Raw genomic sequence first — 55915 nt, forward strand, 5'->3', positions numbered from 1 at the left:
CGCCCGTGACGAGGACGCGGGCTCCCTTGAGATCATCGAGTATCATCGTCTCGGCCTTTGCTGCTGACGGGCGCGCGCGGCGCGGCCGGCGGCACGATGACGTCGCGCGCCGGCAGGGCCTCGCCGCCCAGGAATGCGGTGATGTTGCGAAAGGCGTGGGCCGCCATGATAGGCACGTCGTCCATCAGGCTGCCCGCCGAATGCGGGGTCAGCACGACATTGTCGAGGCCGCGCAGCGGCGAATCCGCCCGCAGCGGCTCCTCGGCGAAGACGTCGAGGCCGGCACCGGCGAGCCGGCCGTTCCTCAGTGCCGCGACGAGGTCGGCCTCGACCACCAGGTCGCCGCGCGCCGCGTTGACGAGCGTCGCGCCCGGTTTCATGCGGGCCAGCGCGGCGGCATCGATCATGCCGGCATTGGCGGCTCCGCCCGGGCAGTGGAGCGTGACGATGTCGCTCTGCGCCAGCAGCTCCTCGAACGGGACGAAGCGCGCGCCATGCGCCAGTTCTCCGGCCACCGGGCCGCGGCGGGTGAAATAGAGCACCTCGCCGTCGAAGCCGCGAAGCTGGCGGGCGACCGCGCGGCCGATATTGCCGAAGCCGACGATGCCGACCGCCTTGCCATAGAGCCGCTGGCCGACCGGGCGTATCTCTCCGGAAATCCAGCGGCCCTCGCGCAGCGCCCGGTCGGCGAGCGGGATCCGCCGCAGCGTCGCCAGCATCAGCGCGATCGCGTGCTCGGCGATGGTGTCGGCATTGACGCCGGCGGTGATGGCGACCGCGATGCCGCGCCGCCGGGCGGCCTCGGTGTCGATCTTGTCGTAGCCGGTGCCCCATTTCTGGATGAAGCGCAGGCACGGGGCGCAGGCCATCATCGCGTCTGTGACCGGCGCGGTGACGAGCAGCACCTCGCTCGCCGCCAGCATCGCCTCGCTCATGTCCTGCGGCCGCTCGGCGAAGGCGAGCTCGAAGCCGGCCGGCGCGCCCTGCCGGATCACGGCCTGCGCATGCCGGTCGAAGACGAAGCCGAGGCAGGCGAGGCGCACCGTTGTCGGGGAGGGCGGCATCGCGTCAGTCGTCCCCCGCCGGGGCCGCCGGGCCTGTCCGCATCATCGTCTCCCCCCGGTGCTCGCCGGCCCGCATGTGACGGCATCCTGCGAGCCTAGCGGCGGGCTTCTTCCCGGCCTGTCGCCTGCGCGACATCGCCCGCCGGCCGAGGCGCTAGTCTCGCCGGCGCGGACGCGATTGCGTGGGACCAGCCATGTTCGAGGGATTTGCCGACACCTTTATCGATACCAGCGGCGCGCGGATCCGCGTGCGGCACGGCGGCGAGGGCCCGCCGCTGCTGCTGCTGCACGGCAACCCGCAGACCCATGTGTGCTGGCACAAGATCGCCAACGAGCTCGCCGAGGACTACCACGTGGTGGCGGCCGACCTGCGCGGCTATGGCGACAGCTCGGCCCCGGAGCCGGACGCCGACTGCGCCAATTATTCGTTCCGCGCCATGGCGCAGGACCAGATCGAGGTGATGCGCGCCCTCGGCCATGAGCGCTTCTTCCTCGCCGGCCACGACCGGGGCGGGCGCACCGCGCACCGCATGATGCAGGACTATCCCGAGGTGGTCGCCAAATGCGCCATCCTCGACATCCTGCCGAGCCGCCATGTCTGGCACAACGCCTCGCGCGCCTGGGCGCTGAAGTCCTGGCACTGGGTGTTCATGCCGCAGCCCGGCGGCCTGCCGGAGGCGATGATGGCCGCCGTACCGCCCGAGCAGTTCCTCACCAAGATGATGGTGCTGCCGGGCAATACGCGCAGCGTGTTCGACGAGGAGGCGTGGGCCGAATATGTGCGCTGCTTCACGCCGAAGATGATCATGGCGTCCTGCGCCGACTACCGTGCCTGCGCCACCGTCGACCTCGACATGGACGACGCCGATTTCGGCCGCAAGGTCGAGGTGCCGCTGATGGTCATGTGGGGCGTGCGCAGCCACACCCAGGCGGTGTTCAACGACGCGCTCGCCGTCTGGCGCGACTATGCCACCCATGTGGAGGGCGGGCCGGTGGTCAGCGGACACTTCATTCCCGAGGAGGTGCCGGAGGAGACGCTGGCGCGCTTTCGCGCCTTCTTCGTCTGACCGCTCGGCGAGGGCGGAGCGGCCTCAGCCCTTCAGCGCCTCCACCGCCCGCCAGTCGACCTCGAGCCCGAAGCCCGGCGCCTCGGTGAGGTGCACCCGGCCGTCGCGATACCGCGCGCCGCCGTGGAAGATGCGGTGGTGGATCGGGTGCATGTCCGAGTCGCCTACCGATTCGGCGGCGAAGGCGGCGTCGCCGAGTGCGGAGACGAGATGCGCGTGCAGGTGAGCCGCCGTGTGCGGGGCCACCATCACCCCCTTCATCGCCGCGTAGCGGGCGATGCGCAGCGCCTCGCTGAAGCCGGCATGGCGGGTGCAGTCGAACTGCACATAGCCGAGCGCCCCGCAATCGATGAACTCGCGCACCGTGAAGCGGTGCCACTCGCGCTCGCCATGGGCGAGGGGGATCGGGCAGCGGGCGGCGGCGCGGGCGAAGTCGGAGGGCTGCAGGTACCAGTGCAGCGGCTCCTCCAGCCAGAAGATGTCGTAAGGCTCGACCGCGCGGGCGAAGCGGATGCAGCCCTCGATATCGACGGGGGCGTTCATGTCCAGCATCAGCAGCACGTCGGGCCCGATCGCCGCGCGCACCGCCTGCACCCGCGCCACCTCGTCGGCGAGCGAGAGGGCCCCGGTCTTCAGCTTCACCGCGCGGAAGCCGTCGGCGACGAAGGAGGCGAGCTCGTCGGCGCAGGCGAGCGGGGATTCCCCCTCGACGTAAAAGCCGCCGACCGCATAGGTGAAGACGTCGGTACGGCTGCCGCCGAGCAGCCGGAACACGGGAAGCCCCGCCGCCTTGCCGCGCAGGTCCCACAGCGCGATGTCGATGCCCGCCATCGCCGCCATGAACTGCGGGCGCTGGTTGCGCGGCAGCGGGAGCGGCCGGGCGTCCCACGGGCCGCTGCCGCCCGGGCGCGGCACCGTGACGGCGAACAGCCGGTTCCAGATCTCCTCCGGCGCCAGCGGGTCGAGGCCGGTCAGCACCGGCGCGATCATGTCGAGCAGCGCGCACACGCTCGCCTGCGGGCCGGTCGAGATTTCGCCGATGCCGACGAGCCCTTCGTCGGTGCGGATCTCGACCAATACGAGCTGCGCGGTGTCGAAGGGCTCGTGCGCGGTCCAGCGCACCTTGTCGAAGCGGGCCGTCAGCGGGTGGACGCGCATGTCGGTGATCTTCACGGCGCGGCGCCCTCCCGGTATCCATCCTCGCCGGACGCTAGCGTGCGCGCGAAGCGGCGGCTGTCGCCCACCGGACAAGCGCTATCCCGGCCGGGTGCGTGGGGCCCGAAGCACTTGTCGTTTTGCCGACACCGCTCTCGGATGGCGCCCGCTAACGTGCGATGCTCGCCGAAGGGAGACCCGCCTCATGCTGCTCGACGCCACCGCCTCCGGCCTGTTCCCGATCGCGCCGACCCCGTTCACGCCCTTGGGCGCGGTCGACTTCGCCTCGGTGGACCGGCTGGTCGAGCGCTATCTCGCCGCCGGCGCGACCGGGGTCACCGTGCTCGGCATCATGGGCGAGGCGCCCAAGCTGGAGCCGGACGAGGCGCTCGCCATCACCGCCCGCTTCATCGACGGTTTCGGCGAGCTGCCGGTGATCGTCGGCGTTTCGGCGCCGGGCTTCGCCGCTATGCGCGCGCTCGCCCGGGCGGCGATGGAGCGCGGGGCCGCGGGCGTGATGATCGCCCCGCCGCCGGCGCTGCGCACCGACGACCAGATCACGGGCTATTACCGGCAGGCGGTGGAGGCGATCGGCACCGATATTCCGTTCGTCATCCAGGACTATCCGCTCACCCTGACGGTGCAGATGACCCCGCAGGTCATCCGCCGCATCGTCGAGGAGAACCCTTCCTGCGTGATGCTGAAGCACGAGGACTGGCCGGGGCTGGAGAAGATCTCGGCGCTGCGCGGCTTCCAGAAGGACGGCTCGCTGCGCCCGCTCTCGATCCTCACCGGCAATGGCGGGCTGTTCCTCGATTTCGAGATGGAGCGCGGCGCCGACGGCGCCATGACCGGCTACGCCTTCCCGGAGATGCTCGCCGACGTGGTGCGGCTGCAGAAGGAGGGGCTGCGCGAGGAGGCGCACAATCTGTTCGACGCCCATCTGCCGCTGCTGCGCTACGAGCAGCAGCAGGGCGTGGGCCTCGCGGTGCGCAAATACGTGCTGATGCGCCGCGGCTTCATCGCCAGCGACGCCCAGCGCAAGCCCGGCTCCGTGCTCACTCCCGCCGCGCGGGACGAGGTCGACTACCTGCTGGCCCGCCTCGCCCGCCATGACGGGCGGGCGCGCCTGTAGGCGGCTCGTCCTTCACGAGCGCCCCATCACTCGGCCGGTGCTGGTGTCGATGATGTGCATCTGGTTCAGGTTGGCGGCGAGGCCGAGCGGCTGGCCTTCCCGCGCCCCGCTGTCGGGCGGCAGCCGGGCGCAGAACTCCGTGCCCGCCAGGCGGAAATAGACGAAGCTCTCCAGCCCCACCGGCTCGACGATGTCGATCAGCGCGTCGAACACGGCATGGCCGGGCGGCAGCGGCTGGCGGGCGACGACGATGTGCTCGGGCCGCAGGCCGAGCAGCAGGTCGGAGCGCCCGGCGAGCCGGCCATAGCAGTGCCGGCGGTCGGCCGGCAGGTCGAGGCTGAGTTCCGCCCCGAGGCGCAGCGCCGGCCCGTCCGGCCCGCCGACCAGCTCGGCCGGCACGAAGTTCATCGAGGGCGAGCCGATGAATCCGGCCACGAAGTCGGTGGCCGGGGTGTGGTAGAGCTCGTGCGGGGTGCCGATCTGCTCGATCCGCCCCTTGTTCATCACCACGATGCGGTCGGCGAGTGTGAGCGCCTCCACCTGGTCGTGCGTCACATAGACAGTCGTGGTGCGCACCTTGTGCCGCAGCCGCTTGATCTCGGTACGCATCTGCACGCGCAGCTGGGCGTCGAGATTGGACAGCGGCTCGTCGAACAGGAACACCTTGGGCTGGCGCACGATGGCGCGGCCCATGGCGACCCGCTGGCGCTGCCCGCCCGAGAGCTGCTTCGGCTTGCGCGCCAGCAGGTCCTCGATGTTGAGGATACGCGCCGCCTCGCCGACGCGCTCCTCGATCAGCGCGCGCGGCACGCGCTGCTGGCGCAGGCCGAACGACATGTTCTCCTTCACCGTCATGTGCGGGTAGAGCGCGTAGCTCTGGAACACCATGGCGATGTCGCGGTCCTTCGGCGCGACGTCGGTGACGTCGCGCCCGCCGATGGTGATAAGCCCTTCGGAGACCTCCTCCAGCCCGGCGATCATGCGTAGCGTGGTCGACTTCCCACAGCCGGAAGGCCCGACCAGCGCGACGAACTCCTCGTCCGCGATGTTGAGATCGATGCCCCGCACCACGTCGTGGTCGCCGAACCGTTTGACGACGCCTTGAAGGTTGACTTCAGCCATGTGTCACCGTCGATCCCCGGGGCCCCTCGCAGCCGCGCCTCACGCCTCGCCCCGCAGCAGCTTGGCGCCCTGCTGGTTGAACTGGGCGGCGGTGATGTTGCCGCGCACGGCCTCCTGCCAGTAGGGCGGGATCTTGTCCTGGAAGTTGGTCCAGTACTCGTGCGCGTAGGGCGGGGTCCACCAGGTATCGAGATGGTCGAGCGACATGCGGATGAAGCGGTTGTCCTGGAACACCGGCCGCTTCGACAGTGAGGTGCGTACCGGCGGCACCATGCGGTTGGCGGTGAAGAGCATCGCCGCGTCGCCGCTGGCGATGAACTTCATGAACTCCCACGCCGCCTCCTTCTCCTTGCAGCTCGACACCATCATCGGGCCCTCGGGATTGGCGATCATGTAGTGCTTGTCGCCGACGCGCGGGTTCTGGGTGCCCTGGATCTTGTCGCCGAGCGCGGTCATCAGCGCCGGGCTCGCATGCGGGCCGTAGAACCACATGCCGCAGCGGCCCTTCTCCATCAGTGCGTAGAGTTCGCGATAGCCATCGGTGGCGGCGGTCGGCTGGGCCGAGTGGTCGCGCAGCGCCATGCCGAGCCACTTGTCGGTCACCTCGATCGCGGCGGGTGAATCGAAGTCCACCGTGCCGTCCGGGGTGGCGAACTGCACGCCGGCACTGGCCCAGATCGGGAAGATCACCTGGATCGCCGAGGCGGTCTGCCCGCGCATGGCGAAGCCGTAGCGGTCCGGCGCCTTCGTCAGCGCCTTGGCGTCGGCGATCAGCTCGTCATAGGTCTCCGGCGGCTTGAGATTGGCGTCGTTGAACCAGTCCGCCCGGTAGTAGAGGAAATAGGGGATGCTGGTCTGGGGCAGGTAGAGGAAGGGCTGGTCCGGCTTGGAGCGGGTCTGCTCCATGACGTTGGGAAAGAAGTCCGACTTCTCGTCCCATGCGTTGAAGCGGTCCTCGATCGGCTCGAGGATGCCGTTGTCGAAATAGTCCTGCACCCAGTACTGGATGGTGTTGATGACATCCGGCGGCGCGCCGGCGGCGTAGGAGACCACCAGCTTCTTGCGCGCCTCCATCACTGCCATGTTGGCGTCGAGCGCGACCTCGATGAAGTCCTGCGACTTGTTGAACATGTCGACCGAATCGACCGAGATCTTCTGGTGGTTCGGGTTGTCCGCCCAGTTCCAGTAGGTGAGCTTCACCTTCTTGCGCACGGCGGGCGCGGCCACCTGCGCATCGGCGCGCTTGGCCGTGGCCAGCACCGCCGCGCCCCCTGCCGCGAGGCCGAACACCTCGCGGCGCGAAAGCGAAGGGCCGGTAGCCCGGCTCGGGCGTTGACTATCGTCGCGTGCGTTGGTCGTCATCGTTTCCTCCGGGTCATTGTTCTGGTTCGGCCGCATGTTCCGCCGCGCCGTCGGGCGCGTGCGAAAGGTCGCATCGGGGCAACTCGTGTCGGGGCCGGTCGCCGCGGCTCGCCGGCGGCCCTCTTCGCAGTAAAGGCGCGAGGAAAATAAGCGGATCGCCCGGGCGTTAATGTCGTCTGGCCGACACGGGCGGCGGTATCGGACGGCTATGCGAGGACGTCCGGCGCCGCCTCGCGGGCGGCCGCGCCGCGCCGTCCCGCCGTCCCGTAGGGCCGCGGCGGGAATGACTTACTGGGCATGACTTGCGATTGACTTGCTCATCGGCCGGCGGCGGACAATCGTGCCCGGCATCGGCGGACATCGCCGCAGGTTTCGGGAGGACGGGATGAAGGTTGCGGTACTCGACGACTGGCAGCGCATCGCTGCGCAATGCACCGACTGGTCGGCGCTCGCGGCGCGGGCCGAGATCACGTTCTTCCATGACAGCCTCAAGGACGAGGCGCAGCTCGCCGAGCGCCTCGCCCCGTTCGACATCCTCCTCACCCTGCGCGAGCGCACGCGCTTTCCCTCCAGCCTGACCGCCCGGCTGCCGCGCCTGCGCCTGCTCAACGTCACCGGCATGCGCAACCTCTCGGTCGACGTGGCGGCGCTCGAGGCGCGCGGCGTGGTGGTCTGCCGCACCGAATCCGGGGAGGGCGGGGAATCGACCTCCGAGCTCGCCCTGTGCCTCATGCTCACCGCCGCGCGGCGGGTGGCGGCCGGCGACGCCTCGGTGCGCGCGGGCACCTTCCAGTCCGGCATCGCGCCGGGCATCTCGCTCAAGGGGCGCACGCTCGGCCTGATCGGGCTCGGCCGCCTCGGGCGCATGGTCGCCGGCTATGCCGCCGCGCTCGGCATGCGCGTCATCGCCTGGAGCCCGCACCTCACCGCCGAGCGGGCGGCCGAGGCGGGCGTGGCCTACGCCTCCAAGGAAGAGCTGCTGCGCACCGCCGACGTGGTGAGCCTGCACCTCGTGCTGGCGCCGCAGACGCGCGGCATCATCGGTGCGGCGGAGCTGGCGCTGATGAAGCCCGGCGCCATCCTCGTGAATACCTCGCGCGGCCCGCTGGTCGACACGCCGGCCCTCATCGCGCGGCTCAACGAGGGTACGCTGCTGGCCGGGCTCGACGTCTATGACGAGGAGCCGCTGCCGGCCGGCCATCCGCTGCTCAGCGCGCCCAACGTCGTGCTGTCGCCGCACCTCGGCTACTGCGTCGAGGAGAATTTCGAGGTGTTCTACCGGCAGTCGGTGGAGAACGCGCTGGCCTTTCTCGACGGCGCGCCGGTCCGGCTGATGCCCGCTTCCGCCGGCATGCCCGTTGCGGCCTGACCGGCGGGCCGATACCGGGCCGGCGGTGCCGGCCCGGCGGGGTGCCGCGCTCACATCGCGCCGGCCCATCGGGGAATGGTCAGCGAGATCTGCGGGAACAGGATCAGCGCCAGCAGCACCAGCATGTCGACCAGCACCAGCCACCAGATGCCGCGGAACACCTTGTGCGCGGGCACGCCGGTGACGCTCGAGACCACGAAGCAGTTCAGCCCCATGGGCGGCGTCACCAGCCCGATCTCCACCGTCTTCACCAGGATGACGCCGAACCAGATCGGCTCGAAGCCGAGCCGCAGCAGCAGCGGGAAGATGATCGGCAGCGTCAGCACCATCACCGCGAGCTGGTCGAGGAAGAAGCCGAGGATCAGCAGCAGCACCAGGATCATCGAGAACACGACCCAGCGGTCGACCCCGGCCGATTCCACCGCCTGCACCAGCATCTGCGGCACGCCGCTCAGCGTGACGAAGATGCCGAACACCGACGCGCCGGCGATGATGGCGAGGATCATCGCGCTGTTGCGGGTGCCGTGGGTGACCGCCTTCACGAAGCTGCGCAGCGTCATGCGGCGCATGGCGAGCGCGATCACCAGCGCCGCCGCCGCGCCCACCGCGCCGATTTCGGTCACCGTGGCGGCGCCGCTGTAGATGGCGGCCAGCAGCATGATCATCAGCAGCATGACCGGCCAGACTGTGGACAGCGTCTCCACCCGCTCGCGCAGCGGGAACCGGCCGGGCGCGGTGGGCGCCAGCGCCGGATTGCGCCAGAGCGACAGGCGGATCGCGAGCACGTAGCCGAGCGCGGTCAGCAGGCCGGGCAGGATGCCGGCCAGCAGCAGCGCGCCGACCGAGGTCTCGGTGATGATGCCGAAGATGATGAACGCGATGCTCGGCGGGATCATGATCGACAGCGTGCCCGACATCGCCATCACGCCGGTCGCGAAGGAATCGTCGTAGCCGTAGCGCCGCATCTCCGGGTGTGCCGCGCCCGCGAGCGTGCCGGCCGCCGCGCTGCTCGAGCCGGAGATGGCGGCGAGCATCGCGCCGCCGAAGATGACCGCATAGGCGAGCCCGCCGCGCATATGCCCGGACCATTTGTAGAAGGCGCGGAAGATGTCGGCGGTGAAGCCGCCGGCGGTGAGGAACTCCGCCATCAGGATGAACATGGGCAGCGTCGACAGCGTGTAGCTCGCCACCTGCTCATAGGGCGCCGTGCTCATGACGCCGGCCATCGTGTCCCAGCCCGCGACCAGGTAGACCCCGACGCCGCCTGCCACCAGCATGGTGAAGGCGACGGGCATGCCGTTGAGCAGCAGGATCAGAAGAAGCACGGTAACGATGAGGACGATCGCGGTCACAGTTCGATGTCCTCGACTTGCCGGTGCTCTTCGGGGAAGAAGATCTCGACCGCCAGACGCAATGTCAGGACGAGGCATCCCAGCGGAAAGCAGATGAAGCTGATGTAGACGGGCATCTGCACGATGCCGATCGTGGTCTCGCGCATCTCTATCTTGTGCAGCGCCTCGATGCCGGCGTACCAGGTGACGATGCCGAACGCCGCCGCCGCCAGCAGCGCGTTCAGCCGCTCGCTGAGGCGCAGCGGCACCCGCCGCAGCCACGGCTTCAGCACGTCGAGCTGGATGTGCCCGCCGGTGGTGTAGTTCCGCGGCAGGGCGAGAAAGGCGAGCATCACCATCGAGAAATAGCCGGTGAACTCGAAATTGCCGGGCAGGGGGTGGTGGAAGAGGTAGCGGCCGGCGGCATCGATGGTCAGCGAGCACAGCATGACCACCAGCATGCAGCCCGCCACCGTCATCAGGGCGCGCTCGAGCAGGTCGAGCACGCGATGGATGAGTGCAAGCATCGTTCGTGTTCCGGAATGTTCGGGGATGGGCGTACCCCGGCCTCGCCATCGGCGGGCGCCCGCCGCGCGGCACCCGCCGTCGCGCTAAGGGTTCAGTCTTCCGCCGCGAGGTTGCTCTTGAACTTGGCGATCACCGCCTTGCCGTCGAGCGAGCGCTGGTCCATCTGCGCCAGCCAGTTGTCGACCACCGGCTGCAGCGCCGTGTCGAGCTCCTTGAGCGCGGGCTCGGGCAGCGCGAACACGGTCTTGCCGAGCTTGCGCAGCCGCTCGTGCTCCTCGATTTCGAGCCGCATATAGGTTTCGACGCACTTCTCGCCCGCCTCGTGGCCAGCTTCGGAAATCGCCTGGCGGACATCGTCGGGCAGGGCGTCCCAGCGGTCCTTGCGCATGGGGGCGATGAAGGGCGAGCCGCCCCAGCTCGCATTGGTCGACATCGAGCCCAGCACCTCGTCGAGCTTGTAGGCCGGCAGCGCCTGGGTCGAGATGATCGAGCCGTCGACGGTGCCGCGCTGAAGCGCGAGGTAGAGGTCGGAGGCGGGCACGCGCACGCCCACCGCGTCGATCGCGCTCAGCGCCATCTCGGCGCCGGCACCCGGCACGCGCAGCTTCTTGCCGCGCAGCTGGTCGATGCTGGTGGTCGGCTCCTTGGTCACCATCTGGAACTGGTAGGGCGAGGTGACGAAAACCCAGACCGGCACGACGCCGATCTTGGCGTATTCGGTCTTGGCGAGGTCGTCCTTGGCGAGCTTCTCGAAGGCGCGCTGGGCCTTCATCGTGTCGTCGAAGGAATACATCCCCGGCAGCTCGAGGAAGGTGGTGAGCGGGGTGAGTTGCGGCGTGTAGCCGGCATTGTGGATCGAGATGTCGGCGATCCGGTTGCGCACCGAATCGAGCTGGTTGAAGGCCTTGGCGAGTTGCTCGGCGGGGAAGCGCTGGAACGTCACCTTGCCGGGCACGCGCTTCTCGACCCCCTCGATGAAGGGGTTGATGCAGCCGAGCGTCACGAAGTGATGCTCGGGGAACTGGTAGGAGATCTTGAGCGTGATCGGCTCCTGGGCGAGCGCAGGGGCGGCGACCAGGGCGGCGCCGACGCCGAGCATGAGCGCATGCAGCTTCTTCATCTGGGTTTCCTTTCCTCCCTGCGGCCCGGGCGGGCAGCGCCGTTGCTCGGCGGCAGCGTGCGATGTCCACCGGCGTTCGACATGGCGTGAGCGTCATTCCGGCGAGGGAACGTTGGGGTAGGCCGCTATTTATATTATTATATCATGAAAAGATTCTTGGCCACTGATTTCCGCTGGGTCAGCGTGAGGGCGCGCCGCCGGGAAGGGTGGCCGGCCTGCCCGGTCGGAGGCCGCCCGAGCCAGTACCCTGAATCTCAAGAGCAAGGGCTCGGCGAGGCCCCGTCGCTGGTGAAAATGCAAGCGTAGTGAGGTGGCTAGAGGCTCAGCCCGCCATCGATCACGTGAACATGCCCGGTCGTGTAGGCCGACAGGTCGCTGCCGAGATAGACCGCGAGCTCGGCGATCTCCTCGGGCGTGCCGAGCCGGCCCATGGGCTGGCGGGCGACGAAGGCGGCGCGCGCCTGCTCGTAGTCGCCCTGCGCGCGGATCCGCTCCTCCAGCGAGGGCGACTGCACCGTGCCGGGCGCGATGGCGTTGCAGCGTATCCCCGCCTTCACATAGTCGATGGCGACCGAGCGGGTGAGGCCGATCACCGCCGCCTTGGTGGTCGCGTAGACGAAGCGGTTCGGCACCCCGGCGGGCACGCCCGACACCGACGACATGTTGATGATCGACCCGCCGCCGCGGGCGATCATGCCCGGCAGGAAGGCGCGGATCATGCGGAACTGGGAGCGCACATTGATGTCGACCGCGCGGTCGAAATCGTCGTCGCTGGCGTCGAGCAGGCTGCCGGCATGCACGATGCCGGCGCAGTTGAACAGGATGTCGGCGGGCCCGGCCGCCTGCGCATAGGCGGCGATCGCCGCGGCGTCGGTGACGTCGAGCTGTGCGGTGGCGATCGAGGGCCCGTCGAGGCCGGCGAGCTTTCCGGCGTCGAGATCGCTCGCCAGCACGTGCGCGCCTTCTCGGGCGAAGGCGAGCGCGGTGGCGCGGCCGATGCCCTGGCCTGCCGCTGTTACCACCGCGACCTTTCCTTCCAGGCGCCCGGTCATCGCGTTCCGCTCCCTCGCCCCGATCAACCCACCCGGTCGCCGCGCGCCGGCAGATGCGCGGCCTCCGGCACCGGGGTCAGCGGCACGCCGCGGCCGAACCAGGAGACGAGGTTGTCGACGCACAGATCGGCGACGGCGCGGCGCGTGCGCTGCGAGGCCGAGGCGATGTGCGGCAGCAGCACGGTGTTCGGTGCGTCGAGCAACGCGCTGGGCACATGCGGTTCGTCGGCGAACACGTCGAGCGCGGCGCCGCGGATGACGCCCTTGTGCAGGGCCGCCGCCAGCGCTTCCTCGTCGATGGTGCTGCCGCGCCCGACATTGACCACCACGCCGTCCGGCCCCAGCGCCTCCAGTACGCCGGCATTGATGGCCTTCTCCGTCGCCGGCCCGCCCGGCGCCACGCAGACCAGCGTGTCGACCGCCTTCGCCAGCTCCATCAGGCTCGGATGGTAGGCGTAGGGCACGGCCGGGTTGGGCGAGCGGTTGTGGTAGGCGATCGGCACGTCGAACGCCGCCAGCCGGCGCGCGATGGCGGTGCCGATCCGGCCCATGCCGAAAATGCCGATCGAGCGCCCGCGCAGCGTCGCCGCGCTCAGCGGGTAGTTGCCTTCGCGCTCCCAGCGGCCCGAGCGCAGCCAGGCCTCGGCCGGCCCGAACTCGCGCACGCAGCTCAGCAGCAGGCCGACCGCGACGTCGGCCACCTCCTCGTTCATCACCTCCGGCGTGTTGGTCACGACGATGCCGCGCGTCGCCGCGTGCCGGGCGTCCACCGCCTCGTAGCCCATGCCGAAATAGGAGATGATCTCGAGGTTCGGCAGCGAATCGATGAAGGCCGCGTCGAGCGGCGTCATCGCCGCCGCCACGCCGCGAATGCTGCGCACCACCTCCGGCGCCAGCAGTGCGGTGTCGGGCCGCTCGGTCCGCACCAGCCGGAACTGCTCGCCGATGCGCTCGACGGCATGGGAATGCAGGACGCCGCTCGGCACGAGGACGCAGATGTCGGGGAAGAGGCTCGTCACGGTTTGGTCTCCTGGATCTGCGCATGCGTGCCGCCGGCTTCCGCGCGGGCGATCGCGCGGGCCGGCGGTTCGGGCCGGTCAGGCCGGCCGGGGAAAGGAGCTTTCCCGGCGCCGCTCATAGGGCGTGTAGACGTTGACGCAGTCGAGGTGGCGCCGCGCCTCCTTCAGCGCCGCCACTGCGCCGGGCGGCGGCTCCCACGGCGCGTGGAGCTCGATCAGCGCGATCACGTCGGTGCCGTCGTGCTGGTGCGCCTCGAACACGCGGATCTGCGCCGTCTCCGGCTGGCCCTCATAGATGGCGCGCAGCCCGTCGGTGACGGTCTCGGCCATTCCCTCCGGCACCTGGCAGAACCGCCACAGCGCCAGCCGCGAGAACGAGCCGGCCTGCCCCAGCAGGGCGCCGCCGGGATAGATCTGGCGGGCGCCGGCGCGGTACTGGCCCCAGACCTTTCCCACGATCCGGTGAGTCCAGCGGGTGTAGTTGCGGCCGGCGATCTTCGCGTAGTCCGGCCCGTCCAGCACTTCGAGCGATTCGAGGTCGTAGAGCGCGATGTAGCGCGGCCAGCCGGACAGGCAGACCATGCGTGTCGCGGTGAGGAAGCCGGGCGTGTCGCGCCGCTCGGGAAAGTGTTCGGTGTCGTACCATTGCTGGAACTCCTCCTCGAAGCTGGCGGCGGGTTCCATGGTGGCGAGCATCAGGCCGGTCTGCCGTGCCGTGGCGTTCATCTGTGGCGTTCCCTCGCAGCCTTCACTGCATCGGCGAGAAGTCGGTCGGCGCGAGAAAGCGGTTCTCCGTATGCAGCAGCCATTCGCCGGCGCCCATGCGGCGCAGATAATCCTGCCAGGCCGCGTCGGCGAACATCTCGCGCCGTCGCGCCTCGCGGTCGGCGAAGCTGTCATAGCCCCACAGATGCACGACCTGATTCGGTTGTCCGTCGATTCCCGTGAACCATCCCAGGCAACGGCCCAAATATTTCTGCTGTATGGGCCAGCCGAATTCCCGGTAGAAGGCGACGAAGTCTTCCACCTTACCCGGCTTCACCGTGTAGATACGCATATCGACGATCATACGACCTCCCGCGCGGCGGCTGTCGTCAGCCGTTTTCCTCCCGCGCCACCCGTTGCATCTTGACGTCAGCTTATTCATAGATCACTCAATAAGAAGTCACAAGAGCCTGGGCCAACGGGAGGAACAGTCATGGAGCCGTGCCAAGGACCCCGCGAGACCACGCGCCCGCCCAGCTTCGCGGTGCCGCCTCTCGCCTGCGACTGCCATTCCCACATCCTCGGGCCGGTCGAGCGCTACCCCTATGTGGAGAACCGCAGCTTCACCCCGCCGGACGCCTCGCCGCAGGCCTATCTCGCCATGCTCGGCGCGCTCGGCATCGAGCGCATGGTGGTGGTGCAGCCGAGCGTCTACGGCGCCGATAACCGGCGCACCGCGGACGCGGTGGGCGAGCTCGGCGTCGGGCGGGCGCGCGGCGTCGCCATGGTGGGCCAGAACGTGGATGCCGCCGAGCTCCGGGCGCTGGACGATGCCGGCATCCGGGCCACGCGCTTCATCACCACGGCCGGCGGCGGCCCCTCGCTCGACAACCTGCCCGGTGTCGCGCGCAAGGTCGCCGAGGTCGGCTGGCACATCGAGATGTACGTGCCGCTCGACACCTGGCCGAAGGTGCTGCCGGTGATCGAGACGCTGCCCGTGTCGGTCGTGTTCGACCATATGGGCGGGCTGAAGGCCGACGTCCCCGACGACGACCCGATTCTCGGCCAAATCCTGCGGCTGCTCGACACCGGCCGGCACTGGGTGAAGCTGTGCGGCTACCGCAACTCGCAGGCCGGCTATCCCTATGGCGACGTCACGCCGCTCGCGCGCCGTTTCGTCGAGCGGGTGCCGGAGCGCTGCGTGTGGGGAACCGACTGGCCGCACACCGCCATCAAGGGCCGGATGCCCGACGATGGCGAACTGCTCGACCTGCTCGGAGAATGGGTGCCGGACGTCGACACGCGCAAGCGCATCCTGGTCGACAATCCGGCCCGGCTCTACCGCTTCGCCTGAGGTCGGCGGTAGGCTGCTTCCCTTTCCGATGAGGGGCTGCTAGCGCTTAGCGACCAGCCCTTCCAGCCCCGGGGAGTGAGATTGCGAGCGTGGACCTGAAGTCGAGACAACGTCAGCAGCCCGCGGCCGCCGCGGCCCCGTCCACGACGGCGCCGCGGGAGGTCCGCCAGCGGCGCCGCATGCTCGCCTCCGAGCGCGAGGAGCTGATCCTCGACCAGGCCACGCGTTACTTCGCCGAGTTCGGGCTGAGCGCCGGCACCATCGAACTGGCGCGCCGGATCGGCATCACCCAGCCGCTGCTCTACAAGTACTTCCCGACCAAGGAAGCGCTGCTGGTGCGCATCTACGACCGGCTGTTCCCGCAGAACTGGAGCCCGGCGCTGGAGGCGCTGCTGGAAGACGAGACGCGGCCGGTGCGCGAGCGCCTGACCCAGTTCTACCAGCAGTTCACCCGCACCGTGCTCACCTATGACCACGTGCGACTGTTCCTGTTCAGCGGCCTGACCAACAGCGCGCTGAACGCCCGCTACTACACGATCCTGACCGACCGGATCTTCACGAGGATCATCGCCGCGCTGCGCACGGAATATGTCGAGGCGCCCGAGGGCCCGCCGAGCGAGGACGAGATGGAGCTGGTGCAGTCGCTGCACGCCTGCATCTACCACGTCGCCTTCCGGCGCTGGCTGCACGACCTCACTGTGGAAGGCGATCTCGATGCGCTGATCGCCCGCAAGATCGACTTCTATCTCGACGGCGCCGCCGCCAGCCTGAAGACGCTCGAGGCCGCGAAGCCGCGCGCCGGCAGCGCGGGGAAGGCGACGGCCAAATCCGGGGCCAAATCCGGTGCCAAGTCTCGGGCGGTCACCGGGGCTGCGAAGGGCGCCGCCGCGCCGCGCAAGGGCGCGGCCAAGGTGCCGGCCCACGCGTCGAAGACCTCGAACCGCTCCTGAAGGCGCGGCGAGCCTCAGCGCGAGAACGCGACCTCGAGCCGCCCGAACGGCCCCGCATCGGCCTCCACCCGGTCGCCGCGCTCGGCGAACTGCAGGCCGGTATAGGTGCCGGTGGTGAGGAACGTTCCCGCCGGCAGGCGGCGACCCTGCGCCGGGGCGGCGAGGAAGGCGAGCGCGGTGCGCCGCGGGTCGCCGTCGCCATGTCCGCCTATGCCTTCCGCCACCACGCGCCCGCTCAGGGACAGCCGCACCGGCAGCCGCTCGAGATCGACCGAGCGCCAGTCGGGCAGGGCAGGGCCGGTGACGACCGCGCCGTTCGACATGAAGTCGGCGGCGCGGTGCAGCAGCGGCGTGCTCCTGTAGCTGGCAAAGCGGGTGTCGACGATCTCGATGAGCGGCAGCGCCGTGACCATCGAATCGAAGCGCGCGGCGTCCCAGTCGAGATCGTCGGCGGCGACCTCCCGGTCGAGACGGAAGGCGATTTCCAGTTCGACGCCGAGCAGCGGCACGAGGTCGGCCTCGATCGTCGCCGGGCTGGCGAAGACGCGCGAGGCGAGCACCGCCCCCCACATGACGCTCGCCGGATCGGTGCCGGCCAGCTTGTAGCCGGCGACCTTCTCGCCCGAGAGTGCGAGCACGCGCTCCTGCACCGCCGCAGCGTCGGCGAAGCTCTGCGGGCGCGCCTCCTCGGGGAGGGCGGCGAGCAGCCGGCGGCTGCTTCGCGCGGCGTTCAGAAGCTGCGCGGCCCGTTCGATGCCGGACTCGTCCATGGTTTGGCTCCCGCTCAGTAGGCCTGCCCGGTGGGCGTCTCGATGAACTGGCGCGCGCCGGCGAGGATGACCTGATTGATCCAGGCGAACTTCATGAAGTCCTCGCGCACCGGCTTGCCGGCGGCGCGGATGCGCTCGGCGCAGGCCTTGAACCGGCGCTGCACCTCCGGGTGGTTCGGCTCGCCCGGATGGCCGAGATCCTGCGCGAGGTCGTTCATGCCGAAGCTGAGATAGTCGACGCCCTCCAGCCGGGCGATGTCGGCCGCCGCCTCGAGCCCGCTCGCGGTCTCGATCATGACGCCGACCGAGACCGCCGCGTTGCACATCGCCAGATGCGCCGGCAGGTCTTCGATCGAGAGGAAATGCGGCCGGCCGCCGCCGAAGGAACGGTTGCCGAGCGGGCGATAATAGATGGCGTCCAGCGCGTCCTTCGCGTCGTCCACCGAGCAGACATGCGGCAGCACGATCCCGCGCACGCCGCGGTCGAGGAAGCGGATGATGGTGCCGGAGGTGCGGTCCGGCACGCGGGCGATCGGCACCATGCCGTAGCGCTCGGCGGCGAGGCAGGACACGTCGAGGTCGCGGGTCTCGAACGAGCCGTGCTCGCCATCGAGATAGACGAAATCGAGCTCCAGCGGCGCCAGGACCTCGATCGCCGTCGGTGCGGGGAAGGTGAAGTGCACGCCGCGAATGGTCGCGCCCGAGGCCGCGGCCGACTTCACCGCATTGGAGCTCCAGCTCCTGTCACGTCCGGTCATGGATAGGTCCTGTCTTCAAGGGGAATGGAACGGGGGCGGGCCGCGCACGGGCGGTCCGTGAAAGGGGGATGTCTCGCCGTGTCTGCGGATCGCCTAGGGGCGGCCGCGGGCCAGCCGGGTTCGCCCCGGCGTGTGCTGGTGCAGGAAGCCCGACACGCGCTCGAGGACATCGGTCCCGGCGCTCCGGTCCTGCCAGCGGGGGAAAAGTTCGGCCCGCGTCAGCCGCGCCAGCGCGGCCGAGACGAGGGGCGGGTGCAGCCGGTCGTCGCCCGGCATGAGGAGGGTCGGCGCGGTGATGCGCCCGGCGGCATGGCGGGTGATGCTGAACACGAAGTCGCGCCCGAACATGCGCGGCCCGACCGCCCGGAGCGCGGAGGGCGAGACGTCCGGCCGGCCGGCGAGCGAGGCGGTCCAGTTCGCGATTTTCGCCTCGATCAGCTCCCGGTTGTCGCCCGACAGCCCGACCGGGTTGTGCAGCACGAGAGCGGAGACGCGCTCGGGCGCCGCATGGGCCAGCGCCAGCGCGAACGAGGCGCCGAAGCAGCTTCCCAGCACGTGGCAGCGCTCGGCGCCGACCTCGTCCAGCAGCGCGACATGATCGGCGGTGTAGAGCGGCCAGTCATAGTCCGGGCCGATCTCGGCCCAGGAGCGGCCGGCATTGCGCACGTCGAGCGTGATGACGCGGAACGAGCGGGCCAGCGCCGGTACCGGATTGCGCAAGGGCGCGTTCGCCTGCCCCCCGCCGGCCCGCCAGCCGGCGATGCGCGAGCCGAGGAAGCCGGGCGCGAACAGCAGCAGCGGATGTCCCCTGCCGGTGACCTCGTAATAGATTTCGCCCCGTTCGACCGGAAATATGGGCATGGGCACGCTCCAGAGGCGCGGGTCGCCGTTTCGTCGGTCAGGACGGGCAGGATCGGGAAATGGCCGGCCATCGGCGCGCGCCGCGCGTCGCCCAAGGCGCCCGCCGCGGCTGCCGCTGCCGTTTCCTCCCGCACGTCCGCCGTGTGTTCCGACGGTTGATTGCGGTCACCGTAGCAGCGCTCCATGCGACAGAAAAATCGATTATTGTTGGCCATTATGATAGGTAGAAATTATCATGGCCGTGACGCTGGCGCAGTTGAGAGCATTCGAGCAGATCGTGCGGCTGGGCAGCTTCCACGCCGCCGCGCGGCACCTCGGCGTTACCCAGCCGAGCATCTCCCAGCGCATCCGCGAGCTGGAGGCCGAGCTTGGCGTCGCGCTGTTCACCCGCAACGGGCCGCGGGTGATGATGACGGCCGACGGACAGGCGCTGGTCGAATACGCTACCCGCACGCTCGGCGCTGCCGACGACATGGTGACGCGCTTCCGCAGCCGTGATCCGCTGCTGGGCGTGCTGCGCATCGGCGTCACCGAGACCTTCGCGCTGATCTGCCTGCCGGACCTCGTGAGCCGGCTCGAGGAGCGCCATTCCCAGCTCACGATCTCGGTCACCGTCGGCGATGCCGGCATGATCAGCACGCTGCTCAACAACCACCAGCTCGATCTCGGCGTGGTGACGCAGCCCGATGTGGGCAGCCATATCCATCAGCTCCCGGTCGGGCAGATCGAGCTTGGCTGGGTCGCGGGGCCGGAGGTGCGGCTGCCGCAGGCGCCGCTGACGCCCGTGCAACTCGCGACCCGCCACCTCATCGGCAGCCCGGAGAGCGCCCGGCTCTACGCCACCATGATGAACTGGTTCGCCGCCGGCGGGGCGGTGCCCTCGCGGGTGAGCACCTGCAACAGCCTCTCGGTTACCATCCGCATGGTGTTGGCGAGCCTCGCCATCGGCCTGCTGCCGATCCGGGTCGTGGCGGCCGAGCTGGAGCGCGGCGCGGCGGTACGGGTGCCGGTGACGATCCCCGTCGACGCGCACCGCGTCTCGCTCTGCTACCAGGTGGCCGATTTCGGGCCGAGCCTGCAGTCGGTGGTCGACGTGACGCAGGAACTGATCGTCGAGCACCGGCTGTTCCGCTCGCCGATCCTCTGACGTGGTGGCCGAGCCAGAGGGCGCCGGGCCTCAGAAGCGGTAGAGCCGGGCCGGGTTGTCGACCAGGATCGCCCGCAGCGTCGCCTCGTCCCCGGCCCAGCCGGCGAGGGCCTCGATGAGCTTTTCCTCGTTCACCGGCCGGTAGCCGGCGGGCGGCGCCGCGTCGCCGCGCCCGCTATTGTGGTGCACGAGATGCGGCCAGTCCGAGCCCCAGACCAACTGGTGCGGATTGGCGGCGATCAGCGCCCGGGCGAACGGCGTGGCGCGGGAAAAGTCGGTGGTCTCCCACGTCACGATGTCCGCGCCGGAGAGCTTCACCCAGCACTTGCCCTCCTTGAGCAGGTCGAGCAGCACGCCGAAGCCCGGCACGTCCGGCCCGGCGGCGGCCTTCGACCCGCCCATATGGTCGAACACCACCGGCACCGCCGACTTGCGCGCCGCCGGTGCCAGCAGCGCCACCAGCTCGAGATCGGCATAGATCTGGATATGCCAGCCGAGCCGGGCGATCCGCTGGCCCGCCGCCAGCAGGGTCGCCTCGGCAGCAGCTGCATCGGTGATACGCGGCGTCATGAGGTTGAGCCGGATGCCGCGCACGCCCTGCCGCTCATAGGCGTCGAGCGTCGCATCGTCGAAGCTGTCGTCGATCACCACCACGGCGCGCCCTTTGTCGCCGAGCGTGGCGAGCCCGTCGAGCGTCGCCCGGTTGTCGGTGCCGTAGGCGCTGGGCTGCACGATGACGATCCGGTCGACCCCGAGCCGGGCGGCGACCGGCGCGTATTCGGCGAGACCCATCCGCTCGGGCGTGTAGGTGCGATCCGGCGCGCCGGGATAGCGGTCGATCGGGCCGAAGACATGCATGTGGCAGTCGGTCAGTCCCTCGATGCGGGTCGCAGGCATCTCAATATCCTCGCGAAAGGTCGACACGGTTGCGGAGCGCCTCGCCGCGCCGGAAGCGGGCGAGGTTGTCCAGGAAGATCTGCAGCACCCGTTCGTCATAGTCGTCGCTCATGCCGGCGACGTGCGGGGTGATGATGACGTTCGGCATGGCCCAGAGCGGGCTCGCCGCCGGCAGCGGCTCGGTCGCGAACACGTCGAGCGCCGCGCCGGCGAGCCGGCCGTCCTCGAGCGCGGCGACGAGCGCGGCCTCGTCCACTACCGAGCCGCGGGCGAGATTGACGAGGAAGGCGCCGGGTTTCATCAGGCCGAGCGCGTGGGCGTCGATCATGCGCTCGGTCTCCGGCGTCCCCGGCACCACCAGGGCGAGGAAGTCGCAGCGCGGCAGCATCTCCTCGAGCTCGTCGCGGCGATAGACCTGCGAGACGCCCTCGACCGGCGCGCCGCCGCGGCTGAGGCCGACCACCTCCATGCCGGCTGCCCGCGCGCGCCTCACGATGCCCTGGCCGAGCGCGCCGAGCCCGGCGACGCCGAGCGTGCGGCCGGCCAGCGCGGGCTTGGGCTCGCGGTGCCAGACCCGCTCCGCCTGGTGGCGCAGCAGGCCGGGCATATCCCACAGCAGCATCAGCATCGCCGCCATGGTGTAGTCGCCGATATGGTCGGCGTGGATGCCGCGCGCATTGGTGACGGCGATGTCGCGCAGCGCCTCGCGGCGCGCCAGCAGCGGGTCGATGCCCGCGCTCGCCACCTGGATCCAGCGCAGCGCGCCGCCATGCTCGATCACCGCCGGCGGGCAGGTGAGGGTGAGCAGGATCTGCGCCCCCTCGATCGCACCGGCGAGCGCGGCTTCGTCCTTCGCCACCACGATTTCGGCATCCACCGCGGCGCGGGTCAGCAGGGATTTGTAGGCTTCGGCGCGGGGATGGAAGACGACGATTTTCAAACGCTCGGGGGGCATGCGGCTCGGCACCTGTCGACGGGTCGGCGGCATCGAAGCCGGATTGACCGGGCGTGTCAATCGTTGTTTATAGAACAATAAAGAACGCAAGGCGGTGCGGAGACGCCGCCTGCAGTTCCGGCAAGAAAGAGGAAATCCCGATGGCCAAGCCTTCCGCGGAAGATCGTTTCGCGATCGCCGACCTTTTCGCGCGCTACATGTGGGCAATCGACGGCGGCGACGTGGACACGCTGGTGTCCTGCTTCACGCCCGACGGGGCGCTGGAGAGCCCGGCGGTCGGCAAATATACCGGCGCCGACCAGATCCGCGCCTTCGCCACCCGCTTCGCCCAGTTCCGCAGCCGCGGCACCGAGCTGCGCCACGTGCTCTCGAACATGCTGATCGACGTCGAGGGCAACCATGCCTTCGCCAAGTGCTACCTGCTGGTGTTCCAGGTCCGCAACGGCGCCAGCAAGCTGCTCGGCCCGGGGCGCTACGAGGTGAAGCTGCGCAAGGACGATGGCGAGTGGCGCTTCGAGCACCGGCTGGTCGTGATGGATCACGACTACGAGCTGGAAGGCATCTGAGGCCGTGGCCGCCCATCCGGCCGGCTCCACCGGCGGCGCGCCCGCCCGCCCGCTGGTGGTGCTCACCGACCCCAGCATCCATGCCGAGGCGGTGGCGCTGCTGCGTGAGCGTTTCGAGGTGCTGATCCTCGATTCGTACCCCTCCGAGGAGCGCCTCGCCGAGGCCGCGGCCGGAGCCAGCGCCATTCTCGCCCGGCTCGGCACGGTGACGCGGCGGGTCATCGAGGCGGCGCCGCACCTGCGCATCGTGTCGCGCCACGGGGTCGGGGTCGACGCGGTGGACCTCGCGGCGGCGACCGAGCACGGGGTCGTCGTCACCAATACCGGCGCGAGCAACGCGGCGGCGGTCGCCGAATACACCTTCGCCCTGCTGCTCGCGCTGATGCGCAAGGTGCCGCAGGCGGATGCCGGCATGCGGGCCGGGCTCTGGCAGCGCACGCCGCAGGTCGGCGGCGAACTCGAGGGCCGCACGCTCGGCATCTTCGGGCTCGGCGCCATTGGCGGGCGGGTGGCCCGCCAGGGGCTCGGCTTCGGCATGAAGATCCTCGCCTGCGATCCCCATCCGCCGGCCATCATGCCCGAGGGCGTGCGGCTCGCCGGGCGCGAGGAGGTGCTGGCCGGCGCCGACATCGTGACCCTCCACACGCGCCTGACCGACGAGACCCGAGCCTTGATTGACGCCCGCGCGCTGGCGGCGATGAAGCCCGCCGCGGTGCTGGTCAACACGGCGCGCGGCGAGCTGGTGGACGAGCCGGCGCTGATCGCCGCGCTCGAGGCCGGGCGGCTCGGCGGGGCGGCGCTCGACACCTTCGCCGAGGAGCCGCTGGCGGTGGATTCGCCGCTGCGGCGGATGCCGAACGTCGTGCTCTCGCCCCATGTGGCGGGGCAGACCGGAGAGGCGCTGCTACGCGTCGGCCGGGCGGCGGCGCAGGCCATCATCGACGAGCTAGCCGGCCGCCGGCCGGCCAACGTGCACAACCCGGAGGCCTATGGGCGGCGCCCGGCCGCCCGTTCCCAATAGCGGCCGCGCGGCCGCCCGCACGATGGAGAACCGCATGACAGAGAACACCGCGCCGGTCTGGTTCATAACCGGCTGCTCCAAGGGTTTCGGACGCGAGCTCGTCAAGCGCGTGCTCGCGCGCGGCTGGCGGGTGGTCGCCACCGCGCGCAACCCGGCCGCCATCGCCGATCTCGTGGCCGGCCACGAGGACCGCGCGCTCGCGCTCGCGCTCGACGTGACCCGACCGGAGCAGATCGAGGCGTCCGTCGCCGCGACGATGAAGCGCTTCGGGCGGATCGACGTGCTGGTGAACAATGCCGGCTACGGCTACGCCGCCAGCGTCGAGGAGGGCGACGAGGCCGCCATCCGCACCATGTTCGACACCAACCTGTTCGGCCTCGCCGCCGTCACCCGCAAGGTGCTGCCGATCCTGCGCGCGCAGGGCGGCGGGGCGATCGTCAACCTGTCCTCGCTGGCGGGCCTCTCCGGCAATGCCGGCACCGGCTACTACGCCGCCTCGAAATTCGCCGTGGAGGGCCTGTCCGACGCGCTCGCCAAGGAGGTCGAGCAATTCGGCATCAAGGTGCTGCTGGTCGAGCCGGGCCCGTTCGAGACCGAGTTCACCCGCTCGCTCGCATCGACCGCGAGCACCCTGCCGGCCTATGCCGGCTCGGTGGCGACGCGGATCGACCAGCTTCTCACCAGCACCAACCGGCCGGGCGACCCGGTGCGGGCGGCGGAGGCGATCATCACCGCGCTGACGGCGGCGCAGACGCCGCACCGGCTGGTGCTCGGCGCCAAGGCGCTCAACGACGTGCGGGCCAAGCTCGATTCCATGCGCCGCGACTTCGACACCTGGGAGAAGGTGACGCTCGAGGCGGACTATCCAGAAGCCCGCGCCCCCGCGCGCTGACGCGCCCTCCGTCTCCCGACGCAAAAGGGCCGGCTCGCGCCGGCCCTTTCTTTTGTCCGAAGGCTTGCGAGCCGGTCACGCCGGCTGGGCGACGCCGGCGACCTCCTCGCCCATCGGGCGGCGGGTCATCAGCACCACCAGCGCGGCACCGAGGAAGGACAGCACCCCGCACAGCAGCAGCGCCACCTTGAAGTTGCCGGTCATGCCGACGAGGTAGCCGGTGACGATCGGCCCGGCGATGCCGAAGCTGATGCCGCCCAGCGTGAAGAACGCATAGGCGCGCCCGACATCGCCGGACGTGCGCAGCCGGTCATTGGTGAGCGCGAAGTTCATCGACTGGGCGAAGGTGTTGAAGGTCAGCGAGACGGTGAGCACCACCATGGCGAGGCCGATCGAGCCGACATAGGGCGTGAGCAGGATGAACGCCGACATCAGCGCGCCGATCGCCACCGCGTAGCGGCGCTTGCCCTCGCGCAGCGCGCGCTCGCTGAGCATGCGGTCGGCGACGGCGCTGAGGCCGATGCCGAGCACCGCGCTGAGCCCGAACGGCACCGCCGTATAGGCGCCGGTCTCGATCACCGACAGGCCGTAGGAGGCCTGCAGGAAGCCCGGCAGCCAGGCGAGGAAGAAATAGGCGGTGTAGTTGATGCAGCCCTGCGTCAGCGCCAGCCCCCACATGGTGGGCGTGGTCAGCAGCAGGCCGCGATAGCCGATGGAGCGGGCATCGTCGTCGGCCGAGGCGACGTCGCGCTCGCTCAGCACCTTGGCGCGCTCCTCCTCGGTGATCCAGCTTGCCTCTTCCGGCGAGCGGTAGAACAGCGCCCAGACGGCGACCCAGACGAGGCCCAGCGCGCCGGTGGCGATGAACGCCCAGCGCCAGCCATAGGTGGCGATCAGCCACGCCACCATCGGCGAGCCGAGCGCCGGCCCGGCCGTGGTCCCGGCGTACCAGATGGCGGTGGCGAAGCCGCGCTCGCTGCGCGGCGTCCATTCGCGGATCGCGCTGTGGGCGCAAGGGTTGGCCGCCGATTCGAACAGGCCGAGCCCGAGCCGGGTGAGCAGCAGGGTGAAGGCCGAGGTCGCGAAGCCGCCGAGCGCCTGGCAGATCGACCAGAAGGTCGCCGCCAGCGCGCTGGCGCGGCGCGCGCCGAGCCGGTCGGTCAGTGCGCCGGCCGGCAGCAGCACGACCGCGTAGAGCCAGAGATAGGACGAGAACAGATAGCCCAGCGCCACCGGGCTGAGCCCCATCTCCTTCGCCACCGTGCTGCCGGCCACCGCCATGGTGACGCGGTCGAGCGAGTAGCAGCACAGGAACAGGAAGAGCAGGATGTGGATGATGAAGCGCCTGTTGTTTCGCATCGCGCGGCACAGCCTCGGTTGGGCGATGCGGCGCCCCTCGGCGGCATCACCTGGACAAATCAGCCGGTTGGGTGAAGGACGGTCGAAGGGCCGGAAGCCGCGGGCGGGCTAGCCGCTGCCGCTTCGAAACGCGATCGGGCGATGCGGGGCGGGATAGGCCGGCATGAGGATCCTCCCTTTATTGTCACCCGCCATGACGGCGAGATATTTATAGAATTATCATCATCCGTTGCGCGGAGCTGTCAAGACGCCGGCTCGCGGCGGCGGTGCGAATTGTCCTTACGTTACGGTAGGTTAAAGGCGGGGCGAGGGCGCGCGAGCCTCTCTTCGCGCGGTCGGCACTTCGGTGAAGGCAAAAAAAAGCCGCAGCGGCCTCGTGAACCGCTGCGGCGGCAGGCGCCGGATGGCCGGAGTCGGGAAACGGCCCGGCGCCGCCTTCAGTGACGGATGGATTGCAGGAAGCGCTGCGCGCGCTCCGTCCTGGGCTGCGCCAGCAATTCGCGCGGCACGCCCTCCTCGACGATCTTGCCCTGGTCCATGAACACCATGCGGGTGCCCACCTCGGCGGCGAAGCGCATCTCGTGCGTCACCACCAGCATGGTGCGTCCCTCCTCGGCGATCTCGCGCATCACCGCCAGCACCTCGCCGACGGTCTCGGGATCGAGCGCCGAGGTCGGCTCGTCGAACATCAGCATGTGCGGGTTGGTGGCGAGCGCGCGGGCGATGGCGACGCGCTGCTGCTCGCCACCCGACAGGCGGGCGGGATAGGCGTCGGCCCGGTGCGCCAGCCGCACCCGCGCGAGCAGTTCGTCGGCGCGCTCGGTGGCGCTCCTGCGGTCGACGCCGTGCACCACGACCTGCGCCAGCACGATGTTCTGGCGCGCCGTCAGGTGCGGGTAGAGGTTGAACTGCTGGAAGATCATGCCGACGCGCTTGCGCACGTCGATGATCTTCTTGCTGTGGGCGCGCACCGGCTCGTCCTCGAACACGATGCGCCCGCCCTGGATGTCCTCCAGCCCGTTGACGCAGCGCAGCAGCGTCGACTTGCCGGTGCCGCTCGGGCCGACGAGGCAGACGATCTCGCCGGGCGTCACGTCCATCGAGATGCCGTCGATGATGGTCCGCGAGCCGAACTTCTTGATGAGGGTGTCGATCTTGAGAACTGGCGCCTGGGTCATCGTGTCCCGTCCATGTGCAGGCCGCTTCCGGCGATTTTCATGCGGCGTTCGAGGGCGCCGCCCGCGAGCGAGATCGCGTAGCAGACGATGAAGTAAAGGATGGCGATGATCCCGAGGATCGCGAACCCGCCGCCATGGGCCTCGCGGATCAGCAGCCCGGTCGCGGTCAGCTCGACATAGCCGATGATCGAGGCGATCGAGGATTCCTTGAGGATCATGATGTAGATGTTGACCGAGGGCGGCAGGATCACCTGCATCGACTGCGGGCCGACCACGTGGCGCATCACCTGGCCGTAGGTCATGCCGCTCGACTGCGCCGCCTCCCACTGGCCGCGGCCCACGCTCTCGATGCCGGCCCGGATCACTTCCGTCATCAGCGCGCTCGCATGGGCGGAGAGCGCCGCGGTGGCCGCCGCGAAGGCGGAGACGTTGATGCCGAGCACCAGCGGGGCGCCGTAGAAGAAGAAGAACAGGATGATCAGGATCGGGATCGAGCGGAAGATCTCGACATAGAGCAAAGCGGGCACGCTCAGCACCCGCCACCCCGAGGTGCGCATGAGCGCCAGCACCAGCCCGCCGACCGCACCGATGATGAGCGAGAGCCAGCTCAGCCAGATGGTGAGCCCGAGCGCCCTGAATACCGAGGGCATGTATTCGAGAAGGCCGTAGGTCTCGTGCATGCGATCACCGATTGTCCGGGAAGAGCGCACGTCCGATGTAGATGCGCGTCAGGTTGATGACCTGGCAGAGCACGGCATAGACGACGGCCGCGATCAGGAAGGTCTCGAAATAGCGGAAGGTGTCGGAGCCCGTCGTCTGCATCCAGGCGGCGATGTCGTTCACCGCGATCGCCGAGGTCAGCGACGAGCCGAGGATGATGGTGATGAGCTGGTTGCCGAGCGGCGCGTAGATCGTGCGGATCACCTGCGGCAGCACGATGTGGCGCAGGATCTGGAAATTGGTCATGCCCTGCGAATGGCCCGCCTCGTACTGCCCGTGCGGCACCGCGATCAGGCCGGCGCGCAGGATCTCGGTCATGTAGGCGCCGAAGTGCAGCGTCATGCCGACGAGGCCGGACTGGAACGGCGACATGCGCAGCCCGATCACCGGCATCATGAAATAGGCGAAGTACAGAATCACCAGCAGCGGCGTGTTGCGGAAGAACTCGACATAGGCGGTGGCGAACCAGCGCAGCGGCGCCGAGCGGCTCTGGCGCAGCACCGCGAAGACGAGGCCGATGGCGAGGCTGAGCCCGATGGTGGCGAGCGACATGGCGAGCGTGACGAGCACCGCCGTCTGCAGCTCGCCCAGATAAGGCACGATGGCGCGCAGGCTGAACGAGAAGGAATTCATGGAATGCCGATCTGTGATCGCCGCAGACAGCGGTCGCAGGAGAGCGGCGGGCGGCGGACCTCAGGCCCGCGCGCCCGCCAGGCGGTCAGTAGTCGGCGGTGATCTTGGGCGGATCGAAGCCGAACCACTTCTTGAACAGCTCCTTGTTCTCGCCAGTGGCGTTGAGCTGCTCGAGCCAGAGGTTGATCACCCGCAGCCAGTCGGCATCGCCCGCCGGCGCGCCGATCGAGTCTTCCTGGCGCGAATAGGTCCCGTCCAGCATGCGAAGCTGGCCGGGATGCTTGGCGATCTGCTCGGCGTGGTAGAAGGCGTCCTGCGCCATCGCGTCGACCTGGTCGGACATCAGCGCGTTCAGCCCGTCCGCATTGGTGTTGAAGCGCATGCGCTGCGCGTCCGGGAACTTGGCGGCGATGATCGGCTCGGAATTGCCGCCGCGGTTCAGCGACAGCTTCACCTTGGGATCGTTGACGTCCTCGACCGACTTCAGCGGGCTGTCGGTCTTCACCAGGATCCGGCCGGGCACGATGAGGTACGGGTCGGAAAAGGCGATGGTGAGCGAGCGCTGCACATTGCGGGCAAAGCCGGAAATGGTGACGTCCGCCTTGCCGGTCTGCAGCGCGGCGACGCGCCCGGCGCTGTCGACGACGATGAATTCGGGCGTCACCTTCAGCGCCGCCGCGAACTTCTTCGCCAGGTCGATGTCGTAGCCTTCCATCTGCCCGTCGGGGCGCATGTTGGTATAGGGCGGAAGGCTGCCCATCACCGCCACGCGCAGCTTGCCGCTCGATACGACGCGATCGAGCACCTCGCCGGCCTTGGCACCGGAGCCGGCGACCACCGGCAGCAGCAGCGCCAGGGCTGCCGCGAACAGTTTCGTGCGGAACATTACGGTTTCCTCCTTAGGTTCCCCCGGCCCTTGGTTCTGGTTCTGGCGGGCCGTTCTGGTGAAAGCGTCTTCTCTCCCGGATGAGCGCCGACGAAGGCCGAAGCCCGGGCGATCCGCGGCCCGACGTCCCGGGCGCGGCCTGCCTGACGCCTCGTGGCGGCTCGTTTTCGTTCCTCGTCGCGGCCGGATTCACCGTGTCGGCGACGCAGGTGACGAAACGTCAGCTCGCACCCGGAGTCAATGATTGATGATAGGTCTATAGATAATATCTGCCCCTTCCTGGTGGCGGCATGGATGTCGTGCCGGCGGGCGCCCCGGTCAGCCCAGCGGCTGCGGACGGAAGCCCACGATTTCTTCGAAGCGCGCGCTGTAGCGCGGCCAGACCTCGGGGTTGACCAGACGCGGCGGCACCTTGCCGTGCAGCAGCTCGATCCATTGCTCGGCGGTCTTGACCGACATGTTGTAGAAGGTCTCGGCCGTCATGCCGGCGATGTGCGGGGTGGCGATGACGTTGTCGAGCTGCAGCAGCGGGTGGTCGGGCGGCGGCGGCTCGTGGTCGAACACGTCGATGCCGGCGCCGGCGATCACCCCGCGCCGCAGCGCGTCGAGCAGCGCGCCCTCGTCATGGATGCGCCCGCGCGCCGTGTTGAGGAAATAGGCGGTCGGCTTCATCTGCGCGAAGGCCGCCTCGTCGAACATGCCGAGCGTCTCCTCGGTGCGCGGACAGTGCGCGGTGACGAAGTCGGCGCGCGCCAGCAATTCACCGAGTTCGACCTTTTCCGCACCGCGCGCGGCGATCTGCTCGCGGGTCAGGTAGGGGTCGTAGGCCAGCACCGTCATATCGAAGGCGCGACAGAACTGGGCGGTGCGCGAGCCGATGGCGCCGATGCCGACGATGCCGACGGTCTTGCCCACGATGTCGTTGCCGCGCAGGTCCATGCGGTCGGCGGCGCCCCCGCGCAGCAGCGCGCGGTTGGAGATGCCGATCTTCTTCGACAGGTTGAGCATCATGCCGATGGCGTGCTCGGCCACCGGCTCGCAATTGGTGCCCGACTGGCTGCACACGGCGACGCCGGCCGCGGTGCAGGCGTCGACGTCGATCACATCGTAGCCGGCGCCGATCGAGCAGATGGCGAGGAGCCGCGGCGCCCGCGCGATCAGCGCGCCGTCGGCGAACCAGGGCTCGACCAGCTCGGTGCGCGCGCCGATCTGATAGGCGCAGCTGCGCGAGAGCTCGCGCCAGTTTTCGTCCTCGTCGTCGCCATAGCGCAGCTTGATGAGCTCGATGTCTTCCTGGTCGCCCAGAATCTGCTCGGCGACGGGATGGAAGAAGCGCTCGAAGAAGACAAGCCGTTTGCGATTGATCGGTGCGGTCGATCCGTTCATGAGATGCGTACCCGGATGCGTGTTCTGGACGTGTGGCGGAGGGCCCGGTCCGTCCTCGCGGCGAGGGGCGGGCGGCTGCCGATGGCGATCGGAGCGTTATATATAGTTCTATAATTAAGCGTCTGACCGCTGCCGTCAAGCGGCCGCCGGCGAGGAGCGGGGGATCTCGGATGCATCACGAGGCGGCCTCCGTCGGCGCGCAGTGCGGCCAGCGCCGGAGCGCCGCCTGATGGAGACCGCGCCGCGTCGCCTCGCCCGCGTCGCGCGTCGCGACGGTGTAGCCGTGCACCGTCAGCGCCCGTTCGTAGAGACGTGCCAGCGGCCCGCTGGCGAGCAGCGTGAGCGCCTTCTCACCGTCACCGAAGGCCCGCGCGCCGGCGATCTCCACGCCGATCAGCAGGCCCGAGAGATAGGCGGCGCCGTCGGCCCGGTCGCTGAACCCGAGCAGTTGCGAGGCCCTGAGGCCGAACATCCGCCGCGTTGCCGCCTCCGGCGCGCTCGCCCCGTCCTCGACCCCTTCGAGGAAGCGCGGCGCGTCCTCGCGCACCTCCATTTCCTGCGGCATCGCATGGGCGAGGATGGAGTGACGCGAGAGCAGGGCGAACAGTTCGCCGGTCATGAAGGTGGCGAAGCGCGTCACCGCGCCGTGCTCCACCGCGACCCATTTGGAATGCGTGCCGGGAAGGCAGAACAGGCGCGTGTCGTCGCTCGCGTCGAGGGCGCCGAGAAGCTGCGTTTCCTCGCCGCGGATCACGTCCGGTGCCTCGGCGCGGCGCTGGGCGAGGCCGGGCAGGATGAACACCTCGCGCGCAGCAGCGGCAATCCGAATGGCCTGCTCGGGCAGCGTGTCGAGCCGGGCGGGCAGGTCGAGATAGCCCGCCTCCTGCCAGCCCTGCCGGGCGCCGGCCATGCCGCAGATCATTACCGGCAGCCCGGCCGGGGCGCCGGCTGCCGCCAGATGGGCTTCGAGCACGGGAGCGAAGCCGACGCGGTGGCAGTGCTGCATGCCCTCGTCGCTGCGCCGCTCGGCCACGACCATGCCCGCCCGGTCCAGCAGCCACAGCCGGAAGCTCGACGTTCCCCAGTCGACGGCGGCGCAGAACATCCGCAAGTCAAGGCACTCCCAGCTCGGGCCCGGCCGGCCTCGAGCCCTGTTCGGACTCGGGGTCTGACCCAGGTCTTTTGCGTCGGAAACGGTGGCCGGCTGTCCCCGCCATATGCGCCGGGCCGGCCCTGGCGCATTGAGGCGGGGGATTGACAAGATGTCAATAAATACTATTATATTTTTTAATCAGCAGCGTGTGAAGCCCCGCGTCTCGCGGTCTTCCGCTGCCATCGAGAACAAGAAACGGCGTTCTGCTGTCGGGCGGCGGGCGTGCCGGGCGGGGTTTCCCGCTGCGGCCTCCGGCGATGGGCGGGCGTGCGAGGGCGTTGGGAAGGAACGAGCGTGGCTGCGGCCGAGCAACAATCCGGGGCGGGGACCAACTCCCCCAAGACGTCCTTTACGGCATCCGATTTCCGCTGGGCGGGCTCGAGCGACGCCAACACGCCGCGCCGTCTCTCGCGCGTCCTCTCGCTGGACGATTTCGAGGTCGAGGCGCGCCGCGTGCTGCCGCGCTGCATCTACGGTTTCGTCTCCGGTGGCGTCGAGAGCAACGGCACGCGCGACGCGAACCGCGCCGCCTTTGACGACTGGAGCTTCATCCCGCGGGTACTGGTCGACACCACCCGGCGCGGCCAGGCGGTGGACCTGTTCGGCCATCGCTGGAGCGCGCCGTTCGGCATCGCGCCGATGGGCTCGACCGCGCTCGGCGCCTTCGAGTGCGAGCGCGTGCTCGCCGGCGGTGCCTATGAGGCGGGCATTCCCTGCCTGCTCAGCGGCGCCTCGCTGATGGCGATGGAGAAGGTCATCGCCGCCAATCCCGACGCGTGGTTCCAGGCTTACATACCGGGCGACCGCACCACGGTCGGGCCGCTGATCGAGCGAGTGCGGCGCGCCGGCTACCGGACGCTGGTCGTCACCGTCGACGTGGCGGTGAACGGCAACCGTGAGAACAATGTGCGCAACGGCTTCTCGATCCCGCTGCGCCCGACCGCGCGCCTCGCCTGGGACGGGATCACCCATCCGCGCTGGCTCACCCACACGCTGGCCCGCACGCTATGGCGCAACGGCATGCCGCGCTTCGAGAACATCTCCGGCGGCGAGCGCGGCCCGCCGCTGATCTCGCCAACCGCGCAGCGCAGCTTCGGGCGCCGCGACTCGCTGACCTGGGACGACATGGCCTGGATCCGCGACCAGTGGCAGGGCAACTTCATCCTCAAGGGCATCCTCTCACCCGAGGACGCCCGCAAGGCCCGCGACATCGGCGCCGACGGCATCATCGTCTCCAACCATGGCGGGCGCCAGCTCGACGGCAGCCTCGCCTCGCTGCGCGCGCTGCCGGACATCGTCGCCGCGGTCGGCGGGTCAACAACCGTCATGCTGGACAGCGGCATCCGTCGCGGCACCGACGTGCTCAAGGCGCTCGCGCTCGGCGCTTCCTTCGTCTTTCTCGGCCGGCCCTTCTTCTTCGCCGCCTCGGTCGGCGACGAGGCGGGCGTGCGGCACGCGATCACCCTGCTGGCGGAAGAGATCGACCGCGACATGGCGCTGATCGGCTGCACCTCGCCCGCCGAGCTCGATCCATCCTTCCTGGTGCGGAACTCGGGTGCGCGCTGACATCGCCGGCGGTGCTCCGCCGGTCCCATGCGCCCGAACGGGGGACAACGAATGAAGATCACTGATGTGAGGGCGCACGTCCTCGAGGCGGCGCTGTCGCAACCCTTCGCCTATTCGCGCGCCTGGTACGCGACGCGCACGGCGATGATCGTCGAGATCGTCACCGATGAGGGGCTGGTCGGCTGGGGCGAATGCTACGGCCCGGCGCGCATCAACGCGGCGGTGGTGGCGGCGATGCGCCCGCTGCTCGTCGGGCAGGACCCGATGCGCAGCGAATATCTCTGGAACGAGATCTATGCCCGCTTCCGCGACCACGGCCAGAAGGGCGTGATCATCCAGGGGCTGAGCGGCATCGACATCGCGCTTTGGGACCTGAAAGGCAAATATCTGAGCCAGCCGGTCCATCGCCTGCTCGGCGGCCCGGTCCGCAGCGAGGTGCCGGCCTATGCGACCGGCCTCTACCGCCGCGAGCAGGGCGAGCCGGCCGAATATCTCGCCGAGGAGGCCGCCGGCTACGTCGCCGAGGGCTTCGGCGCGGTGAAGCTGAAGGTCGGCTTCGGCGTCGAGGAGGACGCAGCGATCACCCGCGCCGTGCGCACGGCGATCGGCGAGGAGGTCGGCCTCATGATCGACGCCAACCACGCCTACGACACCGTCGCCGCGATCCGGCTCGGCCGCGCCATCGAGGAATACGACATCGGCTGGTTCGAGGAGCCGGTGCCCCCGGAGGACGTCGCCGGCCATCTCCAGGTCAAGGCGGCGCTGCGCATCCCGGTCGCCACCGGCGAATGCGAGTTCACCCGCTTCGGCTTCCGCGAGCTGTTCGAGAAGCGCGCGCTTGATATCGTCCAGCCCGACACCTGCGCCGCCGGCGGCATTTCCGAGTGCAGGAAGATCGCCGACATGGCGAGCGCCTACGGCATACGCTACGCGCCGCATGTGTGGGGCACCGGCATCGCCATCGCCGCCGGACTGCAGCTCCTCGCCGTGCTGCCGTCCTTCACCCCGTGCTCGCTGGCGCCGCAGGAGCCGCTGCTTGAATTCGACCGCACCGAACACCCAATCCGGCAGGCGATCCTGACCGAGCCGATCGAGCACGAGCGCGGTCGGGTCCGCGTGCCCGAAGGCCCGGGCCTTGGCATCGAGATCGACCGCGAGGCGCTGGTGCGCTTTCGCGCCAGCTAGGGGCGTCGTCGATTGACAGCGGGAGGGGTGGGCGTATTTATAATATTATAATCTTGTTCGATCCGCCCGCGCCGCCCCCGCTCCCTGGCCGGCGGGCCTGTCGGGCAGGGTGCCCAGCGCAAATCCGGGACTTCCATGAACATCGATAAGATCGTCACCATCGACGACTTGCGGGCCGCGGCGCGGCGGCGCCTGCCGCTGATCGCCTTCGACTTCATCGATGGCGGCGTCGAATCCGAGACCTGCCTCGCCCGCAACCGCCAGACCTTCCAGAACTACCGGCTGCTGCCGCGCTACTTCGTCGACATCTCCGAGCGCAGCCAGAAGACGACGCTGTTCGGCGTCACCTATGACAGCCCGCTCGGCATCTGCCCGACCGGCATCTCCGGCCTCTGGCGTCCCGGCGCCGACGAGATGCTGGCGCAGGCGGCGGCCGAGGCGAACATCGTCTTCGCCTTTCCCTGCGCCAGCAATTCGCGGGTCGAGGACGGGCTGGCGCGCGCGCCGGACAATCTCTGGTACCAGCTCTACAGCAGCCGCGAGCGCGCGGTCGGCCAGCGGCTGGTCGGGCGGATCGCCGATCTCGGCTTCAAGACGCTGGTGCTCACCGCCGACGTGCCAATCGTCCCCAAGCGCGAGCGCAACCTGCGCAACGGCTTCACCCGCCCGCTGAAGTTCAAGATGTCGACCGTGATCGACGGCCTGTCGCGGCCGGGCTGGCTGATGGACTATCTGAAGGCGGGCGGCGGCACGCCGATGATGCCGGCCTGGCAGTCCTACGTGAAGGAGGGCGCGACGCCGGACCAGGTGGCCGACTTCTTCGGCACCCAGACCCCGGCCTCGGAACAGACCTGGGCCGACGTCGAGCACTACCGCAGGATCTGGCCGGGCAACCTCGTCATCAAGGGCCTGCTGCACCCGCAGGACGCGGTGCGCGCCGCCGACCTCGGCATTGACGGCATCATCGTCTCCAACCATGGCGGGCGCCAGCTCGACATGGCGCCGACCCCGATCGACATGCTGCCGCTCATCCGCGCGGCGGTCGGCGAGAAGATGGTGCTGATGGTCGACAGCGGCATCCGCCGCGGCTCGGACATCCTGATCGCCATGTGCCTCGGCGCGCAGTTCGCCTTCATCGGCCGGCCGACCCTCTACGGCGTCGCCGCCTTCGGCCTTCCCGGCGCCAAGAAGGCGATCGAGATCCTGCGCAAGGAGATCGACGTCAATCTCGGCCAGATGGGCCGCACCAGCCTCGCCGAACTCGGCCCGCACTGCCTGATGCAGCGCGAGCCGCCGTTCCGCATCATGGGAGAGGAGCCCGCGGCCCGCGAGGCGGCGGCGCCCAGCAGGAAGATCGGACATGCCTGATATCGCCGACATCGCAAATCCCACCAGGCAGCGGCTCGAGGCGGGCGAGCTCGCGGTCGGCATGATCGTGCGCGTCTCGCGCACCGGCGACGTCGCCCGCATCGCCCACTCGAGCGGCATGGACTTCCTGTTCATCGACGCCCAGCACGCGATCTATTCGCGGGAGACGATCGCCCATATCGGGCAGATCGCGCTCGGCTGCGGCATCACCGCGATGGTGCGGGTGCGCAGCTGCCGCGACCCGGACATTCCGGTGCTGCTCGACGGCGGCATCACCGGCATCGTCTTTCCCGACGTGAACACGGCCGAGGACGCGCAGGCGGGCGTGAATGCCGCGCGCTACGCCCCTATCGGCCGCCGCTCGGCGACCTCGGGCTACGCGCTGTTCGACTATCGCCCGCTGCCGCAGGCCGAGGCGATCGCGATCATGAACCGCAATACGCTGGTGGTGTGCATGATCGAGACCGTCGAGGGCGTCGCCAATGCCGAGGCGATCGCCGCGGTGGAGGGGGTCGACGTGATCCTGATCGGCCTCACCGACCTTCTGACCAGCATGGGCAAGCCCGGCCAGCTCGGCGATCCCGAGGCGATGGCGGCGGTCGAGCGGGTGGGGCGCGCGTGCAAGGCGCAGGGCAAGTTCTTCGGGGTCGGCGGCGATGGCGACCCGCAGCGCCAGGCGATCTACATCTCCCACGGCTCGCGGTTCGTCCCGACGCAGTCTGACGCCGCCTTCCTCATGGCCGCGGCCTCGCGCACCACGCAGGAACTGCGCGCGCTGAAGCCCTGAAGCGGCCACTATGCAAAAAGGGGAGCGGACGTCCGCTCCCCTTCTCATGGCGCATGGGTTGCGGGCCGCGATGCCCGGGCCGTCCGCTCAGCCCTGGACGAAGCGCTGGCGCTGCTCGCCGAGCCCCTCGATGCCGAGGCTGACCACATCGCCGGCCTTGAGGTAGGAGGGCGGCTTCATGCCGAGGCCGACGCCCGGCGGGGTGCCCGTGGAGATCACGTCGCCCGGCTGCAGGCTCATGAACTGCGAGATGTAGGAGACGAGATAGGCCGCGCCGAAGATCATGGTCGCGGTCGAGCCGTTCTGCACCTTGCGCCCGTTCACCTCCAGCCACATGCCGAGCTTCTGCGGGTCGGCGATCTCGTCCTTCGTCACCATCCACGGCCCCATCGGCCCGAAGGTGTCGCAGGACTTGCCCTTGGTCCACTGGCCGAGCCGCTCGATCTGGAATTCGCGCTCGGACACGTCGTTGACGACGCAGTAGCCGGCCACATGGTCGAGCGCCTCGGCCTCCGACACGTATTTCGCGGTGCTGCCGATGACGATGCCGAGCTCGACCTCCCAGTCGGTCTTGGTCGAGCCGCGCGGAATCTCCACGTCGTCGTTCGGCCCGCAGATCGCCGAGGTCGCCTTCATGAACAGGATCGGCTCGGCCGGGATCTCGGCCCCGGTCTCGGCGGCGTGGTCGGAATAGTTGAGGCCGACGCAGACCAGCTTGCCCACCTGGCCGACGCAGGGGCCGAGCCGAGGCGAACCTTCCACCAGCGGCAGCGACGCGGGATCGAGGGCGGCGAGCTTCGCCAGCGCCGCCGGCGCCAGCGTCGCCCCGTCGATGTCCGGCACCTGCCCGACGAGCGAGCGTATGCGTCCTTCCGCGTCGAGAAGGCCGGGCATTTCCTCGCCGGGGGCGCCGTAGCGGAGCAGTTTCATCGCAATGGTCTCTTCGAGTGGAGGGAAGCGTGGCGACGGCGGCGTTCAGGCAGCCGCCGGCACCCGGGTGAACTTCTGCAGGCTGCGCACGAAGGCCGGGCGCTGGGTCTGGAACACCGGGATCCAGGCCGAGAAGGAGACCTCGCCGATATAGAGATCGCCATGCGAATCCGTCGCCCCCGTATGCGGCGCGATGAAAGTGCCGGGCTCGGTCCCGGCGCGCAAGCCGCCGAGTCGGGCCAGCAGCCTGCCGTTCTTGTCGAGGACGCTCACCCGCGGCCCGATGTTCGGATAGAGCCGGTTGATGGCGAGGAACGGGCCGAGCTCGCCGACGAAGAAGACCGGGTCCTCGGGGTTCTGCATCGACAGGCCGCAGGCGCGGTGCAGGTTGACGAACTGGGTCTTGAAGCGCCCGTCCGGGTGGAACACCTGCACACGGTGGTTCTCGCGGTCGGCCACATAGACGAGGCCGCTCGCGTCGCAGCAGATGTTGTGGACGATGTTGAACTGGCCTTCGTCGGTGCCGTACTCGCCCCAGGAGAGGATGTGCTCGCCTTTGGCGGTGTATTTGTGCACGCGCGCATTGCCGTAGCCGTCGGCGACGTAGATGTCGCCCTCGGGCGACAGCGCCACCTGGGTCGGCCGGTTGAACGGCGCGCCGCTGAACTCCTCGCCTGGCTCGTTCGGCGTGCCGATCGTCATCAGCACCTCGCCGTCGAGCGTGCAGTGATAGACCGCGTGGCTGCCCTCGTCGACGCAGTAGACGGTGTCGTCCGGCCCCATGCAGATGCTGTGCGGGCGCACGAACCTGCCTTCGCCCCACGACTTGATGAAGTTGCCCTCGCGGTCGAAGATCACCATCGGATGGCCGCCGCGGTTGAAGACGTAGACGCGGTCCTGCCGGTCCACCGCCACGCCGCCGACATCGCCCAGCGACCAGCCCTCGGGCAGCTTCCCCCAGCCTTCCTCGACGCGGTAGGTGAACTCACCGCTTCCCACCAATACGCTCATGGGCGTGCCTCTCTCGTTTGATTGGTCTCGCGGGCCCCGCCCGCGCGCGCGTTCAGGCCGGGCCGAACACGCGGTCATAGGCGTCGATCACGCGGCGGGCGCGCGCGGCGATCTCGCGCGCGTCGAGGCCGGGTGCGTAAAGGCTGGAGCCGAGCCCGAAGGCGCAGATGCCGGCTTTTCCATAGTCGGCAAAATTCGTCTCCGACACGCCGCCCACGGCGGCGATGCCGAGGCCGGGCGGCAGCACGGCGCGGATGGCGGCGATCCCCGAAGGGCCGAGCACGCTGGCCGGAAAGAACTTGAGCATCGAGGCTCCGGCGCGGGCCGCCGCCAGCGCCTCCGTGGGGGAGAATACGCCCGGCATCGTCACCATGCCATGCGTGCCGGCGCGCGCGAGCACGGCCGGCTCGACGTTCGGGCTGACCAGCAGCCGCCCACCAGCGTCGGCGAGCCGATCGACCTCCTCGACGTCGAGCACCGTGCCGGCGCCGATCAGGCAGCCCGGCGGCGCCATCCGGGCGGCGGTGGCGATGGAGGCGAACGGGTCCGGCGAATTGAGCGGGACCTCGATCGCCTCGAAGCCCGTCTCGACCAGCGCGCCGACGACCGCCGGCGTCTCGGTCGGCGCGATGCCGCGCAGGATGGCGACCAGCGGGCGCCGCAGCGTCGGCCAGGGAATGCGCGCCTCGGCCACCGGCCCGCCCGCTCAGTAGGTCGCGCGGCCGCCGGAGAGATCGAACACCGCTCCGGTGGTGAAGGAATTCTCCTCGCTGGCGAGCCAGGCGATCATGGCGGCGGCCTCGTCGAGCTCGAGGAAGCGGCCGCGCGGGATCTTGCCGAGCATGTAGGCGATGTGCTCGGGCGCCTGCTCCATCGCGCCCGGCGTGCGCGCCACGGCCGGCGTCACGCAGTTCACCGCCACGTTCGCGTCGGCAACCTCCTTGCCGAGCGACTTGGTGAGCGCGATCACCGCCGCCTTGGCCGAGCTGTAGGCCGCGGCGGTGGGGTTGCCCTCCTTGCCGGCGATCGAGGCGATGTTGACGATGCGCCCGTAATCTTGCCCGAGCATGACCGGCACCACGGCCCGGCAGCAATGGAAGGTGCCGTTGACGTCGACGTCGATCACCTGCCGCCAGGCGTCGAGCGGATAGTCGGCGACCTTGGCGTTGGGGCCGACCAGGGCGGCGTTGTTGATCAGTATGTCGATGCGGCCGAAGCGCTCGAGCGTCGCCTGCGTCGCCCGCGTCACGCTCTCATAGTCGGCGATGTCGACCTGACGGGTCGCGACCGCCTCGGAATTGCCGAGCGCTTCCGCCGCCGGGGCGAGGGCGGCCTCGTTGATGTCCCATATGGCGACGCTGGCGCCGGAGGCGAGGAAGCGCGAGGCGACGGCGAAGCCGATACCCTGGGCGGCGCCGGTGATGACGGCGATCCGGCCCTCAAGATTGATGTGATTGACCTGCATGAAACGGCGCCTCTTCGCGGGCTGAATTCGGCGCCAATAAATACTATTATATTCATAAACACAAGACGCGTTCGGCGGCCCTTGTGTCGGGAGCCGGCCGCGTCTGCCGCGTTCAGCCGGCCGCGCGCGACTGCGAGCGGCGGCGTTCGGTGTCGTCGAGATGCCGGCGCATGGCCGTGGCAGCGGCTTCGGGATCGCGGGCGACGATCGCGTCGAGGATCGCCTTGTGCAGCGGCAGCGAGATGGTGCGGTTGGTCTCGGGATCGCGGTTGGTGATCCGCAGCGAGGCCATCATCTCCGAGCGGATGGCGTGGGCGATGGGCGCCAGGAAGTCGTTCTTGCTGGCATAGAGGCAGGCGGTGTGGAAGGCGAGGTCCGCCGCCATGAAGTCCTCGGGCGAATCGCCGGCCTTCTCCATCGCCGCATAGGCCTCCTCGATGGCGGCGAAGTCCTCCTGGGTGCCGCGCTGGGCGGCGAGCGCGGCCGCGCCCGGCTCGACGATGCGCCGCACCTCCATCAGGGCGTCGCGCCCGTCGTCGGAGGCCGGGGTGCCGCGCTGGGCCCGCTGCCAGCCAAGCACCACGGGATCGAGCTGGCTCCACTCGTTGCGCGGGCGCACGATGGTGCCGCGCTTGGGGCGCGCGTCGAGTATGCCCTTGCCGGCCAGCACGTTCAGCGCCTCGCGCAGCACGGTCCGGCTCACATTGTAGCGGCCGAGCAGCACCTCCTCGCTCGGCAGGAAGTCGCCGGGCTTCAGGCGGCCCGAGACGATGTCCCCGCCGATCTCGTCGACGACCTGCTCCCGAAGGTTCCGTTTCAGCGAGCGGTCGGTGGCGCGTGTCATTCTATCCATATGATAATACTACTTGAATTTTGTATACGCGTCAAGCTGGCATATTCCCCGCAACGGTTTCGGCCCCGGGATTCGGCCCCGGCTGGACCGCTGTTCGAACCCGACGACCGGAACCCCGGCGGCGTGCCGTCCGGCCGTATCCTGGCCCGCCTGCGGCGCGCGAAGGCGATGGCCGGTCTCTCCCGCCGGCTCATCATACGCTCCCGCCGCGTTGACTTGCTCCCGCAAAAATCATATCGTACTATTTAATAGCTTACCGGGCGGACGACCGATCTGCCGTACCGGCGAGCACATCCTGAACAGGTCCTCGTGATGCGACCGATCACGACGTCCGACCCCGCCGGCGGGAGCGGGCCGGGCGGCGGACGCTTGGCGCTCGCGCTCTCCCGTCGAATTTGGATCGAGTATGTTGGCCAGTCTCACCGCACATGACCGCGCCGGGCTCGTGGAGGTGCGTACGCACCGACCGCGCTGGTATCGCTTCCCCGAAGACCGGCGCCCGCCGGACGAAGAAGCCGGCTACCGCGTCCAGCGCGAGGTGCATGACGCCCTCGCGCAGGCCGGCATCCGCCGCGTCGGCTACAAGATCGCCTCCATCGCCGCCGACGGCCAGCGCGCGCTTGGCCTTTCCGAGCCGGCCTATGCCGGCATCTACGACCTGACGCACAAGCCGAGCCTCGGCGAGGCGCTGAGCTTGCCGCTGGTCGCGCCCTCCGTCGAGTGCGAGATCGCCTTCATCACCTCCGCCGAGCTGCGCGCCGGCGACGACCTGTCCGACGAGGCGCTGTGCGCCGCCATCGGCTCGGCGCATCTCGCCTGCGAGATCGTCGACAACCGCTACGGCCAGCCCCTCGAGGTCGGCATCCCGACCATCCTCACCGACGATTTCTTCCATTCGGCCTTCGTGCTGCGGGCGCCCCGGCCCGGCTGGCAGGAGGTCATCGGTGACGACCTTGCCGGCCTGATCGAGATCGACGGCGAGGTCGTGCGCGGCAACACCGCCGACGCGCTGCGCCCGCTGGAGGCGCTGCGCTGGCTGGTCGGCAAGCTCGGTTCGCACGGGTTGACGCTCGGCGCTGGCGAGATCGTGCTCGCGGGCTCGCTGGTCAAGCCGACACCGATCGCGCTTCCCGCGACCTCCGCTTCCATCGCGGTCGACGGCTTCGGCACGCTGAGCCTTGGCGACTGACCTGCTGGCCACAAGGATCAGACCATGAAAATCGCCGAGCTTCGCACCCATGTGCTCGAGGCGCCGCTGGAACAGCCCTTCGGCTGGTCGGTCGACCGTACCACGGTGCGCAAGTCCTGCATCGTCGAGATCGTCACCGACACCGGCCTCGTCGGCTGGGGTGAGTGCTTCGGGCCGGCGCGGCCCAACGCCGCCGTCGTCAACGCCTTCCGCGACCTGCTGATCGGCGCCGACCCGATCGCCACCGACGTGATCTGGCAGAACCTCTACAACCGCTTCCGCGACCAGGGACAGAAGGGCCTCGTCATCAGCGGCCTCAGCGGTGTCGACATCGCGCTGTGGGACATCAAGGGCAAGGCGTTCGGCGCGCCGGTCCACCGGCTGATGGGCGGGCCGATGCGCACCCGCATCCAGGCCTATGCCACCGGCACCTACCGCCGCGACGAGGGCGACGTGTTCGAGTACATCCTCGAGGAGGTGCGCGAGCGGCTCGACGAGGGCTTCGAGGGGGTGAAGCTGAAGATCGGCATCGACTTCGAGGAGGACATCGAGCTCATCCGCGCCACGCGCGACCTGATCGGGCCGGGGCGCCAACTCATGCTCGACGCCAACCACGCCTATGACGCAATCGAGGCGATCCAGCTGGGGCGCCGCGTTGCCGACCAGAACATCGCCTGGTTCGAGGAGCCGGTCGTGCCCGAGGACCTCGCCAGCTATCATGAGGTGAAGCTCGGCCAGCCGATCCCGGTCGCCGGCGGCGAATGCGACTATACGCGCTGGGGCTTCATCAACATCTTCACCTCGCGCGCCATGGACATCGTGCAGCCCGACACCGGCGCGGCCGGGGGCCTGTCCGAATGCAAGAAGATCGCCGACATGGCGACCGCCTTCGGCATCCGCTACATCCCCCATGTCTGGGGCAGCGGCATCAGCATGGCCGCGGCGCTGCAGCTTCTCGCCTCGGTGCCGCATACGCCGGCGCGCCTGCGCCCGCGCGAGCCGCTGCTGGAGATGGATCGTTCCGAGCACCCGTTCCGTCATGCGGTCATCACCGAGCCGCTGGTCCAGCACGGCGGCTGGGTCGAGGTGCCGACCGGCCCGGGCCTCGGCATCGAGGTCGACCGGGACGCGCTTCGCCGCTTCGCCGCGCCGGATTCGTAGCGGGCGGGACCGCGCCGGAATCCCCGCGCGGCCTCGCCCCTCGCTCACAGCCGGTAGACGCGCGAGGCGGTGCCGGCGAACAGCGCCTCTTTCTCCTGCACCGATGCATTGCCGGCAATGCGCTTGAGCGCGTTCCACAGTGTGCCGTAGCGGCAGGACTGCTTGTCGACCGGGAAGTTGCTCTCGAACATCGCCCGCTCGACGCCGAACGCCTCGATCGCGGTTTCCATATAGGGACGCCAGGCCTGCGCCAGTTCCGTGGAGGGCGGCGGCACGTCGCGCAGGTGGAAGTCGAAGCCGAAATGCAGCATGCCGAGGCCGCCGAGCTTCACATGGACGTTGCTGCTGGTGGCGAGCTCGCGCATATGGCCGCGCCAGACCTCGAACAGCTCCTGCCGGCGGCCGGCATAGGGCCCGACGCAGATCGGCCCGCCCACATGGTCGACGATGATGGTCGCCTGCGGCACCGCCCGCGCCAGCGCGATCACGTCGGGAAGCTGGTGGAAAAACACCCAGGTCTCGAAATTCAGCCCGAGCTCGGCCAGCACCGCCGCGCCCTCGTGGAGGGCCGGGTTGAGCAGGTGCCCGGGCGGCACCTGATGGGCGACATAGCGGCCGATCTCCTCGTGGTGCCCGTCCCAGGCGGCACAGACGCGGATGCCGCTGAGCCGCCCTCCGCCGGCGTCGATCTCCGCCTCCAGCACCTCGCGCACCGCCCCGCCGAGCGTGAGGTCGGCATGGCCGATCATCCGGTGGGCGACGCGGAGCGGGCCATACTGGCCGGAAGCGCTCATCGCCGCGACGCCGCGCACGAACTCGACCTCGCCGACCGGGCGGAACGGCTCCGGCCCGTCGGCGCGGTACATGGCCTCGCACTCGGCGAACACGGTCCGGCGCACGTCGTGGCCGCTCTCGTTTACGTCGGCGAGGAACTCGTGGAGCAGGTAGCGCCCGCGCTTGGAATTTTCCCAGATGTGATGGTGCGGGTCGACGATCGCCAGCTCCGGCTCCAGCGCCGCCTCGGGCGGCGTTCCGGCCAGCCATTCGGCGAGCGCCGCCGGGTCCCGGTAGGTGGCGCCGCGATAGACATAGGGTTCGCTCATGCTTTCCTCCTCTCGCCATGCCGCCGGCACGTGGCTCGGGCGGCACGGCTGACGGGCGCCGGCCTCGAGGGCGGGCGGGCCCGTCGGTCATGATTCATGTTTGCCGGCAAATGGCGGTTTCGGCGACGGTGCCGAACGGGATGGGCGCCTCGGCCATGGCTCGCGGCCGGGAGGGCCGTCGTCGCCGGTGACGGGCATCGCGGGGCTAGTCGGGCGAGGGGCGCGGCCGGCAGGCGCCCGGCACATGGGCGCGGTACGTGCGCGGATGAGGCGAAGCCGGCGGGCGGGGCACATGGAGATCGGCGGTCATCGGAGGCCCTCCCATCGTCTGCCGAAACGGCATTCCGCTGCGGTATTCATGGCGGCTTTTTGGCTCTTGCATTTTTTTAATATCATAGTACTAATAGGCCGCAAGCTGTCAAGCAAGCCTCGGCGAACCGTATCGGCTTGCAGGCTCGAGTCGGTCGTTCCGGGTCCGCGGCGCACAGTGGTCCGGCCCCGGTTTCACAGAACAAACCAGCAGATCATCAAGGTGACGTTTCGTCACTTAAGGAGACGATCGCGACCGCATGGTTGAAGCGCGGCCCCATGAGCCGCAGCGGGAAAAACAGCGTCTGGGAGGATGCACGTGGTTGAAGAAAAGGTGGTCATCAGCAAAGTCGCGTGGCGGTTCGTTCCGCTGCTCGTGGGGTCGGCCTTCCTCGCCTATCTCGACAGGGTGAACGTAAGTTTCGCCGCCTTGACGATGAATGCGGATATCGGCCTTTCCGCCGCCGCCTATGGTTTCGGTGCCGGCATCTTCTTCCTCACCTATGTGCTCACCGAGGTGCCGTCCAACATCATCCTGGCCAAGGTCGGCGCGCGGATCTGGCTCGCGCGCATCATGTTCACCTGGGGCATCATCTCGCTGATGATGGTGTTCGTGCGCGGCGAGATGAGCTTCTACATCCTGCGCGCCCTGCTCGGTATCGCCGAGGCCGGCCTCTATCCCGGCATCGTCTACTTCATGTCGCTCTGGTTCCCGGCCAAGTACCGCGCGCGCATGGGCAGCATCTTCTGGCTCTCCATCCCGCTCTCCTCGGTCATCGGCGCGCCGGTCTCCAGCATGTTCCTGGCGATGGACGGCCTGCTCGGACTGAAGGGCTGGATGTGGCTGTTCATCCTCGAATCGCTGCCCACCATCGTGATGTCGTTCGTCCTCTACGTCATGCTGCGCAACAGCCCGTCCGAGGCCGAGTTCCTGACGCGCGAAGAGCGCGACTGGCTCACCCGGCGCATGGCGGGCGAGGCCGACGCGGTCGCCGGCGGGCACGGCCACGGCATCCTTGCGGTGCTGAAGGACGTGCGCGTGCTCTCGCTCGGCCTGATCTGCTTCGGCGCCGTCATCATCAATTACGGCGTCAACTTCTTCCTGCCGCAGATCATCAAGGGCTTCGGCCTGACCAACATGCAGGTCGGCTTCGTCACCGCGCTGCCTTCGGTCGCGGCGGTGTGCGGCATCCTGTTCTTCGGCTACATCTCGGACCGCACCGGCAACCGGCGCGGCTTCGTCGCCATCGCCATCTCGGCCGTGGCGATCTGCCTGGCGCTCTCCACCCTGTTCCCCGATCCGGTGGCCAAGATGGCGGCGCTGATCGCGGCGGGGTTCTTCATGTTCGGCTATCTCGCGCCGTTCTGGGCCATTCCGCACCGCTTCTTCACCGGCGCGGCGCTGGCGACCGCCATCGCGGCGGTGAACTCGATCGCCAATCTGGGCGGCGTGGTCGGGCCGTATGTGATGGGCTATCTGCGCGAGACCACGGGCAGCTTCGAGGACGGCCTGCTCGCGCTCGCCTTCGGCGCGGTGCTGGTGGTGCCGCTGCTGCTGGTGCTGCGCGCGCCGCAGAAGGGCGACATCGGCGCCGCGGCGGTCTCGCCGGAGGTCTGAGGACGGCCGCCCCGGGGTGATCTATCCCCCGGGCGCGCCGCGACGTCATTCAGGCACGAACGCAAGAAGGGCCGGAACGGCGTGCTGCCGTCCGGCCCGTTCATTATGGAGGTCGGCCGCTCACTTCCGGCGGCGTACCGCCTCGCCGGTCTTCGGGTCGAGCCGCAGTGCGTCGAGCGTGCCGATGAGCGCAACCACGCCGATCATGACGAACGCCATCTGGAAATGGGCGACCGGCACCACGCCTTCGGCGGCCGGGTCCACCAGCCCGGCGAGCCGCAGCGCCAGCACCGCCAGCGCCACCCCCATGCCCAGCGCCATCTGCTGCAGCACGTTGAACAGCGTGTTGGCGCCGCTCATCTGCTCCGGCCTCACATCGACGAAGGACAGCGTGTTGAGCGTGGTGAACTGCACCGAGCGCGTCACCCCGCTCACGAACATCAAGAGCACGGTGACGATCAGCGGCGTCTCGGCCGAGATCAGCGCGCAGGCGCCGATCGCGAGCGCGTTCAGCGTGCCGTTCACGAGCAGGATGGAGCGGAAGGTGAAGCGGCGCAGGATCGCCGTGGTCACCAGCTTCATGACGAGGTTGCCTGCGAACACGGCGAGCACCAGCATGCCCGATTCCAGCGGGTCGAGCCCGAACCCGACCTGGAACATCAGCGGCAGCAGGAACGGCACCGCCTGGATCGCCGCCCGAACCAGCGAGCCCCCGCGCAGCGCCACCGCATAGCTGCGGATCGCCAGCGCCGAGAGGTCGAGCAGCGGGAAGGGGTGGCGCCGGGCATGGGCGACGGCGTGGAAGCCGGTGACGAGGCCGGTCGCCACCATCAGCCCGAGCACCATTCCCGCCGGGCGGCCATTGCTGACGAGTTCCACCGCATAGAGCAGGCAGAAGCAGGCGACGCCGGTGAGCACGAAGCCGAGCGCATCGAAGGGGCGCGGCGTCACCGTCTCCTCGCGCGGCATCAGCCGCAGCGCGATCATGACCGCGACGATGCCGAGCGGCACGTTCAGATAGAAGATCCAGTGCCATGAGAAGTGCATGGTGATGAGCCCGCCCACCGGCGGCCCGAGGATCGGCGCCACCAGCCCCGGCCAGGTGATGGTGGTGATCGCCCAGATCAGGTCGCGCTTGTCGGTGACGCGCAGCACCACCAGCCGGCCGATCGGCACCATCATCGCGCCGCCTACCCCCTGCAGGATGCGCGCGAGGGTGAAGGTGAGCAGGCTCTCGCTCAGCCCGCACAGGATCGAGGCAGCGGTGAAGATCACGATAGCCGAGGTGAAGATGCGCCGGCTGCCGAAGCGTTCGGCGAGCCAGCCGCTCAGCGGGATCAGCATTGCCAGCGTGAGCACATAGGCCGAGACCCCGATGCCGAGATCGACCGGATGGACGCCGAAGGAGCGGGCCATCGCCGGCAGCGCGGTCACGAGGATCGTGCCGTCGAGATTCTCCATGAACAGGGCCGAGGCGACGAGATAGGTCAGCGCTCTTGCGTTCGGCACAGGGGGCGGGGTCCCGGCCGCGGTGCCGGAGTCGGAAAGCGGATCGGTCTTCAAGGAGATCACCTCGGTCGTGCGGCGGCGCCGCCACGCTCGGGGCCGTGCGAGCCTGCGGCTCGCAGGTGCGTTTCGCGCGGCGGACGACGCGCCACCGGCGCGCGGGCACCGATGGCGAATCGGTTTTCTAGCGCGGCCGGCAGCCCCGGAATGTCTTGCGTTCGACATTCGGTGCCCCGGCGGGCGATTTTTTTCCGAGGTGGCGGCCAGGGGCCGCCCTATCTCGCGGCCGTCTCCGTGCGGTCGGTCGGCGCGGCTTCGACCATGCGGTGGGTACGCTTCATGATCTTGATGGCGGCGGCCGCGGCGCCGAAACCGTTGTCGATGTTGACCGCGACCACGCCGGGCGCGCAGCCGCCGAGCGCGCTGTGCAGCGCCAGTGTGCCGCCGGCGGCGACTCCGTAGCCGACCGAGGTCGGCACCGCGATCACCGGCGCCTCGACAAGGCCGGCGAGCACGCTGAACAGCGCTCCCTCCATGCCCGCCACGCAGATGACGACGTCGAAGGAGCGGATCTGCGGCAGGTTGACGAGCAGCCGGTCGATGCCCGCGACCCCGACGTCGAGGATGGTCGGGGCGGCGAAGCCGCAGAAGGTCAGCGTGCGCGCTGCCTCGCGGGCCACGGGTGCATCCGAACTGCCGGCGCCGACAATGCCGATCCCGGGAATGAGCGCCGCCGGTCCGTGCGCCGCCGGCACGATGGCGGTGGCGGAAAGCGCGTCGTAATCGAGCGCCGCCCGGGTCTGCGCCGCCAGCAGGCCGTGGTGCTCGGGCGACAGCCGGGTCAGCAGCAGGGCGCGGCCGGCCGTCTTCGCGCCGGCGACGATGCGATCGATCTGGTCGGCGCTCTTGGGCTCGCACAGCACCGCCTCGGGCATGCCGGTGCGGGCCTCGCGCTCCCAGTCCATGCGCAGGTCGCGGCGCGCGTCGGAATCCATGTGCGATCCGCCGGGCTCGCTCATGCCGGCGCTCCGAGGAAGGCGCTGCCCCGCCGGTAGGGTCGGACCCCCGCGAAGGCGCGACCCGCCTCGCCGCACAGGCGGCGCACGATGTCGACGGCGGGCATGTGCGCGGCCTCGCCGAGCTCCACCATCACGCCGCGCGCCGTCATGCGGCAGCGTAGGGTCGCGTTGGCGGGCAGCGCGGCGGCGAGCGAGGCTTCGGCCTGCTCGATGAAGGCAAGGTCGGCGGCGCTGATCGCGATGCCGGTCTCGACCCGGCTCGACAGGCACGGCTCGGCCGGCTGCTCGGCCACCTCGTCGAGCCCGTGACGGCGCGCCAGCAGCCGGATGGCGTCCTTGCCGATGCCAGCCTCGATAAAGGGATGGATCACCCCGCGCTCGGCCGCCGCCGTCAGCCCCGGCCGATAGTCGCCGAGGTCGTCGAGATTGGCACCCGAGGCGATGGCGCCTTCCGGCGCCAGCTCGCGGATGCGGTCATAAAGGTGCGTCTTGCAGTAGTAGCAGCGGTCGACCGGGTTGGCGCGGTAGCGCGGGTCCTCGAACTCGCCGGCGCCGACCACCTCGAGCCGCCAACCGTCGCGCGCGGCCCGCGCCCGCACGCGCGCCGTCGCCGCCGCCGGCACTGCGGGGGAGAGGGCGTGCACCATCCGCGTCGCGCCGGCCGGCCGATGGGCCTGCGCGAGCGCCGCGAGCGTCATGCTGTCGACGCCGCCGCTGACCGCCACCGTCAGCCGCGCGTGGCGGGCCAGCGCCGCTGCCAGCCGGTGCTCGATCGCCTCAGCGTTCATCGGGTTCGTCCTCGATCCGGCGCTTGATCTCGCGCCGCTCGCCGAGCGTGCGGGCCGCGAGGTCGTCGCTCTCCGCCTTGCGGGTGACGCGACCGTCCGGGCGCACAACTTCCTTCAGCCGCAGCCGGCCCTCGTCGGTCGCGACGCTGCGGGCGGCACGCCCCAGCCGGCGCCGGCTCACCATATGCCAGCGCAGGCCGATGGTCGACGTCTCGACGAGGCAGCGCGCGGCGACGTCGTCCAGCGCGTCCGGCCGCACCAGCAGGCGGAAGCCGCTGAACGGGCGCCCTTTCTTGCCCATCAGCGAAACCAGGGAGAGGTCCAGCACGCCGTCGATCTCGCGCAGCCGCTGAGCGGCGCTGGCGATCTCCTCGCCGGTCATGTCGTCGATGTCGAAGGCGAGCTCGGCGACCGTCTCGTCGGCCGGCGCCTCCACGGCTTCCGTAACCTCCGTCACCATCGCACGCAGGATGTTGGGCATCCCGGGAAGCTCGCGCGTGCCGGCCCCGGTGCCGGTCGCGGCGAGCCGTCCGCCGGGACGCTGCCACCCGGCGCGCAGGTGGCGCAGTATGGCCGCGCCGGTCGGCGTCACGCGCTCGCCGCCCACGCCGTCGTCGCGCCAGGCGAAGCCTTCCAGCAGCCGTGCGGTGGCGGGAGCCGGCACCGGCATCAGGCCGTGCCGCGTCTTCACCGTGCCGCCGCCCAGCGGCAGCTCCGACACGCTCCAGGACGCATCCCCGAGCGCCGCGATCAGGCTGCCGGCCGCCACCACGTCGAGCAGCGAATCCCAGTCGGCGATCTCGTGGAAATGGACGTCCTCGACCGGCATGCGATGGACGTGTGCCTCCGCCTCGGCCAGCGCCGTCAATATGCCGATCGCCTGTTCGGCTGTGCCGGCCGAAAGCGGGGCCGCGGCGATCCGCGCCCGCATTTCGGCGAAGGTGCCGCTGTCGGCGGCGTGATCGCCATGTGGGTGGTCGCCATGCACGTGGTCGTGGCCGTGGGTGTGCCCCCGCTCATGGGTGCTTCCGTGGGCCGCTTCGTGCGCATGCGGGTGGTCATGTCCGTGGGCAGGTTCGTCCACGTGGTCCGGCTCGCCCTGCCAGACCAGACGCCGCACGCGGATGCCGGCGCTCAGCCCGTCCACCAGCCGGGCCCTGCCGACGTCCGGCGGCAGCACGGCGTCGACGTCGCCCATCACGCGGCCCGTGAGCTCCGGCAGCGCATCGAGCATTGCGGCGACGAACATGTCACCGGCGATGCCGCCCACCGCGTCGAGATGCACATGCCGCCGGATCATGCCCGGTGGACCGGCACCACATAGGGGCCTTCGGGGATCACCGCGACGGCCGGATCGTTGTGGCGCGCGATGCTGGCGCTCACCGCCTCGGCGAGGGATGGCACGATCTCAACCGCCGTCAGCCGCCGCTCTTCCGGCGTCAGCCCGGTGGTGTAGAGCTGGATCTGGCCGATCCGCATCGGCTTGAGCTGCATCTCGGTCTGCCATTCGTCGATGTCCGCCAGCGACTTGGCGCTGATGGTGGCGAGGAAGCGCTCCGGCCCGAGCTCGACCAGGCGCGCCTGCGCGTCGCGGAATTCTTCCGAGCCGAAGCCTTCCGAGCATTCCGAGGCGATGATCAGCGTGCCGCCCGGCTCCAGTATGTCGAGCGGCGTCACCATGCCCTTGACGGTCTGGTAGTAGGTCTTGTCGAGCGGATAGCCGGCCGAGGTGGTGACCACGGTCTTGAACTTGCGCGGCATCTCGATGCGCGTCGCGGCGGTGACGAAGTCGACCGCCGCCAGATGGCTCGCGATGATCTCGCCGAAGGTCACGTGGACCAGGTTGCGGTCCTCGTCGAGCACCGTGTTAAGCGCGTAGATCTCGCCGATCTTGCGCACGATCTCGAGCTGCTCCTCGTGCAGCGGGTTGCCGACGAGATTGCACTGGACCGCCAGCGGGTCCTCCATGAACCGCGCCGAATGGAAGGTGCGGATGGTCTGGTGGCCGGCCACGCCCGGTGCCACCACCTTGCGCCCGCCCGACCAGCCGGCCATGAAATGCGGCTCGACGAGGCCGGTGGCGATGCGCAGCTCTGCCTCGACGAAGCGGCGGTCGATGAAGACAGGCGTCGCGCGCGTCGGCGTCGGGCCGAGGTCGACATGGGCCTCGGCGTCGCGGGCGAAATGGTTCGCGACCGTGACATTCTCCAGCACCCAGTCGTCACCCACCAGCTCGGCGAGCTCCGCGCCCTCGTTCGGCCGGTGGAGGCCGGTGGCGACCAGCACGGTGATGGCGGATAGCGGGATGCCGGCGGCGTGCATCGTCTCGATCATCGGCCGCAGGAACAGCCCGTTCGGCACCGGCCGGGTGATGTCGCAGATGAGGATGCAGGCGCTGGCCCGGCCCTTCGCGAGCTGCGCCAGCGGGGGGGCGTCGATCGGCGTGTCGAGCGCGTCCTGCAGCGCCGCGCGCGGGTCCGGCAGCCGGGGGAGGTGCGCCTTCTGGATGATCTGCGGGCGCGCCGCCTCGGGCAGTTTCAGCTCGATGCCGGCGCGTCCGAAGAGCAGGGGAATCGATCGGGCGTCTGCCATGATACTCAGGTCCGGGGCCTTGCTTGCCGACACGGGGGACGATGGCGCGAGACGCGCCGCGCGCGATCATATCAGGATCGCCGCGCAAAAGAGTCGGCCTGCCGACATATGCGCACGCCCGCGCGCGAAGCAAGGGACGCGGTGCCCGGGAAGGGCACCCGGACGGCCGGCCCGCCGCGATGGAAGTGGTACCGTCCGTTTCCTGCGAAGCGGTGCTTTTTGATGGGGCCATTGAGAGGAAAGCTGTCTCCGGTCCGCCCGGTGCGGAAATTGGAAGGAGAACACCATGAGCGAGTCGAGCCCCGACTACTCGAAGGGCGCCGCCTACATGAACGGCACCTATGTGCCGATCTCCGAGGCCAGGATTCCGGTCGGCGACTGGGGCTTCGTGCATTCCGACGTCACCTATGACGTCGTCCACGTGACCGATGGCGGCTTCTTCCGCCTCGAGGACCACCTCGACCGCTTCCACAAGTCGCTGGCCGGCTACCGGCTCGATCCAGGCGTCACCCGTGAGCAGATGCGCCACATCCTCGGGCGCGTGGTGGCGCTGAGCGGGCTGAAGGACGCCTTCGTCGCGATGGTCTCGACCCGCGGCGTCCCGAGCGTCTACGGCTCGCGCAACCCGCTCGACTGCGACAACACCTTCATCGCCTATGCGGTGCCGTGGGTCGACGTCATCAAGCCGGAGGTGCAGGAGCGCGGCGCGCATCTGCTGGTGGCGTCGGTGCCGCGCATCTCGCCCCGCTCGCTTGACCCGACGCTGAAGAACTACATGTGGCGCGACTTCACGCGCGGCATGTTCGAGGCCAACGACAAGGGCTTCGACACCGCCATCCTGCTGGACCAGGACGGCTTCCTGACCGAGGGCGCGGGCTTCAACGTCTTCATCGTCAAGGGCAACAAGGTCATCACGCCGGATCGCGGCGCGCTGGAAGGGGTGACGCGCCTGTCGGTGCTCGACATCTGCCCCGAGCTCGGCCTCGAGCCGGAGGTCGGGCCGATCACCTTTGACGACCTGATGGATGCCGACGAGGTGTTCACCACCACCACCGCCGGCGGCGTGATGCCCTGCGCGCGGGTGAACGAGCGCATCTACGGCAACGACCGGCCCGGGCCGATCAGCGCGAAGCTGAAGGAGACCTATTGGCGCAAGCACAAGGAAGGCTGGCACATGACGCCGGTCAACTACGCCGACGCCGACAACCCGTTCGCGCTCGCGGCCTGAACGGCGACAGGTGACACGCAGGCTGAGGCGGCGCCAGACCGCCCGGAGGGGAAACGCACAAGGCATGGGTCCCGCAGGGAAGCAATCCCGCCAATCTCGAAAAACCAGAGGGCCTGACCATGACCAAATCGAAGTCTCGTTCGTGCGACGCGGCGGTCTCGTCCGCGCTGTCCGCCGATCGCCGCACCGTGCTGAAGACGCTCGCGGCCGGCGCCGTGACCGCCGTCGCCGCACCCTATATCCGGCCCGCCTCGGCGGCGCCGACCGAGCTGCGCGCGCTGATGTGGGAGGGCTACGCCGTTCCCGAAATCGTCTCGGCCTTCGAGGACAAGCACAAGGTCAAGTTTTCGCCGACCTTCTTCGACGGCAATTCCGAAGCCTATAACAAGCTGCGCGTCGGCGGCACGAAGGACTTCGATCTGGTGCAGGCCGACGGCTACTGGCCGGGCCTCTATTTCCGGGAGAAGCTGATCCGGGCGATCGACTACGCCAAGATCCCCAACACCGCCAATGTCTACCCGGTGTTCAAGCCCGACCGCTACAAGCTGCTGACCGACCAGACCTCGGGCGAGCATTTCGGCGTCACCTGGTGCTGGGGGAGCTACGGCACCACCTACAACACCGCCGAGGTGCCGAAGGAGAAGGTGCAGAGCATCGAGGTGCTGTTCGACCCGGCCTATGCCGGACGCCTGTCGACCAGCGCGCGCTTCGAGGAGAACATCGCCCTTACCGGCATCCTGGTGGCGACCCGCATGGGCACCAAGGACAAGCCGCGCCCGGACGGCAAGCCGTTCAACCCCTACGTCCTCACCGACGAGGAGCTGGCGGAGGTGGAGAAGCTGCTGATCCAGCAGAAGCCGCTCCTGCTCACCCGCTACCAGGACAACACCACGCTGCAGCAGCTTCTGGAGAGCGGCGCGATCGTCGCGGCGCCGGAATTCGCCCAGATCTATCGCGTGCTGGTGCAGAAGAAGATGAAGGGCGAGACCGATCTCGACTTCGCCCACCATCTCGTGCCGAAGGAGGGCGGGCTCGGCTGGGTCGACACCTGGCTCGTGACCTCGGGCGTCACCGATCCGGGCACGCTCGCGCTCTGCTACGACTTCATCGACACTTTCCTCGCTCCCGAGACGATCAAGAAGATCTCGCTCATCGCCGGCACCTCGGCGACGGTGGACCTGCGCCCGATCTCGACGCCGGAGGAGCAGAAGCTCTATCTGATGGACCGCACCGAGGAACTGTCGACCATGTACATGTTCGACCAGCCCTCCTCGACCGAGAAATGGGAGCGTGTCTGGTCGCGCATGCAGGCCGCCTGATCGGACCGAAGCCATCGCCCGGGTGCGCTCCGGCGGCCCGGGCATCAGCTTCTGTCTCTTTTCATCCGGGAGTGCGGCGTGGCCTACATAACCCTCGACGGCGTATCCAAGCAGTACGGCAGCGTCTGGGCTGTCGACCGCGTCGACATGGCAATCGACAAGCATGAGTTCGTCTCCCTGCTCGGCCCCAGCGGCTCGGGCAAGACGACGCTCCTTCGCATCATCGCCGGGCTGGAAACGCCGACCCAGGGCCGTGTCCTCATCGACGGCGAGGACGTCACCCACCTGCCGCCGCACCGGCGGGGCGTGGCGATGGTGTTCCAGGAATTCCTCTTGTTCCCGCACCGCACGGTCTACGAGAACCTCGCCTTTCCGCTGCGCATGCTGAAGCTGCAGAAGGGCGAGATCGCCGAGCGCGTGGACTGGGTGCTCGGCATCCTCGCCCTTCGCGGCCTCGAGAAGCGCTATCCGAACCAGCTCTCGGGCGGCCAGCAGCAGCGCGTCGCGCTCGGTCGCGGGCTGGTCGGCCGGCCCAAGGTGCTGCTGCTCGACGAGCCGCTGGCCAATCTCGACCGCGAACTGCGCCAGGAGATGGAGGTCGAGATCCGCCGGCACCAGACCGCGCTCGGCATCCCCTTCATCTATGTCACGCACAATCAGGAAGAGGCGCTGAGCATGAGCGACCGCATCGCCGTGGTGCGCGGCGGGCGGGTGGAGGATTTCGCCTCGCGCACCGACATCTACGACCGCCCGAAGACGGCCTTCATCGCCCAGTTCGTGGGCCGCTCGAACCGCTTCGAGGGTGTCGCCGCGAAGGCGCGAGATCGTCTCGCCATTCGCGGCGAGGGCGTTCTGATCGAGACCGCCGCCCGGCCCGGCATCGGCGAGGGCGATAACGTCGTCGCCTATGTGAAGAACGAGAAGGTGCGCCTGAAGCTCGCCGAGCCCGGGGCGGCCGCGGGCGCGAACACGATAGCGGCGCGAATCCGCCACGTGATCCTGCGCGGCGCCTATGCCGAATACGTGCTGAGCTGGAGCGGCGGCGAGCTCATCGCCAGCCGGCCGCGCGACGGCGCGGAACTGCCCGGCGGCGCCGAGGTCATCGCCTATTGGGACGCGGCCGATGTCGACCTGTTCGCGCAGGCGGGAGGCGACCAGTGAGAGGGCGCTTCGCACCGGCCATCTTCCTCGGCATTCCCAGCGTCTTCCTGGTTGCGATGTTCGTGCTGCCGCTGCTGTCGATGCTGGTGCTCAGCATCTGGCGCACCGAGAACTACCACATCATCCAGGACTTCAACCTGAACAACTACCGGGTGCTGGCGACCGAGACCGCCTACCAGACCTTCCTGCTGCGCTCGCTGCTCATGGCGACGGCGGTGTCGGTGATCTGCACGGTGCTCGCC

The 55915-nt window shown here is 69.4% G+C and carries 55 protein-coding genes (2 of these 55 only partly in view); 20 read left to right on the forward strand and 35 right to left on the reverse strand.

All coding sequences use genetic code 11. The features are described 5' to 3' along the window. A protein-coding gene (locus NVS83_RS00225) for an SDR family NAD(P)-dependent oxidoreductase (RefSeq protein ID WP_258737525.1) crosses the window boundary here: on the reverse strand, nt 1–46 show its start. Its footprint begins 719 nt before the window's first position; 46 of the gene's 765 nt are visible here — the first part of the coding sequence; the start codon lies at nt 44–46; its stop codon lies beyond the left edge, outside the window. Continuing rightward, complete coding sequence (locus tag NVS83_RS00230) at nt 33–1064, reverse strand: 2-hydroxyacid dehydrogenase (protein WP_258737526.1); 1032 nt, start codon at nt 1062–1064, stop codon at nt 33–35. Before NVS83_RS00230 ends, NVS83_RS00225 begins: the two co-directional genes overlap by 14 nt. Nucleotides 1065–1258: 194 nt before the next feature. Here NVS83_RS00230 and NVS83_RS00235 point away from each other — a divergent pair, with 194 nt between their 5' ends. Then, nucleotides 1259–2131, forward strand: coding sequence for an alpha/beta fold hydrolase (locus NVS83_RS00235; RefSeq protein ID WP_258737527.1), 873 nt, complete (start codon nt 1259–1261; stop codon nt 2129–2131). A gap of 24 nt (nt 2132–2155) precedes the next feature. Here the strand turns inward: NVS83_RS00235 and NVS83_RS00240 are convergent, their stop codons facing one another. Further along, nucleotides 2156–3304: a mandelate racemase/muconate lactonizing enzyme family protein gene (locus tag NVS83_RS00240; protein ID WP_258737528.1), complete on the reverse strand. Its 1149-nt coding sequence runs from the start codon at nt 3302–3304 to the stop codon at nt 2156–2158. 187 nt (nt 3305–3491) lie between these two features. Between NVS83_RS00240 and NVS83_RS00245 the strand changes: the two genes are divergently transcribed. Further along, entirely contained in the window at nt 3492–4421 is a 930-nt protein-coding gene (locus NVS83_RS00245; protein WP_258737529.1) for a dihydrodipicolinate synthase family protein, read from the forward strand. Between the two features lie 12 nt (nt 4422–4433). On the opposite strand, the gene NVS83_RS00250 is transcribed toward NVS83_RS00245, so the two are convergent. Then, a complete protein-coding gene (locus tag NVS83_RS00250; RefSeq protein WP_258737530.1) occupies nt 4434–5543 on the reverse strand; it encodes an ABC transporter ATP-binding protein in 1110 nt (369 codons plus the stop codon). Nucleotides 5544–5582: 39 nt separating this feature from the next. Continuing rightward, on the reverse strand, nt 5583–6905 hold the full coding sequence (locus NVS83_RS00255) for an ABC transporter substrate-binding protein (protein WP_258737531.1): 1323 nt from the start codon (nt 6903–6905) through the stop codon (nt 5583–5585). Between the two features lie 385 nt (nt 6906–7290). Between NVS83_RS00255 and NVS83_RS00260 the strand changes: the two genes are divergently transcribed. Further along, nucleotides 7291–8274 (forward strand): D-2-hydroxyacid dehydrogenase family protein, encoded by a 984-nt coding sequence (locus NVS83_RS00260; RefSeq protein WP_258737532.1) that lies wholly within the window; start codon nt 7291–7293, stop codon nt 8272–8274. A gap of 50 nt (nt 8275–8324) precedes the next feature. On the opposite strand, the gene NVS83_RS00265 is transcribed toward NVS83_RS00260, so the two are convergent. The 7 genes from NVS83_RS00265 to NVS83_RS00295 form a co-directional block, all read right to left on the reverse strand. Beyond that, the gene (locus NVS83_RS00265; protein ID WP_258737533.1) at nt 8325–9626 is read right to left on the reverse strand and encodes a TRAP transporter large permease; all 1302 of its coding nucleotides are present in this window, start codon (nt 9624–9626) and stop codon (nt 8325–8327) included. Beyond that, nucleotides 9623–10132, reverse strand: a complete 510-nt coding sequence (locus tag NVS83_RS00270) for a TRAP transporter small permease (protein ID WP_258731427.1) — start codon at nt 10130–10132, stop codon at nt 9623–9625. Before NVS83_RS00270 ends, NVS83_RS00265 begins: the two co-directional genes overlap by 4 nt. Nucleotides 10133–10224: 92 nt before the next feature. Then, nucleotides 10225–11253 (reverse strand): TRAP transporter substrate-binding protein DctP, encoded by a 1029-nt coding sequence (gene dctP / locus NVS83_RS00275; protein ID WP_258737534.1) that lies wholly within the window; start codon nt 11251–11253, stop codon nt 10225–10227. Nucleotides 11254–11567: 314 nt separating this feature from the next. After that, complete coding sequence (locus tag NVS83_RS00280) at nt 11568–12305, reverse strand: SDR family oxidoreductase (RefSeq protein WP_258737535.1); 738 nt, start codon at nt 12303–12305, stop codon at nt 11568–11570. A gap of 23 nt (nt 12306–12328) precedes the next feature. Continuing rightward, nucleotides 12329–13324 (reverse strand): 2-hydroxyacid dehydrogenase, encoded by a 996-nt coding sequence (locus NVS83_RS00285; RefSeq protein WP_258737536.1) that lies wholly within the window; start codon nt 13322–13324, stop codon nt 12329–12331. 78 nt (nt 13325–13402) lie between these two features. Next, a complete protein-coding gene (locus NVS83_RS00290; protein ID WP_258737537.1) occupies nt 13403–14050 on the reverse strand; it encodes a DUF4286 family protein in 648 nt (215 codons plus the stop codon). A 22-nt stretch (nt 14051–14072) separates the two neighbouring features. Beyond that, nucleotides 14073–14393 carry an NIPSNAP family protein gene (locus NVS83_RS00295; protein ID WP_258737538.1) on the reverse strand — a complete coding sequence of 107 codons (321 nt, stop codon included), beginning with the start codon at nt 14391–14393 and terminating at the stop codon, nt 14073–14075. 129 nt (nt 14394–14522) lie between these two features. On the opposite strand from NVS83_RS00295, the gene NVS83_RS00300 reads away from it, so the two are divergent. Next, a complete protein-coding gene (locus NVS83_RS00300) occupies nt 14523–15383 on the forward strand; it encodes an amidohydrolase family protein (protein WP_258737539.1) in 861 nt (286 codons plus the stop codon). Nucleotides 15384–15562: 179 nt separating this feature from the next. Next, nucleotides 15563–16333 (forward strand): TetR/AcrR family transcriptional regulator, encoded by a 771-nt coding sequence (locus NVS83_RS00305; RefSeq protein WP_258737540.1) that lies wholly within the window; start codon nt 15563–15565, stop codon nt 16331–16333. 14 nt (nt 16334–16347) lie between these two features. Here NVS83_RS00305 and NVS83_RS00310 read toward each other — a convergent pair whose 3' ends face one another. From NVS83_RS00310 to NVS83_RS00320, 3 genes are all read right to left on the reverse strand, one after another. Beyond that, nucleotides 16348–17103: a 2-keto-4-pentenoate hydratase gene (locus NVS83_RS00310; protein ID WP_258737541.1), complete on the reverse strand. Its 756-nt coding sequence runs from the start codon at nt 17101–17103 to the stop codon at nt 16348–16350. Nucleotides 17104–17117: 14 nt separating this feature from the next. Then, entirely contained in the window at nt 17118–17861 is a 744-nt protein-coding gene (locus tag NVS83_RS00315; protein WP_258737542.1) for an HpcH/HpaI aldolase family protein, read from the reverse strand. Between the two features lie 93 nt (nt 17862–17954). Continuing rightward, nucleotides 17955–18722, reverse strand: a complete 768-nt coding sequence (locus NVS83_RS00320; protein WP_258737543.1) for an alpha/beta fold hydrolase — start codon at nt 18720–18722, stop codon at nt 17955–17957. Between the two features lie 235 nt (nt 18723–18957). Here NVS83_RS00320 and NVS83_RS00325 point away from each other — a divergent pair, with 235 nt between their 5' ends. Further along, nucleotides 18958–19869, forward strand: coding sequence for a LysR family transcriptional regulator (locus NVS83_RS00325; RefSeq protein WP_258737544.1), 912 nt, complete (start codon nt 18958–18960; stop codon nt 19867–19869). Nucleotides 19870–19899: 30 nt separating this feature from the next. On the opposite strand, the gene NVS83_RS00330 is transcribed toward NVS83_RS00325, so the two are convergent. Together NVS83_RS00330 and NVS83_RS00335 are read right to left on the reverse strand one after the other, a co-directional pair. Then, complete coding sequence (locus tag NVS83_RS00330; RefSeq protein ID WP_258737545.1) at nt 19900–20766, reverse strand: amidohydrolase family protein; 867 nt, start codon at nt 20764–20766, stop codon at nt 19900–19902. Between the two features lies 1 nt (nt 20767). Then, the gene (locus NVS83_RS00335) at nt 20768–21721 is read right to left on the reverse strand and encodes a D-2-hydroxyacid dehydrogenase (RefSeq protein ID WP_258737546.1); all 954 of its coding nucleotides are present in this window, start codon (nt 21719–21721) and stop codon (nt 20768–20770) included. A gap of 140 nt (nt 21722–21861) precedes the next feature. On the opposite strand from NVS83_RS00335, the gene NVS83_RS00340 reads away from it, so the two are divergent. The 3 genes from NVS83_RS00340 to NVS83_RS00350 are packed head-to-tail and all read left to right on the forward strand — an operon-like array spanning nt 21862 to nt 24200. Beyond that, the gene (locus NVS83_RS00340) at nt 21862–22287 is read left to right on the forward strand and encodes a nuclear transport factor 2 family protein (protein ID WP_258731412.1); all 426 of its coding nucleotides are present in this window, start codon (nt 21862–21864) and stop codon (nt 22285–22287) included. 4 nt (nt 22288–22291) lie between these two features. Then, entirely contained in the window at nt 22292–23308 is a 1017-nt protein-coding gene (locus NVS83_RS00345; protein WP_258737547.1) for a hydroxyacid dehydrogenase, read from the forward strand. A gap of 34 nt (nt 23309–23342) precedes the next feature. Then, the gene (locus NVS83_RS00350) at nt 23343–24200 is read left to right on the forward strand and encodes an oxidoreductase (RefSeq protein ID WP_258737548.1); all 858 of its coding nucleotides are present in this window, start codon (nt 23343–23345) and stop codon (nt 24198–24200) included. A 75-nt stretch (nt 24201–24275) separates the two neighbouring features. Here the strand turns inward: NVS83_RS00350 and NVS83_RS00355 are convergent, their stop codons facing one another. The 7 genes from NVS83_RS00355 to NVS83_RS00385 form a co-directional block, all read right to left on the reverse strand. After that, on the reverse strand, nt 24276–25559 hold the full coding sequence (locus NVS83_RS00355; RefSeq protein WP_258731408.1) for an MFS transporter: 1284 nt from the start codon (nt 25557–25559) through the stop codon (nt 24276–24278). 437 nt (nt 25560–25996) lie between these two features. Beyond that, a complete protein-coding gene (locus NVS83_RS00360; RefSeq protein ID WP_258737549.1) occupies nt 25997–26737 on the reverse strand; it encodes an amino acid ABC transporter ATP-binding protein in 741 nt (246 codons plus the stop codon). Next, entirely contained in the window at nt 26734–27417 is a 684-nt protein-coding gene (locus NVS83_RS00365) for an amino acid ABC transporter permease (protein ID WP_258731406.1), read from the reverse strand. Before NVS83_RS00365 ends, NVS83_RS00360 begins: the two co-directional genes overlap by 4 nt. A 4-nt stretch (nt 27418–27421) precedes the next feature. Then, nucleotides 27422–28090 carry an amino acid ABC transporter permease gene (locus tag NVS83_RS00370; RefSeq protein ID WP_258737550.1) on the reverse strand — a complete coding sequence of 223 codons (669 nt, stop codon included), beginning with the start codon at nt 28088–28090 and terminating at the stop codon, nt 27422–27424. Between the two features lie 85 nt (nt 28091–28175). After that, complete coding sequence (locus tag NVS83_RS00375; protein ID WP_258737551.1) at nt 28176–28976, reverse strand: transporter substrate-binding domain-containing protein; 801 nt, start codon at nt 28974–28976, stop codon at nt 28176–28178. A 318-nt stretch (nt 28977–29294) separates the two neighbouring features. Beyond that, nucleotides 29295–30362: a hydroxyacid dehydrogenase gene (locus tag NVS83_RS00380; RefSeq protein WP_258737552.1), complete on the reverse strand. Its 1068-nt coding sequence runs from the start codon at nt 30360–30362 to the stop codon at nt 29295–29297. 175 nt (nt 30363–30537) lie between these two features. After that, a complete protein-coding gene (locus tag NVS83_RS00385) occupies nt 30538–31467 on the reverse strand; it encodes a 2-dehydro-3-deoxygalactonokinase (protein ID WP_258737553.1) in 930 nt (309 codons plus the stop codon). Between the two features lie 342 nt (nt 31468–31809). Here NVS83_RS00385 and NVS83_RS00390 point away from each other — a divergent pair, with 342 nt between their 5' ends. The 4 genes from NVS83_RS00390 to NVS83_RS00405 all read left to right on the forward strand — a co-directional run bounded on the left by NVS83_RS00390 (nt 31810) and on the right by NVS83_RS00405 (nt 36421). Continuing rightward, a complete protein-coding gene (locus NVS83_RS00390) occupies nt 31810–33081 on the forward strand; it encodes an alpha-hydroxy acid oxidase (RefSeq protein ID WP_309486161.1) in 1272 nt (423 codons plus the stop codon). A 51-nt stretch (nt 33082–33132) separates the two neighbouring features. Beyond that, nucleotides 33133–34266, forward strand: coding sequence for a mandelate racemase/muconate lactonizing enzyme family protein (locus NVS83_RS00395; protein WP_258737554.1), 1134 nt, complete (start codon nt 33133–33135; stop codon nt 34264–34266). Nucleotides 34267–34401: 135 nt separating this feature from the next. Beyond that, complete coding sequence (locus tag NVS83_RS00400; protein ID WP_258737555.1) at nt 34402–35634, forward strand: alpha-hydroxy acid oxidase; 1233 nt, start codon at nt 34402–34404, stop codon at nt 35632–35634. Further along, nucleotides 35627–36421, forward strand: a complete 795-nt coding sequence (locus tag NVS83_RS00405) for an HpcH/HpaI aldolase family protein (RefSeq protein ID WP_258737556.1) — start codon at nt 35627–35629, stop codon at nt 36419–36421. Before NVS83_RS00400 ends, NVS83_RS00405 begins: the two co-directional genes overlap by 8 nt. 87 nt (nt 36422–36508) lie before the next feature. Here the strand turns inward: NVS83_RS00405 and NVS83_RS00410 are convergent, their stop codons facing one another. The 5 genes from NVS83_RS00410 to NVS83_RS00430 form a co-directional block, all read right to left on the reverse strand. After that, the gene (locus tag NVS83_RS00410; protein ID WP_258737557.1) at nt 36509–37351 is read right to left on the reverse strand and encodes a fumarylacetoacetate hydrolase family protein; all 843 of its coding nucleotides are present in this window, start codon (nt 37349–37351) and stop codon (nt 36509–36511) included. Between the two features lie 45 nt (nt 37352–37396). Continuing rightward, nucleotides 37397–38362 carry a peptidyl-alpha-hydroxyglycine alpha-amidating lyase family protein gene (locus NVS83_RS00415; protein WP_258737558.1) on the reverse strand — a complete coding sequence of 322 codons (966 nt, stop codon included), beginning with the start codon at nt 38360–38362 and terminating at the stop codon, nt 37397–37399. 52 nt (nt 38363–38414) lie between these two features. Continuing rightward, nucleotides 38415–39056 (reverse strand): 2-dehydro-3-deoxy-6-phosphogalactonate aldolase, encoded by a 642-nt coding sequence (locus NVS83_RS00420; protein ID WP_258737559.1) that lies wholly within the window; start codon nt 39054–39056, stop codon nt 38415–38417. Between the two features lie 12 nt (nt 39057–39068). Beyond that, nucleotides 39069–39827 (reverse strand): SDR family NAD(P)-dependent oxidoreductase, encoded by a 759-nt coding sequence (locus NVS83_RS00425; protein WP_258737560.1) that lies wholly within the window; start codon nt 39825–39827, stop codon nt 39069–39071. A gap of 112 nt (nt 39828–39939) precedes the next feature. Then, on the reverse strand, nt 39940–40671 hold the full coding sequence (locus NVS83_RS00430; protein WP_258737561.1) for a FadR/GntR family transcriptional regulator: 732 nt from the start codon (nt 40669–40671) through the stop codon (nt 39940–39942). Nucleotides 40672–41086: 415 nt separating this feature from the next. Between NVS83_RS00430 and NVS83_RS00435 the strand changes: the two genes are divergently transcribed. Together NVS83_RS00435 and NVS83_RS00440 are read left to right on the forward strand one after the other, a co-directional pair. Beyond that, nucleotides 41087–41869 (forward strand): 2-keto-4-pentenoate hydratase, encoded by a 783-nt coding sequence (locus tag NVS83_RS00435; protein ID WP_258737562.1) that lies wholly within the window; start codon nt 41087–41089, stop codon nt 41867–41869. 24 nt (nt 41870–41893) lie between these two features. Continuing rightward, nucleotides 41894–43030 carry a mandelate racemase/muconate lactonizing enzyme family protein gene (locus NVS83_RS00440; RefSeq protein WP_258737563.1) on the forward strand — a complete coding sequence of 379 codons (1137 nt, stop codon included), beginning with the start codon at nt 41894–41896 and terminating at the stop codon, nt 43028–43030. 44 nt (nt 43031–43074) lie between these two features. On the opposite strand, the gene NVS83_RS00445 is transcribed toward NVS83_RS00440, so the two are convergent. After that, nucleotides 43075–44133 (reverse strand): amidohydrolase family protein, encoded by a 1059-nt coding sequence (locus NVS83_RS00445; RefSeq protein ID WP_258737564.1) that lies wholly within the window; start codon nt 44131–44133, stop codon nt 43075–43077. 628 nt (nt 44134–44761) lie between these two features. Here NVS83_RS00445 and NVS83_RS00450 point away from each other — a divergent pair. Continuing rightward, complete coding sequence (locus NVS83_RS00450) at nt 44762–46060, forward strand: MFS transporter (RefSeq protein ID WP_258737565.1); 1299 nt, start codon at nt 44762–44764, stop codon at nt 46058–46060. 120 nt (nt 46061–46180) lie between these two features. On the opposite strand, the gene NVS83_RS00455 is transcribed toward NVS83_RS00450, so the two are convergent. The 5 genes from NVS83_RS00455 to NVS83_RS00475 all read right to left on the reverse strand — a co-directional run bounded on the left by NVS83_RS00455 (nt 46181) and on the right by NVS83_RS00475 (nt 51965). Next, complete coding sequence (locus tag NVS83_RS00455; protein WP_258737566.1) at nt 46181–47623, reverse strand: MFS transporter; 1443 nt, start codon at nt 47621–47623, stop codon at nt 46181–46183. Between the two features lie 218 nt (nt 47624–47841). Beyond that, a complete protein-coding gene (gene larB / locus NVS83_RS00460) occupies nt 47842–48585 on the reverse strand; it encodes a nickel pincer cofactor biosynthesis protein LarB (protein ID WP_258737567.1) in 744 nt (247 codons plus the stop codon). Next, nucleotides 48582–49373 (reverse strand): ATP-dependent sacrificial sulfur transferase LarE, encoded by a 792-nt coding sequence (gene larE / locus NVS83_RS00465; protein WP_258737568.1) that lies wholly within the window; start codon nt 49371–49373, stop codon nt 48582–48584. Before larE ends, larB begins: the two co-directional genes overlap by 4 nt. Further along, entirely contained in the window at nt 49363–50673 is a 1311-nt protein-coding gene (gene larC, locus NVS83_RS00470; protein WP_258737569.1) for a nickel pincer cofactor biosynthesis protein LarC, read from the reverse strand. The genes larE and larC overlap by 11 nt, the downstream gene beginning before the upstream one ends. After that, entirely contained in the window at nt 50670–51965 is a 1296-nt protein-coding gene (locus tag NVS83_RS00475; protein ID WP_258737570.1) for a nickel-dependent lactate racemase family protein, read from the reverse strand. Before NVS83_RS00475 ends, larC begins: the two co-directional genes overlap by 4 nt. Nucleotides 51966–52251: 286 nt before the next feature. Here NVS83_RS00475 and NVS83_RS00480 point away from each other — a divergent pair, with 286 nt between their 5' ends. The 4 genes from NVS83_RS00480 to NVS83_RS00495 form a co-directional block, all read left to right on the forward strand. Beyond that, complete coding sequence (locus tag NVS83_RS00480) at nt 52252–53193, forward strand: aminotransferase class IV (RefSeq protein WP_258737571.1); 942 nt, start codon at nt 52252–52254, stop codon at nt 53191–53193. A gap of 119 nt (nt 53194–53312) precedes the next feature. Beyond that, nucleotides 53313–54512, forward strand: coding sequence for an ABC transporter substrate-binding protein (locus tag NVS83_RS00485; RefSeq protein WP_258737572.1), 1200 nt, complete (start codon nt 53313–53315; stop codon nt 54510–54512). A gap of 78 nt (nt 54513–54590) precedes the next feature. Then, a complete protein-coding gene (locus NVS83_RS00490) occupies nt 54591–55673 on the forward strand; it encodes an ABC transporter ATP-binding protein (protein ID WP_258737573.1) in 1083 nt (360 codons plus the stop codon). Continuing rightward, nucleotides 55670–55915 carry the beginning of an ABC transporter permease gene (locus NVS83_RS00495; protein WP_258737574.1) on the forward strand. 615 nt of this gene lie beyond the right edge of the window, so the window shows 246 of its 861 coding nt (coding positions 1–246); the start codon lies at nt 55670–55672; the stop codon falls past the right edge of the window. Before NVS83_RS00490 ends, NVS83_RS00495 begins: the two co-directional genes overlap by 4 nt.

This window comes from Ancylobacter mangrovi (assembly GCF_024752335.1).
GTDB classification, from domain to species: Bacteria; Pseudomonadota; Alphaproteobacteria; order Rhizobiales; family Xanthobacteraceae; genus Ancylobacter; species Ancylobacter mangrovi.

Coding starts and splice junctions, on each gene's coding strand:
- NVS83_RS00230 (WP_258737526.1), bottom strand. CDS start 1,064: ATGCCGCCCTCCCCGACAACGGTGCGCCTCGCCTGCCTCGGCTTCGTC.
- NVS83_RS00235 (WP_258737527.1), top strand. CDS start 1,259: ATGTTCGAGGGATTTGCCGACACCTTTATCGATACCAGCGGCGCGCGG.
- NVS83_RS00245 (WP_258737529.1), top strand. CDS start 3,492: ATGCTGCTCGACGCCACCGCCTCCGGCCTGTTCCCGATCGCGCCGACC.
- NVS83_RS00250 (WP_258737530.1), bottom strand. CDS start 5,543: ATGGCTGAAGTCAACCTTCAAGGCGTCGTCAAACGGTTCGGCGACCAC.
- NVS83_RS00255 (WP_258737531.1), bottom strand. CDS start 6,905: ATGACGACCAACGCACGCGACGATAGTCAACGCCCGAGCCGGGCTACC.
- NVS83_RS00260 (WP_258737532.1), top strand. CDS start 7,291: ATGAAGGTTGCGGTACTCGACGACTGGCAGCGCATCGCTGCGCAATGC.
- NVS83_RS00270 (WP_258731427.1), bottom strand. CDS start 10,132: ATGCTTGCACTCATCCATCGCGTGCTCGACCTGCTCGAGCGCGCCCTG.
- dctP (WP_258737534.1), bottom strand. CDS start 11,253: ATGAAGAAGCTGCATGCGCTCATGCTCGGCGTCGGCGCCGCCCTGGTC.
- NVS83_RS00280 (WP_258737535.1), bottom strand. CDS start 12,305: ATGACCGGGCGCCTGGAAGGAAAGGTCGCGGTGGTAACAGCGGCAGGC.
- NVS83_RS00290 (WP_258737537.1), bottom strand. CDS start 14,050: ATGAACGCCACGGCACGGCAGACCGGCCTGATGCTCGCCACCATGGAA.
- NVS83_RS00295 (WP_258737538.1), bottom strand. CDS start 14,393: ATGATCGTCGATATGCGTATCTACACGGTGAAGCCGGGTAAGGTGGAA.
- NVS83_RS00300 (WP_258737539.1), top strand. CDS start 14,523: ATGGAGCCGTGCCAAGGACCCCGCGAGACCACGCGCCCGCCCAGCTTC.
- NVS83_RS00305 (WP_258737540.1), top strand. CDS start 15,563: ATGCTCGCCTCCGAGCGCGAGGAGCTGATCCTCGACCAGGCCACGCGT.
- NVS83_RS00310 (WP_258737541.1), bottom strand. CDS start 17,103: ATGGACGAGTCCGGCATCGAACGGGCCGCGCAGCTTCTGAACGCCGCG.
- NVS83_RS00315 (WP_258737542.1), bottom strand. CDS start 17,861: ATGACCGGACGTGACAGGAGCTGGAGCTCCAATGCGGTGAAGTCGGCC.
- NVS83_RS00320 (WP_258737543.1), bottom strand. CDS start 18,722: ATGCCCATATTTCCGGTCGAACGGGGCGAAATCTATTACGAGGTCACC.
- NVS83_RS00325 (WP_258737544.1), top strand. CDS start 18,958: ATGGCCGTGACGCTGGCGCAGTTGAGAGCATTCGAGCAGATCGTGCGG.
- NVS83_RS00330 (WP_258737545.1), bottom strand. CDS start 20,766: ATGCCTGCGACCCGCATCGAGGGACTGACCGACTGCCACATGCATGTC.
- NVS83_RS00335 (WP_258737546.1), bottom strand. CDS start 21,721: ATGCCCCCCGAGCGTTTGAAAATCGTCGTCTTCCATCCCCGCGCCGAA.
- NVS83_RS00340 (WP_258731412.1), top strand. CDS start 21,862: ATGGCCAAGCCTTCCGCGGAAGATCGTTTCGCGATCGCCGACCTTTTC.
- NVS83_RS00350 (WP_258737548.1), top strand. CDS start 23,343: ATGACAGAGAACACCGCGCCGGTCTGGTTCATAACCGGCTGCTCCAAG.
- NVS83_RS00355 (WP_258731408.1), bottom strand. CDS start 25,559: ATGCGAAACAACAGGCGCTTCATCATCCACATCCTGCTCTTCCTGTTC.
- NVS83_RS00360 (WP_258737549.1), bottom strand. CDS start 26,737: ATGACCCAGGCGCCAGTTCTCAAGATCGACACCCTCATCAAGAAGTTC.
- NVS83_RS00365 (WP_258731406.1), bottom strand. CDS start 27,417: ATGCACGAGACCTACGGCCTTCTCGAATACATGCCCTCGGTATTCAGG.
- NVS83_RS00370 (WP_258737550.1), bottom strand. CDS start 28,090: ATGAATTCCTTCTCGTTCAGCCTGCGCGCCATCGTGCCTTATCTGGGC.
- NVS83_RS00375 (WP_258737551.1), bottom strand. CDS start 28,976: ATGTTCCGCACGAAACTGTTCGCGGCAGCCCTGGCGCTGCTGCTGCCG.
- NVS83_RS00380 (WP_258737552.1), bottom strand. CDS start 30,362: ATGAACGGATCGACCGCACCGATCAATCGCAAACGGCTTGTCTTCTTC.
- NVS83_RS00385 (WP_258737553.1), bottom strand. CDS start 31,467: ATGTTCTGCGCCGCCGTCGACTGGGGAACGTCGAGCTTCCGGCTGTGG.
- NVS83_RS00395 (WP_258737554.1), top strand. CDS start 33,133: ATGAAGATCACTGATGTGAGGGCGCACGTCCTCGAGGCGGCGCTGTCG.
- NVS83_RS00400 (WP_258737555.1), top strand. CDS start 34,402: ATGAACATCGATAAGATCGTCACCATCGACGACTTGCGGGCCGCGGCG.
- NVS83_RS00405 (WP_258737556.1), top strand. CDS start 35,627: ATGCCTGATATCGCCGACATCGCAAATCCCACCAGGCAGCGGCTCGAG.
- NVS83_RS00410 (WP_258737557.1), bottom strand. CDS start 37,351: ATGAAACTGCTCCGCTACGGCGCCCCCGGCGAGGAAATGCCCGGCCTT.
- NVS83_RS00415 (WP_258737558.1), bottom strand. CDS start 38,362: ATGAGCGTATTGGTGGGAAGCGGTGAGTTCACCTACCGCGTCGAGGAA.
- NVS83_RS00425 (WP_258737560.1), bottom strand. CDS start 39,827: ATGCAGGTCAATCACATCAATCTTGAGGGCCGGATCGCCGTCATCACC.
- NVS83_RS00430 (WP_258737561.1), bottom strand. CDS start 40,671: ATGACACGCGCCACCGACCGCTCGCTGAAACGGAACCTTCGGGAGCAG.
- NVS83_RS00435 (WP_258737562.1), top strand. CDS start 41,087: ATGTTGGCCAGTCTCACCGCACATGACCGCGCCGGGCTCGTGGAGGTG.
- NVS83_RS00440 (WP_258737563.1), top strand. CDS start 41,894: ATGAAAATCGCCGAGCTTCGCACCCATGTGCTCGAGGCGCCGCTGGAA.
- NVS83_RS00445 (WP_258737564.1), bottom strand. CDS start 44,133: ATGAGCGAACCCTATGTCTATCGCGGCGCCACCTACCGGGACCCGGCG.
- larB (WP_258737567.1), bottom strand. CDS start 48,585: ATGAGCGAGCCCGGCGGATCGCACATGGATTCCGACGCGCGCCGCGAC.
- larE (WP_258737568.1), bottom strand. CDS start 49,373: ATGAACGCTGAGGCGATCGAGCACCGGCTGGCAGCGGCGCTGGCCCGC.
- larC (WP_258737569.1), bottom strand. CDS start 50,673: ATGATCCGGCGGCATGTGCATCTCGACGCGGTGGGCGGCATCGCCGGT.
- NVS83_RS00475 (WP_258737570.1), bottom strand. CDS start 51,965: ATGGCAGACGCCCGATCGATTCCCCTGCTCTTCGGACGCGCCGGCATC.
- NVS83_RS00480 (WP_258737571.1), top strand. CDS start 52,252: ATGAGCGAGTCGAGCCCCGACTACTCGAAGGGCGCCGCCTACATGAAC.
- NVS83_RS00485 (WP_258737572.1), top strand. CDS start 53,313: ATGACCAAATCGAAGTCTCGTTCGTGCGACGCGGCGGTCTCGTCCGCG.